This is a genomic window from Treponema sp. UBA7570 (assembly GCA_002477955.1).
Lineage (GTDB): Bacteria > Spirochaetota > Spirochaetia > Treponematales > Treponemataceae > Treponema_D.
Genome location: DLLE01000028.1, coordinates 1 through 57476 on the forward strand (window position 1 = coordinate 1; position 57476 = coordinate 57476).

The 57476-nt window shown below is 41.0% G+C and carries 53 protein-coding genes, 4 tRNA genes and 1 pseudogene (1 of these 58 running past the window's edge); 19 read left to right on the forward strand and 39 right to left on the reverse strand.

All coding sequences use genetic code 11. The features are described 5' to 3' along the window. Positions 1 to 3: 3 nt before the first annotated feature. The 10 genes from B4N75_RS02705 to B4N75_RS02750 all read right to left on the reverse strand — a co-directional run bounded on the left by B4N75_RS02705 (position 4) and on the right by B4N75_RS02750 (position 8440). Positions 4 to 948, reverse strand: a complete 945-nt coding sequence (locus B4N75_RS02705) for a hypothetical protein (protein WP_296706546.1) — start codon at positions 946 to 948, stop codon at positions 4 to 6. A 155-nt stretch (positions 949 to 1103) separates the two neighbouring features. Continuing rightward, on the reverse strand, positions 1104 to 1370 hold the full coding sequence (locus B4N75_RS02710) for a hypothetical protein (protein WP_296706548.1): 267 nt from the start codon (positions 1368 to 1370) through the stop codon (positions 1104 to 1106). Positions 1371 to 1506: 136 nt separating this feature from the next. Next, positions 1507 to 2052, reverse strand: a complete 546-nt coding sequence (locus B4N75_RS02715; protein ID WP_296667278.1) for a fasciclin domain-containing protein — start codon at positions 2050 to 2052, stop codon at positions 1507 to 1509. A gap of 413 nt (positions 2053 to 2465) precedes the next feature. Beyond that, entirely contained in the window at positions 2466 to 4247 is a 1782-nt protein-coding gene (locus B4N75_RS02720; RefSeq protein WP_296667283.1) for a carbon starvation CstA family protein, read from the reverse strand. Positions 4248 to 4336: 89 nt separating this feature from the next. After that, the gene (locus B4N75_RS02725) at positions 4337 to 4834 is read right to left on the reverse strand and encodes a hypothetical protein (protein WP_296667285.1); all 498 of its coding nucleotides are present in this window, start codon (positions 4832 to 4834) and stop codon (positions 4337 to 4339) included. 351 nt (positions 4835 to 5185) lie between these two features. Then, entirely contained in the window at positions 5186 to 5548 is a 363-nt protein-coding gene (locus B4N75_RS02730; RefSeq protein ID WP_296667286.1) for a hypothetical protein, read from the reverse strand. Between the two features lie 26 nt (positions 5549 to 5574). Then, complete coding sequence (locus B4N75_RS02735) at positions 5575 to 5985, reverse strand: (deoxy)nucleoside triphosphate pyrophosphohydrolase (protein WP_296019636.1); 411 nt, start codon at positions 5983 to 5985, stop codon at positions 5575 to 5577. A gap of 32 nt (positions 5986 to 6017) precedes the next feature. Continuing rightward, the gene (locus B4N75_RS02740) at positions 6018 to 6542 is read right to left on the reverse strand and encodes a hypothetical protein (RefSeq protein ID WP_296667288.1); all 525 of its coding nucleotides are present in this window, start codon (positions 6540 to 6542) and stop codon (positions 6018 to 6020) included. A gap of 75 nt (positions 6543 to 6617) precedes the next feature. Then, positions 6618 to 7181, reverse strand: coding sequence for a hypothetical protein (locus B4N75_RS02745; protein ID WP_296019639.1), 564 nt, complete (start codon positions 7179 to 7181; stop codon positions 6618 to 6620). Positions 7182 to 7213: 32 nt separating this feature from the next. Then, on the reverse strand, positions 7214 to 8440 hold the full coding sequence (locus B4N75_RS02750) for an LIC_12708 family protein (protein WP_414718206.1): 1227 nt from the start codon (positions 8438 to 8440) through the stop codon (positions 7214 to 7216). Positions 8441 to 8676: 236 nt separating this feature from the next. Here B4N75_RS02750 and secA point away from each other — a divergent pair, with 236 nt between their 5' ends. Next, positions 8677 to 11433: a preprotein translocase subunit SecA gene (gene secA, locus B4N75_RS02755; RefSeq protein WP_296706550.1), complete on the forward strand. Its 2757-nt coding sequence runs from the start codon at positions 8677 to 8679 to the stop codon at positions 11431 to 11433. Positions 11434 to 11542: 109 nt separating this feature from the next. On the opposite strand, the gene lepB is transcribed toward secA, so the two are convergent. After that, on the reverse strand, positions 11543 to 13309 hold the full coding sequence (gene lepB, locus B4N75_RS02760; RefSeq protein WP_296667294.1) for a signal peptidase I: 1767 nt from the start codon (positions 13307 to 13309) through the stop codon (positions 11543 to 11545). Between the two features lie 98 nt (positions 13310 to 13407). Here lepB and B4N75_RS02765 point away from each other — a divergent pair, with 98 nt between their 5' ends. Beyond that, positions 13408 to 13743, forward strand: coding sequence for an Hpt domain-containing protein (locus tag B4N75_RS02765; protein ID WP_296019650.1), 336 nt, complete (start codon positions 13408 to 13410; stop codon positions 13741 to 13743). Between the two features lie 27 nt (positions 13744 to 13770). Here the strand turns inward: B4N75_RS02765 and yfcE are convergent, their stop codons facing one another. Both yfcE and B4N75_RS02775 read right to left on the reverse strand, forming a co-directional pair. Next, positions 13771 to 14328: a phosphodiesterase gene (yfcE, locus tag B4N75_RS02770; protein WP_296667297.1), complete on the reverse strand. Its 558-nt coding sequence runs from the start codon at positions 14326 to 14328 to the stop codon at positions 13771 to 13773. A gap of 15 nt (positions 14329 to 14343) precedes the next feature. Next, positions 14344 to 15483: a glycoside hydrolase family 88/105 protein gene (locus tag B4N75_RS02775; protein ID WP_296667300.1), complete on the reverse strand. Its 1140-nt coding sequence runs from the start codon at positions 15481 to 15483 to the stop codon at positions 14344 to 14346. A 161-nt stretch (positions 15484 to 15644) separates the two neighbouring features. Between B4N75_RS02775 and argS the strand changes: the two genes are divergently transcribed. Beyond that, positions 15645 to 17474, forward strand: coding sequence for an arginine--tRNA ligase (gene argS, locus B4N75_RS02780; protein ID WP_296667302.1), 1830 nt, complete (start codon positions 15645 to 15647; stop codon positions 17472 to 17474). A gap of 629 nt (positions 17475 to 18103) precedes the next feature. Here argS and B4N75_RS02785 read toward each other — a convergent pair. Next, the gene (locus B4N75_RS02785; protein WP_296667303.1) at positions 18104 to 18961 is read right to left on the reverse strand and encodes a hypothetical protein; all 858 of its coding nucleotides are present in this window, start codon (positions 18959 to 18961) and stop codon (positions 18104 to 18106) included. Between the two features lie 137 nt (positions 18962 to 19098). On the opposite strand from B4N75_RS02785, the gene B4N75_RS02790 reads away from it, so the two are divergent. The 3 genes from B4N75_RS02790 to sufU all read left to right on the forward strand — a co-directional run bounded on the left by B4N75_RS02790 (position 19099) and on the right by sufU (position 22097). Continuing rightward, positions 19099 to 20337 carry an aminotransferase class V-fold PLP-dependent enzyme gene (locus B4N75_RS02790; protein WP_296667306.1) on the forward strand — a complete coding sequence of 413 codons (1239 nt, stop codon included), beginning with the start codon at positions 19099 to 19101 and terminating at the stop codon, positions 20335 to 20337. A gap of 82 nt (positions 20338 to 20419) precedes the next feature. Continuing rightward, complete coding sequence (locus B4N75_RS02795; RefSeq protein ID WP_296667307.1) at positions 20420 to 21589, forward strand: cation diffusion facilitator family transporter; 1170 nt, start codon at positions 20420 to 20422, stop codon at positions 21587 to 21589. 25 nt (positions 21590 to 21614) lie between these two features. Next, positions 21615 to 22097 (forward strand): Fe-S cluster assembly sulfur transfer protein SufU, encoded by a 483-nt coding sequence (gene sufU / locus B4N75_RS02800; protein WP_273066729.1) that lies wholly within the window; start codon positions 21615 to 21617, stop codon positions 22095 to 22097. Between the two features lie 100 nt (positions 22098 to 22197). Here sufU and B4N75_RS02805 read toward each other — a convergent pair whose 3' ends face one another. Next, positions 22198 to 23205 (reverse strand): helix-turn-helix transcriptional regulator, encoded by a 1008-nt coding sequence (locus B4N75_RS02805; RefSeq protein ID WP_296667310.1) that lies wholly within the window; start codon positions 23203 to 23205, stop codon positions 22198 to 22200. Positions 23206 to 23501: 296 nt separating this feature from the next. Here B4N75_RS02805 and B4N75_RS02810 point away from each other — a divergent pair, with 296 nt between their 5' ends. Continuing rightward, a complete protein-coding gene (locus tag B4N75_RS02810; RefSeq protein ID WP_296019669.1) occupies positions 23502 to 25103 on the forward strand; it encodes a glucose-6-phosphate isomerase in 1602 nt (533 codons plus the stop codon). 41 nt (positions 25104 to 25144) lie between these two features. Here B4N75_RS02810 and B4N75_RS02815 read toward each other — a convergent pair. Continuing rightward, positions 25145 to 25232, reverse strand: a tRNA-Leu gene (locus B4N75_RS02815). Positions 25233 to 25504: 272 nt separating this feature from the next. Between B4N75_RS02815 and B4N75_RS02820 the strand changes: the two genes are divergently transcribed. Then, the gene (locus B4N75_RS02820) at positions 25505 to 26377 is read left to right on the forward strand and encodes a TatD family hydrolase (RefSeq protein WP_296667315.1); all 873 of its coding nucleotides are present in this window, start codon (positions 25505 to 25507) and stop codon (positions 26375 to 26377) included. Here the strand turns inward: B4N75_RS02820 and B4N75_RS02825 are convergent. The 13 genes and pseudogenes from B4N75_RS02825 to B4N75_RS02885 form a co-directional block, all read right to left on the reverse strand. After that, the gene (locus B4N75_RS02825) at positions 26363 to 26890 is read right to left on the reverse strand and encodes a hypothetical protein (protein ID WP_296667317.1); all 528 of its coding nucleotides are present in this window, start codon (positions 26888 to 26890) and stop codon (positions 26363 to 26365) included. The two genes, B4N75_RS02820 and B4N75_RS02825, sit on opposite strands and share 15 nt — an antisense overlap. Then, positions 26877 to 27059: a hypothetical protein gene (locus B4N75_RS02830; RefSeq protein ID WP_296019678.1), complete on the reverse strand. Its 183-nt coding sequence runs from the start codon at positions 27057 to 27059 to the stop codon at positions 26877 to 26879. The genes B4N75_RS02825 and B4N75_RS02830 overlap by 14 nt, the downstream gene beginning before the upstream one ends. Beyond that, positions 27056 to 27454: a YraN family protein gene (locus B4N75_RS02835; protein WP_296706551.1), complete on the reverse strand. Its 399-nt coding sequence runs from the start codon at positions 27452 to 27454 to the stop codon at positions 27056 to 27058. The genes B4N75_RS02830 and B4N75_RS02835 overlap by 4 nt, the downstream gene beginning before the upstream one ends. 4 nt (positions 27455 to 27458) lie before the next feature. After that, entirely contained in the window at positions 27459 to 27737 is a 279-nt protein-coding gene (locus B4N75_RS02840) for a phosphohydrolase (RefSeq protein ID WP_296667320.1), read from the reverse strand. Between the two features lie 2 nt (positions 27738 to 27739). After that, the gene (locus B4N75_RS02845) at positions 27740 to 27997 is read right to left on the reverse strand and encodes an EscU/YscU/HrcU family type III secretion system export apparatus switch protein (protein ID WP_296019686.1); all 258 of its coding nucleotides are present in this window, start codon (positions 27995 to 27997) and stop codon (positions 27740 to 27742) included. Beyond that, positions 27997 to 29073: a hypothetical protein gene (locus tag B4N75_RS02850; protein WP_296667323.1), complete on the reverse strand. Its 1077-nt coding sequence runs from the start codon at positions 29071 to 29073 to the stop codon at positions 27997 to 27999. The genes B4N75_RS02845 and B4N75_RS02850 overlap by 1 nt, the downstream gene beginning before the upstream one ends. A gap of 187 nt (positions 29074 to 29260) precedes the next feature. Next, positions 29261 to 29608 (reverse strand): annotated as a pseudogene (rplS, locus tag B4N75_RS02855) (50S ribosomal protein L19); the annotation flags it as partial. A gap of 2 nt (positions 29609 to 29610) precedes the next feature. Beyond that, entirely contained in the window at positions 29611 to 30405 is a 795-nt protein-coding gene (gene trmD / locus B4N75_RS02860; RefSeq protein WP_296019697.1) for a tRNA (guanosine(37)-N1)-methyltransferase TrmD, read from the reverse strand. 4 nt (positions 30406 to 30409) lie between these two features. Further along, the gene (locus tag B4N75_RS02865) at positions 30410 to 31033 is read right to left on the reverse strand and encodes a ribosome maturation factor RimM (RefSeq protein ID WP_296019700.1); all 624 of its coding nucleotides are present in this window, start codon (positions 31031 to 31033) and stop codon (positions 30410 to 30412) included. A gap of 3 nt (positions 31034 to 31036) precedes the next feature. Further along, on the reverse strand, positions 31037 to 31270 hold the full coding sequence (locus tag B4N75_RS02870; protein ID WP_078930370.1) for a KH domain-containing protein: 234 nt from the start codon (positions 31268 to 31270) through the stop codon (positions 31037 to 31039). 20 nt (positions 31271 to 31290) lie between these two features. After that, positions 31291 to 31533, reverse strand: coding sequence for a 30S ribosomal protein S16 (rpsP, locus tag B4N75_RS02875; RefSeq protein WP_234969880.1), 243 nt, complete (start codon positions 31531 to 31533; stop codon positions 31291 to 31293). 369 nt (positions 31534 to 31902) lie between these two features. Continuing rightward, positions 31903 to 33228: an aspartate kinase gene (locus B4N75_RS02880; RefSeq protein WP_296019709.1), complete on the reverse strand. Its 1326-nt coding sequence runs from the start codon at positions 33226 to 33228 to the stop codon at positions 31903 to 31905. Positions 33229 to 33282: 54 nt separating this feature from the next. Beyond that, entirely contained in the window at positions 33283 to 35205 is a 1923-nt protein-coding gene (locus B4N75_RS02885) for a ribonuclease catalytic domain-containing protein (RefSeq protein ID WP_296019712.1), read from the reverse strand. Positions 35206 to 35421: 216 nt separating this feature from the next. On the opposite strand from B4N75_RS02885, the gene B4N75_RS02890 reads away from it, so the two are divergent. Together B4N75_RS02890 and B4N75_RS02895 are read left to right on the forward strand one after the other, a co-directional pair. Continuing rightward, on the forward strand, positions 35422 to 36165 hold the full coding sequence (locus tag B4N75_RS02890; RefSeq protein WP_296019714.1) for a VUT family protein: 744 nt from the start codon (positions 35422 to 35424) through the stop codon (positions 36163 to 36165). 6 nt (positions 36166 to 36171) lie between these two features. Continuing rightward, the gene (locus tag B4N75_RS02895) at positions 36172 to 36864 is read left to right on the forward strand and encodes an SDR family NAD(P)-dependent oxidoreductase (RefSeq protein WP_296667328.1); all 693 of its coding nucleotides are present in this window, start codon (positions 36172 to 36174) and stop codon (positions 36862 to 36864) included. 91 nt (positions 36865 to 36955) lie between these two features. Here B4N75_RS02895 and B4N75_RS02900 read toward each other — a convergent pair whose 3' ends face one another. The 5 genes from B4N75_RS02900 to B4N75_RS02920 form a co-directional block, all read right to left on the reverse strand. Continuing rightward, positions 36956 to 38074, reverse strand: a complete 1119-nt coding sequence (locus B4N75_RS02900) for an ABC transporter ATP-binding protein (protein WP_296019723.1) — start codon at positions 38072 to 38074, stop codon at positions 36956 to 36958. A 300-nt stretch (positions 38075 to 38374) separates the two neighbouring features. After that, complete coding sequence (locus tag B4N75_RS02905; protein WP_296706552.1) at positions 38375 to 39172, reverse strand: DUF554 domain-containing protein; 798 nt, start codon at positions 39170 to 39172, stop codon at positions 38375 to 38377. Positions 39173 to 39380: 208 nt separating this feature from the next. After that, positions 39381 to 39462, reverse strand: a tRNA-Leu gene (locus B4N75_RS02910). A 167-nt stretch (positions 39463 to 39629) separates the two neighbouring features. Continuing rightward, positions 39630 to 41693: an elongation factor G gene (gene fusA, locus B4N75_RS02915; protein WP_296706553.1), complete on the reverse strand. Its 2064-nt coding sequence runs from the start codon at positions 41691 to 41693 to the stop codon at positions 39630 to 39632. 151 nt (positions 41694 to 41844) lie between these two features. Then, on the reverse strand, positions 41845 to 42498 hold the full coding sequence (locus B4N75_RS02920; RefSeq protein ID WP_296667338.1) for an HAD family hydrolase: 654 nt from the start codon (positions 42496 to 42498) through the stop codon (positions 41845 to 41847). Between the two features lie 186 nt (positions 42499 to 42684). Here B4N75_RS02920 and B4N75_RS02925 point away from each other — a divergent pair. The 4 genes from B4N75_RS02925 to B4N75_RS02940 all read left to right on the forward strand — a co-directional run bounded on the left by B4N75_RS02925 (position 42685) and on the right by B4N75_RS02940 (position 46791). Then, positions 42685 to 42755, forward strand: a tRNA-Gln gene (locus B4N75_RS02925). A gap of 53 nt (positions 42756 to 42808) precedes the next feature. Further along, positions 42809 to 42881, forward strand: a tRNA-Glu gene (locus B4N75_RS02930). A gap of 311 nt (positions 42882 to 43192) precedes the next feature. Further along, positions 43193 to 44179: a ribosome small subunit-dependent GTPase A gene (rsgA, locus tag B4N75_RS02935; RefSeq protein WP_296667340.1), complete on the forward strand. Its 987-nt coding sequence runs from the start codon at positions 43193 to 43195 to the stop codon at positions 44177 to 44179. A 2-nt stretch (positions 44180 to 44181) separates the two neighbouring features. Further along, positions 44182 to 46791, forward strand: coding sequence for an endonuclease MutS2 (locus tag B4N75_RS02940; RefSeq protein ID WP_296706554.1), 2610 nt, complete (start codon positions 44182 to 44184; stop codon positions 46789 to 46791). A 165-nt stretch (positions 46792 to 46956) separates the two neighbouring features. On the opposite strand, the gene thrA is transcribed toward B4N75_RS02940, so the two are convergent. After that, positions 46957 to 49452 (reverse strand): bifunctional aspartate kinase/homoserine dehydrogenase I, encoded by a 2496-nt coding sequence (gene thrA / locus B4N75_RS02945; protein ID WP_296667345.1) that lies wholly within the window; start codon positions 49450 to 49452, stop codon positions 46957 to 46959. A 247-nt stretch (positions 49453 to 49699) separates the two neighbouring features. Here thrA and B4N75_RS02950 point away from each other — a divergent pair, with 247 nt between their 5' ends. Both B4N75_RS02950 and B4N75_RS02955 read left to right on the forward strand, forming a co-directional pair. After that, positions 49700 to 50629: a hypothetical protein gene (locus B4N75_RS02950; protein WP_296667348.1), complete on the forward strand. Its 930-nt coding sequence runs from the start codon at positions 49700 to 49702 to the stop codon at positions 50627 to 50629. Beyond that, positions 50630 to 51478, forward strand: coding sequence for a type I phosphomannose isomerase catalytic subunit (locus B4N75_RS02955; protein WP_296706555.1), 849 nt, complete (start codon positions 50630 to 50632; stop codon positions 51476 to 51478). Between the two features lie 73 nt (positions 51479 to 51551). Here the strand turns inward: B4N75_RS02955 and deoD are convergent, their stop codons facing one another. The 3 genes from deoD to B4N75_RS02970 are packed head-to-tail and all read right to left on the reverse strand — an operon-like array spanning position 51552 to position 53564. Continuing rightward, the gene (gene deoD, locus B4N75_RS02960) at positions 51552 to 52256 is read right to left on the reverse strand and encodes a purine-nucleoside phosphorylase (protein WP_296019748.1); all 705 of its coding nucleotides are present in this window, start codon (positions 52254 to 52256) and stop codon (positions 51552 to 51554) included. A 52-nt stretch (positions 52257 to 52308) separates the two neighbouring features. Continuing rightward, positions 52309 to 52929: a chromate transporter gene (locus tag B4N75_RS02965; protein WP_296667709.1), complete on the reverse strand. Its 621-nt coding sequence runs from the start codon at positions 52927 to 52929 to the stop codon at positions 52309 to 52311. A gap of 26 nt (positions 52930 to 52955) precedes the next feature. Next, positions 52956 to 53564 carry a chromate transporter gene (locus B4N75_RS02970; protein WP_296706556.1) on the reverse strand — a complete coding sequence of 203 codons (609 nt, stop codon included), beginning with the start codon at positions 53562 to 53564 and terminating at the stop codon, positions 52956 to 52958. 97 nt (positions 53565 to 53661) lie between these two features. Here B4N75_RS02970 and B4N75_RS02975 point away from each other — a divergent pair, with 97 nt between their 5' ends. Continuing rightward, positions 53662 to 53889, forward strand: coding sequence for a hypothetical protein (locus B4N75_RS02975; RefSeq protein ID WP_296667713.1), 228 nt, complete (start codon positions 53662 to 53664; stop codon positions 53887 to 53889). A 93-nt stretch (positions 53890 to 53982) separates the two neighbouring features. On the opposite strand, the gene malQ is transcribed toward B4N75_RS02975, so the two are convergent. Next, positions 53983 to 55548, reverse strand: coding sequence for a 4-alpha-glucanotransferase (gene malQ / locus B4N75_RS02980; protein ID WP_296667715.1), 1566 nt, complete (start codon positions 55546 to 55548; stop codon positions 53983 to 53985). A gap of 316 nt (positions 55549 to 55864) precedes the next feature. Here malQ and sufC point away from each other — a divergent pair, with 316 nt between their 5' ends. Together sufC and sufB are read left to right on the forward strand one after the other, a co-directional pair. After that, entirely contained in the window at positions 55865 to 56617 is a 753-nt protein-coding gene (gene sufC / locus B4N75_RS02985) for a Fe-S cluster assembly ATPase SufC (protein WP_296667717.1), read from the forward strand. An 18-nt stretch (positions 56618 to 56635) separates the two neighbouring features. Then, positions 56636 to 57476, forward strand: partial view of a Fe-S cluster assembly protein SufB gene (gene sufB / locus B4N75_RS02990; RefSeq protein WP_296667719.1) — the 5' portion only. 566 nt of this gene lie beyond the right edge of the window; the window shows 841 of its 1407 coding nt (coding positions 1-841); the start codon lies at positions 56636 to 56638; its stop codon lies beyond the right edge, outside the window.

A 57476-nucleotide genomic window follows, 5' to 3' on the forward strand; every position in this document is an offset into this window, starting at 1 on the left:
TTTTCAGTTTTCCTTTTTTTCAAGTGAAGATGAAGAAGGAGACGAAGCCAAAGATGAAACAGGCGCATTGTACTGGAAATTCCGCATGATTATTCCAGACGGATTTTTTTCCATCGCACAGTTTCCGTTCCAGTCGTAGAAGAATTCTTTTTCGGAAACGGTTTTTCCTTCCGCATTTTTAAGAACCGAGCGAATCATATTTCCTGCGGAAAAAGTCCGTGTCTCCTCAGTCTTCAGGCTTCCGTCCGCGCCGAGCGTTTTTATTGAAGAAGCCTTTCCGTTTGAATACGAATAGTTCACGCTCTCGTAAAATCCGCTTGCATCGTAGTTTTTTTCCTGAGCCAAAGTTGAGTCCGCATTGTAGATATATTCAACACGCTTGAAAAGTTTTCCGTCCGCATAGAACGAGGAATAATCTTTTATCCGTCCGTCTTCCGTGTAGATGTATTTTTCAGTAAAGTTCAGCGCGCCTGCCGATGAATAAGTCTTGCATTCAGAAAGCCGGGATTTTTCGTTGTAGAAATATTCCGCGCGCCACTCAATCTCGCCGCTTCCTGAATAAGAAGTCTCGCTTGCAAGAAGACCTTTTTCGCCGTAGCCGTAGGAATAACGCCACTTCACGTTTTTTGACGAGTCAAGCCCGGTGATTTCTGAAATCTTTCCGTCCTCAAGGAATTTCCGCCCGACAATAGTTTTTTCCGAGCCGTCGTCGTTGAACTGAGTTTCCTTAAAAATCCGCCCGTCCGCAAATTCAAGAACGCTGTATTTTTTTAACGTGTCTGGAGAAGCCCCGCGGTATTCTGTGACGGAAACCGGCGAGCCGCTGAATTCAGGAGAGGTAGCCAATGTATTTTTTGAAACTGAAACCGTGTTTTGCGGAAAAACTTCTGCGCCTCCAAAAATAAAAAAAGATGCAAACGCCAAACAAAAAAAACGAGATGATTTCATTTTTTCTTAAGTCTCCATAAAAAATTCTCATTAAAAATTATACAAATACAAAAAAACGGTTTCAAGACAAATAAAAAAAGCAGGGCTAAAACGGAGACATATTTAGTCCTGCTAAAGAAACAACGGTTAAATATGAACTTTCAAGTATTATTATTTTACAGAGCCCCCTCCTCTTCTGCCTGCGTATTTTCAGCAGGAACATTTTCTGTCGGAGCAGCAGAATCTGCATTGTCACTGGCAGCCTGTGAGTTTTGTGTTTCTAAGGCTTTTGTTTCAGAAAAAGAAGTTTCAGGAACATTTTCCTGTGCAGCAGCATTTGAATCTACAGCAGCTTCTGTTTTTTTCGTTCCGGCGCAAGAGAACATCATTGCGGCAAACGCAACCATTGATACGGCGATAAAAATTTTCTTTGTTGTTTTCATTTTTTCTTCCTCTTATTTATAGTTTTAATTTCATTATCTGACATATTACTTTGTCATTATCCGGCTTGACCGGATAATTTCTAAACAGATTCCCTTGTCAAGCAAGGGAATGACAGTAATGTTTCCCAATTTTTTTCTACTCAGCAAGCGCAAGGCTTTTCTCGCTGAAATCTCCTGAAAGACGGCAGACCGCAACCTTGTCATCCGCGCTGGAAGAAAAATCCGAAATCTCAACATTGTCAATCAGAATCGCAGTGTCGGAAACTTCGACTGGAAGAACTTTTCCAGAAAGAGTCTGAACAGAATTTTTTGATTCCAAATTTTCCTTTGTAAGTTTTTCAGGAACAATGTAGTCGGCAATGTTCTTTGAAATTTTTTCAGAATCAGCAACTGTGTCAACCGGAGCAAGAACAGTAACGCCAGAAGCCGAAACTACAGAAGCAACTGTGTCAGAAGAATTTTTGAGGACTTCTGCAAAAACCTTGATTCCGTCAACTTCCTCAATCGACTTTGAAATTTCCTGAGCCGAAAGAACGCCGTCGTCAGCCGGAGCAGCCTCGTTCTGGACATTCAATCCAGCTGCAGCGCCAGCATCTGAAATCGGAGAAGAAGCCAATTCCTGCGCAAAAAGTCCTGCCGAAACCAAAGCAGCAACACCGATAACAACTGTAAGTCTTTTCATAGTTTTTTCCTTATCAAAAAAACGTTTTGGATTCTAAAAAACAACGGACTTCAACGCTCAAGCATCTATTCCGTCTCCTCCGTTTTTTGATAAGACAATCCTACAGTCAGCGTTTCAAGACTTTTTATTGAAAATGTCAAGATTATGCAAAGATTTTAAATTTGAACCGCAATTTTCCGTCATATCCGGCCAGCCGTGGTTCCGCCTTTCGGCTTCATTGCCGCACTTCGCATTGCTCCGTTCCGCAACGGCTACGCCGCCACTCTTGTCCGGGGTAAATTTTCCGCTCAAACCTTTCATTAACGCATTTTTTTCTAACTTAGCGTAAAAAAAATCCCCGGCTCTTCCCTTTTTATTTAAGGAGAGCCGGGGATTTTTGATTTTTATTATTTTTATTTTTATTTTTTTACAGCCTAGGCATTGGCTTTTTTAGCGTTGTGCTGGGCTACGAAAGTTTTTACACCTTCAACCACAAGCACGATTGCCAAAACCGCCATTGCAAACGCAAATATAAGCTGGAACCAGTTGCCCCAATGCATTGCGTTTGGCGCGTGTCTTACCATTGCAGAGATTTTTCCAACAACAGTAAAGATAAGCTGTGTCAAAGTCGCAGCCAACATAAATGCCATTGGAATAAAGAACATTTTATTGTTTTTACCGGCTTTTCCAAGCCATGCCGCAACTGCAAGAAGAGCAATTCCTGCAAGAAGCTGGTTTGCAGAGCCAAACAGCGACCAAATTGCAGATAGTTTAAGTCCTCCAAGGATTGAACCAATCACAACCATCATTGTTGTTCCAAAAAACGGATTTGCAAGGATTTTGCGGACTGGAGATTTTGCATCTTTCCATGTTTTTTCATCTTCATTCAAGAAGAGTTCCGAGAACATAAAACGCGAAAGTCTAGTTGCAGAATCAAGGCTTGTAAGCGCAAATACAGAAATAGAAAGCGTCAAAAGCGCATTGATTATTCTATAAATTCGTGTCGAAGAATCTCCGAACATAATTGCAATTCCGTTTCCAAAAGCTGTGGCAGGAGAACCATTAAACGACCATATTCCGTTTTCTACGTGCATAAATTTTCCAGAAACCATGCCAAGAGCAATCAAAGAAATTACACCAAGAGCAGACTCAATCAGCATAGAACCGTAAGCGATTGGCCTTGCGTTCTGTTCAGCATCAAGCTGCTTAGAAGTAGTTCCAGAAGCAATAAGAGAATGGAAGCCAGAGCAAGCGCCGCAGGCAACTGTAATAAAGAGAGCCGGGAACATATGTCCGATTGACTGTGTCCAGCCTGTAAAAGCAGGAAGCTCAAAATGAACACCGCGAGCTGAGCCGGTAAAGGCAGAAACTACGATTCCGGCAAGAGCAAGAAGAATCATTGCATAAAGCAAGAACGAAGAAAGATAGTCGCGAGGCTGCAGCATAATCCATACAGGAATAAGAGAAGCCAGGGCAATGTAAAGGGCAATAACAACAATCCAAGTTACGCGTCCGCCGCCAAGACCAACATTCAACCCAAGAACAATAATTCCAACAATTGCAATAATTCCGGCGATTGTCGCAGGAAGAGTTTTTACACCAAAGCGGTTTGTAGCAAGTCCGTAGATTACAGCAAGAATAATAAAGCAGACAGAAATCATTGCAGTCGTCTGGTTTTCAGTAGGATGAAGAACAAAAAGACCGGCTTCTTTTACTCCGTCTGCAACCTGCTGCGCAGTAAGGGCTGGAGTAAAGAAAGTGCTTGCTACAACATTTACAAACGAAGCAATTACAAGAATCAAAACGAGAAGCGAAAAAATAATGAACAGTTTTTTAGCAAATTTTCCCATCGATGTTTTGATAATCTCGCCAATTGATTTTCCTTCGTTGCGAATTGAAGCAAAGAGCGAACCGTAATCTTGCAAACCGCCAAAGAAAATACCGCCAATAACGCACCACAAAAATACAGGAACCCAGCCAAAAACTGCGGCCATAATCGGACCGTTAATCGGGCCTGCGCCAGCAATCGAAGAAAAATGGTGTCCCATCAAAACGGCAGGCTTTGTCTCAACATAGTCAACGCCGTCAGGCATAAAATTCGCCGGAGTTGATTTTTTAGGATCAATTCCCCACTGTTTTGCCAGATAAGCGCCATAAAAAACATATCCGGCAAAAAGCAAAGCAAGAGCAGCAATAATAATCAATAAAGCTGTCATAATCTTTTCCCTCCATTGGAAAAAAACTTTTTTCAAAAATCACCTAAAAACCGTCAAAACTGAGCAGTTCAAAATCAAGGCAATTTTTATTAAATAAAAATAATTTGCTTAAAGACCTTCTTCAAATGCCCTGCAAGCCTATTTACCGCAAAACTTCCGCAAGAAAGATCCATTACAGCCAGTCTCAAATCACTCCATCCCCGAAAAGTAAAATTATAAGATTTGTGCTTTTTTATTTTTCTGCAAGTTTTCAGAACTTCGCCACAAGTTTTTTCAGCAAGCACAATCAAAGTAACGTCAGAAGTTTTGTGCCCTTCAACCGGCTTAACCTTTGAAATTCCGTCGTTCCAGGCAAGCTCTGCAAGTTCCGCCAAACGCTCGGCCGACAATTCTTTTTCGAGCGCAAAATAAACGTACTCATGAGTATAAATGTCCGAAAGATGCGCGATTTTCAAGAGCATGTACTGCTCCGTGTGAGAATGAAATTCCGCAGTCGCAACAAAAGGGCTGACAGGATTTTCAGTATTCAAGTCGTAGTATCTTTTAAAAGAGTCAAGCAACTTTTCCAGAACTTTTTTGCTGTCCATAGTTATGTAATACCATTTTTATAAAATTTAATAAATAGTAAACTTCTTAAGTGTCGTTAAATTTCAGTTTTATTTATAATTTTACGGGCGCTTCTGCCATAAGGCAGACCGAGTATTCCGCGGCTACGGCTTTCGCCTCCGACCAAAGGCAAGCCTTTGTTTTCGCTACGCTCACCGCTCCATCCTCTAGCGCGGTTCGCTTTAGCGAACAGTTCAAATCCGAGTTTTGCGTAAGCAAAATCTCGCAGCGTGCCTGCACGCACACTCTCTAGCGCGGTTCGCTTTTAGCGAACAGTTCAAATCCGAGTTTTGCGCCAGCAAAATCTCGCAGCGTGCTTGCACGCACACACTCTAGCGCAGTTCGCTTTTAGCAGTCTGCGCACGCAATTTATTTGAAAAAATTTTTGCGCAGTTTTCAGGAATCCAGCCTTCCTTTACAAAAAACCATTTTTCGTAATTATCGTCAATTTTTACTGTCGAGCTTCCTTCTACAACCCTGATTTCGCCACGGCGCAAATAACTTTCGACAGGATTTTCATATCCGGCTTCTTTATGGCAGGCTGTATAAGGAGAAGTTACCAAAAGCCATTCAACTCCAGGTTCAATCGCCATAGGTTCAAGGCTGTCAAATTGAATTTTTTCATTTTTTTTTGAGCAGGAAATAAAAACTAAAGAACCAAAAATAAACGCGCAAAAAAGAAAATTTTTTTTCATCGATAAAACCTGGCAAATCTTCAATATTAAAGGCTGTCTGCCAAAAACTTGCAAATCTGAGGATAAATAAGCAAGTCAGAATCTACAAAATTCAAAGTCGGAATCTCTGCAAGCTCAGCCCAGCGGTACTCGGTGTGTTCTGTCAAATTAAATTTTTCCGTCATTCCGTCGTGCGGAAGATGTATAAGATACGCATGCAAAGAAAAATCGTCGCCGTTATGCTTAAACGTCGCTTCCGCAATTTTTTTATCGACACTCACCCTTACGCCGAATTCTTCTTCAAATTCGCGGATTATCGACTGCTCGTCCGTTTCCCCGTCTTCAACTTTTCCGCCCGGAAATTCCCAGCGGCCGCCCATCTGCCCGACAGGATTTCTATGTGCAATAAAAACTTTTTTTTCGTTAAAAGCAATGCAGGCAATCGATTTTTTATTCATTTTTTTTATATAGCTCCAATAAAATCAGTTTTTTACAGAAAAAGAACACGTGGAAAGATAAAATGCAGGACTCCGGCAATTATGCAGAAAATTCCAAGATATTTTCTTCCGCCTATAAAAACAGTCGTTAAAAACGCCGGAAATTTTAATTCAACATTTGACTTTTGAATATAGAATTCAATTAAAAGCGCAAAGCAGGCCGCAAGTCCGGCAACAGCAGGAATCAAATCTCCAATTACAGGAACATCGTTCTGAACTGCCGAAAGAAGCTTTAAGATTCCAGTAAGTCCGGACAAAATTGCAACTACAAGCCGGAAAGTCATATCGTCAAAAAAAGTACCTTTTGAATTGATTGCAAACTGAAGCTTTTTGTCAAAAACAGAATCGTCTTCGCTTTCTGTCGAATCACTAGAATTTTTTTCAACTTCAGAATCATGATTTTCTGCATCAATTTCTTCTGCCGCTTCGCTTTTTTTTGCTGTAAAGTCGGTGGCATAAACAAGAATAAGACCTGCAACAACATTCAATAAAATCGAAAGAAAATAAATCTGTAACATTTTTTAACTCCTATAGAAAGTCAAGATTAAAACTTCAGTTTTATGATTGGCTTTTTTAAGTTCTCCGTAAAATTTTTAGCGTTTTTCAACTGGACATTTTAAATTGACGGATTTTCCATCAAGAAAAATTTCTACATTTATATAAAATATATCATAATCATGGATAGTTGTCCGTAAAAAATTTTCATTCCCGTTATAAATATTCAGTTCCACGCGCTTTTCAACAACATTTTTTTGCGCATCCAGAAATTCAATGCCCACATCAAAATTCAGCGGATTTTCAATTTTGTATTTTTTTGACGGCTCTTCAAATTTTACGCTCACGTAGACAGTTTCTTCAAAGGAAAAGGCTGTAAGCTCAATGGGAACTCCGCCCAAAATATTTTCGTTTTGCCTGTTAAAAAATCCAAGAAAAACTACGAGTAAAAAGCAGATTATGAGCGCCATAAAGACAAGCCTGTTTGTTTTTGTCGAAACAAGAGCCTTAAAAAGTCCCGGCTTAAAAACCTTAAATGTTCCGTCGTAAAGGTTCTGCACTTCTTGAGGAGCATTTTTTAGCCTTTCTTCGCGACTGTAGTAAAAGACCATTTTGTCTTCCTCGCTTTCGCCTCTGGCTTCTTTTTTTCTGCTAAAATCCATAATTCTTCCAAAAACCGCGTTTTTAATTCATTCTAGTTCATAAATGAAGAAACAAGAGAATCTGTGCGCCACCATACGATTTCGGCCTTTTCTTTTTTTATGTAAAGAGCGCTTATAATTCCGTTTCCGCTGAGTCCAAGCGAATAATACAGAATCTCGCTGTGCTCAACTGGAAGCGAGCGTTTTAAAATTTTCTGTCCGCTCGGCTGCACCATCTGAATCAAATAGCCTTTTTCTGTCGGAACAGAAAAGAAAAACCAGCCTCCGTCTGTAACGCCCAAAAAGTCAAAAGGAATAGAAAAAACTTCTTTGCTCAGATTTTCCGAAACCGATTCCTCGTGAGGAGGAATATCAAGCCCTTCTTCATAAAGTCCGGTTTCTACGTTGAGAGGATAAAGCATTGTTTTTTCAAAATCGATGCCCGACTGTACTTTTGTAGCCGGATCGAGATAGTTTTGAAAATAATTTACCTGGACATAGAGTTTTCGGGAAACGCTGTCAGGAATTACATTTTCAATCGAAATAAAATTTATATTTTCAGAATCATTTAAGTCCTTAAGCTTTGGAACAAGTTTTTCGTTAAACGGAACCGAATAAAGCAAAAAGCCGGAAGAATTGAACCAGTAGACAAGAGGTCCTTCGTTCGATTCGCATACAACAACAAGCTCGTTGTTTTTTGTGGCATAGATATTTTTTATAAACGGAAACGGAGTTCCGCCTGGCCCCTGCTGTCCAAGATAATCAATAAAAGTTCCATCGCTGTTAAAACGCAGGACAATGTAGCTTAAGAGAAGCCTGTTTTCTATGTCGTTTTCCTGGCGCTCCGCAGGAAGAGTGTCAACTGCGTAAAGGCATTTGTTGGAATCTACCGCAAGAGGGCCAAGAGTGTTAAAAGGATATTCAACCGCTTTTTTAGTTGAATTTACAGAAGCCTTGTCTGCAAAAGAAGGAGTTTTTGTGTATTCGCTGTTGTAATAAAGAGTCAGAAGCTCGCCATAGGAATTAAGCTCGAGGATTTTTTTTGACTCGCCGTTTGCAATATAAAAAAAACCGTCGTGCATAGTCATAAACGTGTTTATTGAGCCGGATGTACTTAAATTAAAGAGATTTAACTCGTCTTCAAAACTGCCGTAATTTATTGTAAAAAGGTCTTTTTCGTTAATCGAAGCCACAGAATTTGAGCGGGCGCACGAAAACGCGCTTAAAAAACTTAAAGCCAGAAAGGTAAAAAAACATATTTTTGAAATTTTTCTTTGCATTGTAAAAAAAAGAATATAAAATTGAGCAAAGACCGTCAATGTATCTGATACGGCAAAACTTACGCCGGACTGGAGCAGCGCGCAGCGTTGGCATAGCCAATGGAGCAAAAGCGGAACTGCGCAAGGCCGGTTAGAACGCAAACTGCCGTCCATTTCGTTAAAAAAATCGGCATTGGTCAATTTTTTGCGTTTTTTTTCTATTCTTTAAGCAGTTTTTTTATTATACTATAAACATTATGTTAGACAAAATTTTCACTGCAATTTTCGGTTCTCAGAATGACCGTGATGTAAAAAAGTTAAGACCAATCGTTGAACAGGTCAATGCAAAAGAAGAATGGGCAAAATCTCTGGCCGCAGAAGACTTTCCAAAACAGACACAGATTTTTAAGGAACGCCTTGCAAAAGGTGAGTCGCTTGATGATATTCTTCCAGAAGCCTTTGCTCTTTGCCGCGAAGCTGCTTTCCGTGTAAGAGGCGAGCGCGCTTATGACGTTCAGGTTATGGGCTCTATCAACCTGCACATGGGCCGCATTACAGAAATGAAGACTGGTGAAGGTAAAACTCTTGTTGCCGTTGCTCCTTCGTATCTGAACGCGCTTTCTGGAAAAGGCGTGCATGTCGTTACTGTAAACGATTACCTTGCAGAACGCGACGCAAACACAATGCGCCCGGTTTTTGCCTACCTCGGTTGTACTGTCGGCGCGATTCTTTCCAATATGGACAATGCGGCTCGCCGCGAAGCTTATGCCTGCGACGTCACTTACGGAACAAACAATGAATTCGGCTTTGACTACCTGCGCGACAACATGCAGGTTGAGCTTAAACAAAAAGTTCAGCGCGGATTCAACTATTGTATCGTAGACGAAATCGACTCCATCCTCATTGATGAAGCCAGAACCCCTCTTATTATTTCTGGCGCTGGAGAAGACGACACTTACAAATATTACGAAGTTGACAAATATGTCGGCGAATTTACCGAAGTTGCAAAAGACCCTGCGACGGACGACTATCCGGACGAAGTTCAGATGACTCCGGAAGAGCGTGCCGCAATGGAAGGCGACTACAAAATTGATGAAAAATCAAAAAGAGTTTCCTTTACAGACAAGGGCATGGATCATATCGAAAAGATTCTTCATCAGCACAATTTGATTCAGCCAGGAACAAAACTCCAGGACGAGCAAAACTTTGAATTTTTACACTACTTTACACAGGCGCTTCGCGCGCACCTTCTCTATCAGAACGATGTTGACTATGTTGTAAAAGACGGTCAAGTTCAGATTGTAGACGAATTTACAGGACGTATTCTCGAAGGAAGACGATACTCTGACGGTCTGCACCAGGCAATCGAGGCAAAAGAACACGTAAAAATCGCCCAGCGCAACCGCACTATGGCAACCGTCACATTCCAGAATTTTTTCCGCATGTACGACAAATTGTCTGGTATGACAGGCACGGCTCAGACAGAAGCTGTTGAATTTTCAAAAATTTACAAGCTCGACGTTGTTGCAATTCCAACAAACCTTCCTGTTGCCCGCATTGACGAGCAGGACGAAGTTTATCTCAACGAAGAAGACAAGTGGAACGCAATCGTTAAAGAAATCAAGACCGCCCACGAAAAAGGCCAGCCTATTCTTGTCGGCACGGTTTCGGTTGAAAAATCAGAACATCTGTCCGCCCTCCTTACCCGCGCAGGTATCAGGCACGAAGTTTTGAATGCAAAGAACCACGCGCGCGAAGCCCTCATCATTGCAGAAGCCGGCGCAAAGGGCGCTGTTACTGTAGCAACAAACATGGCAGGACGCGGTACTGATATTAAACTCGGCGGAAGCTACGAATCTCGCGCACTAAAACGAGTTGGAACAAACGCAACTCCAGAACAGCTAAAAGAAGCAGTTATCGCAGAAAAAGAAAAGTGGCAAAAAGATTACGAAGAAGTAAAATCTCTCGGCGGTCTTTACGTAATCGGCTCAGAGCGCCACGAATCCCGCCGTATCGACAACCAGCTGCGCGGACGCTCTGGACGTCAGGGAGATCCTGGACGCTCAAAATTCTTCATTTCGATGGACGACGACCTTATGCGCCTGTTTGGCGGTGAGAGAATGAAGCACATCATGACAAGAATCGGAATGGAACCAGGAGAACCGATTTATCATCCATGGCTTACAAAAGGAATCGAAAACGCACAGAAAAAAGTAGAAGAGCGCAACTTTGAAATCCGTAAGAACCTTATCGACTACGACGATGTTTTAAACGACCAGCGTGAATATATCTACGAACAGCGCGATGGAATTCTTTCGGACGAAAAACTCTCAGAACGCATAATGCTCACGGCTCAGGACTATCTTGACCAGTGGTTTGAAGAATATTCACACAACCGCAAAAACGGACTCACCACTCTTTTGACACAAATCCGCGAAAATTTCGGAGTCCAGCTTCCGGCGGAAGATGTTTCAAAAGAAAAAGTTATGGCGCTTCTCCAGAACGATCTGACAGAAAAAGAATCTCTCGTTGGACACGAACAGTTCAATATGTTTATCCGCTACCAGTATTTGCAGTTAATCGACAAAAAATGGCTCGACCAGCTCGAATTTTTGGACGGCTTAAGAGAAGCAGTTCACCTTCGCTCTTACTCATCAAAGAATCCGCTCACAGAATACAAAATAGACGGTTTTAACGCATTCGAAGATATGCTCGAAACCATCCGCCTCACAATTGCAGGCAGAGTATTCAAAGTGCGCATTCAGATAAATCCAGCTCCACAGCCGGCGCAGCGCAACATTCAGATGAACGCCCAGCATCAGCAAGCGCAGAGCATGGGCCAGGCAGCGGACGGTGTAAATGCGCATCAGAGCAGACAGGCTGCAAGCAGAGTAATGGTAAACGGCCGTCAAGGACAGAGTGTTACAGTCCGCCGCACAATTCCAAAAGTCGGAAGAAACGATCCTTGTCCTTGCGGAAGCGGCAAAAAATACAAACAGTGCCACGGACGCTAAAAAAACTTTATAAAAATTTAGGGCTTTCCTGCCGTGCAAGCACGGCAGGCCGGGTCATTCAGGGTTACGTGCATAACACTTTGCGAGCCCTTACTGCCCCTAAGCCGTTTTATTTTCCTGTATGGCCGGGAACTCCGCGTCTATTCAATGGCCAGAACCTGTAGCTCGTAGTTCCGAGAATTTTAGAGCGGTTTACATACTGCGGAGAAATATCCGAGTAATAAGTTACAGAAACCGGGTCTAAACTTGTAAGAGGCGCAAGCCAGTTGTCATAAGAATGGCGCATATCAAGCGAATTAAAGCGGTTGTCGCCCATCATAAAATAGCAATTCTGCGGAATATACTGAGGATTGCCGTCTTTGTCGTTTGCCGGAAAAACAGGCATATTGCGTCTGTCCATCAAAAATGCATAAGAGTTTAGCATTGCCGCAGTTTTCAATAGTTCCTGAATTTGAGAATCAGACTTAACCTGCTCTATGTTTTTACCTGCAGCAAGAAGCTGAGCATCCCTCAAGAACAGTCTTCCAGCAACTTTTTTTATCATAAGGTTAAGCTTAAAATTTGCTTCTGAGTAAAGATCTCCGTTAAAATTAAAATCCGCATTTTCCGTCCAGGCAGTCATAAAGCGCTCAAAGCTTTTTGCCCCGTCTTTATTTGAAAGAAGAGCCTGCGCATAAAAATAATGCTGCGCAAAAAGGGAATTTTCAAAAAGATATTTGTCCGTAAAAAGAACATCCAGACTGTTATTCTGCTTTTCTGAAGAATAAGCTGCAAAGATTTTTTCAAAACTCTTGGAAATCGACTTTGCCTCTATTTCAAAGAGCTTTATGTCAAAAGCATTGCGCTGTTTTTCACATTCAATCATAGAATCATATTCTTCCTGGCCTACAACATAACTTTCTCTTGTAAGTCCGCGCTTGATTGAATTTTTTACAGTATTTAAATTCCATTCTGCATATTTTGCATCCTGTTCAACAACCTTCCATTCGTCGCTTGCCTTTGTCCGCGAATAAAGAATTCCGTCCTGCATCATAAGCTGCTCCCCAGGAACACCGGCAATTCTTTTTACAAGAGGATCTGCTTTTGGATTGCCGCCTTCATCAACGTTCAGATTTACCGTCGTCAAAGTGCACATGTATACAATCTGGCTCAAGAATGTCCGTACCTCGCTTTTTCTGTCGTTTGAATAGTGAGGATTTCTAAAAACAACAATGTCGCCGCGCTTATACTTTTTTACATAAGGAAGTCCAACTTCCGAAAGCGGGAATTTGGGACCGCTCGCAGTCTTAAAAACAACAACGCGATCCCTTATCAAAAATTCTGGAACCATCGACTCGGAAGGAATCTCATAAAGCTGGACGATAAAAATGTTCAAAAGCAAAACCATAAAAACGGCCTGCACAAGAGCGTCAACCCAGCTCAAACATTCAAAAGCAATTCTCTTGATTCCTTTTTTTGTTCCAATCGAATTCTCGTTTATAAATTTCTTCCAGTTTTCGTCAATTTTGGCAATTCTCTTTGGATTAAGACAATAAAGAATCCACAAAGACAAAACACTTGCAACACACCAGAAAACAACTTCAATTAAATCGATAAGATAAAAAGTTCCGTGATTTCCCGCCCGGCGCAAAACAAAGGCAATTAAAAGGACATAAGGCTCATACTGCAAAAGTGTACGGAAAACGCTTATAAAACGCAAATCTTTCTTTCCAAAAAGCTGGCTATAACCAGCCCAAAAAAGAACGCCTGTAAAAATCAATGCAAGCGGAAACGCCGTCAAAGAAACGTCCAAAGACACTGAAAAACACAAAACAGAAAAAATTGCAGACGAAAAAACGGCTGCAAGGGACAAAACTTTTAATTTATCTTTATTCATGATAAAAAAGTATAGCAAAAATAAAATAAACAGACTACTCTAAAGAAAATCTGCATAAAAAAAATTGAATTAAAAATCTATAAAAATGGAATAAAGATATGTCCGAAATTTTTAATAAAAAGATTGCCTTAGAAATGGTCGGAAATGACAGCGAGCTTCTGTCAATTTTAATCCAGGCCTTTTTGAGCGTCGAGTTTTCGCCAGAAAAACTGAATGAACTTGTTCTCTCCAAAAAAAATGGAGAAGCGGCTTCGTACGTCCATCGGGTAAAAGGAGCGGCAAGACAACTCGCAATGGAGAAACTTGCGCAAATCGGCCAAAACTTGGAAGATGTCCTGCGCGAAAAAACTACAGGAGAAGCTCAAAAACTGACAAATGATTTTTGTGAATGTTATTCAGAAAGCTTAAAAACAATTCAAAAGGAAGCCAGCTGACAAGACCCGCCGGCTGATAAGCTCCTGTTAAAAATCAAGGCTTCTTAAAAACTTTCCTTCGATTGTATAAAGTCCGGCTTTTATTTTGCCATCGGAACTTATATCAATAAGTCCGCAGGTTTTTCCGTCATCGCATTTTGGAAGGCTTATCGAACCGGGATTAAAATAGTAAAAGCCGCTGCTTTCTTCCAAAACAGTAACATGGGTATGTCCGCTTACAATCAAAGTCCCTTTTGGAAGCCAGTTCTCTAGTTTTTCGCGATTGTAAAGATGTCCGTGGTGAACAAAAACTCTTCTGTTTGAATCAAAAACTGTCGTATAGGCGGCAAGACACGGAAATTCGAGCACCATTTCGTCAACTTCTGCATCGCAGTTTCCGCGAACGCAGATAATCCGCCCCTTGTTTTCGTTCAAAACCGAAGCAACTTTTTTAGGATTCCAGCCTTCCGGCAAAGGATTGCGAGGCCCGTGATTCAGATAATCTCCGCAAAGCAAAAGATAATCAGCCTGTTTTCCAAAACAATCAAGCGCTTTTTCCAGGCTCTCTGCGCTTCCGTGAATATCCGAAATCACCAGATACTTCATATTTTACCCCGATTTTTATTTTTTTATCTGTTTGTATTCGTTGTAAGCAAGAAGGAATGGTCCTACACCTTTCGCATCGTCCTGAACAATCGGTTCACTCATATAATAATCAAATGTTCCGTCGCGGCGCAAATCTTTTTCCGGGCCTAAACCTGCAACAAGACAGATTCCTCCAAGGCTCAAACGTCCAGAATCAGTATTCAGATATTTGTCGCAAATTCCTTCAAAAGCCCTGATTCCTGCTTCCTGAAATTTTTTGTCTTCAAGAATTTTTGTGCGGTAGCCTTTTAAAAGTGAATATGCAAAAATTGCAGAACCAGAGGTCTCCAGATAATTCTTTCCTTTTCCTGGATAATTTGGAACCTGCCACCACATTCCGCTTTTGTCCTGAAATTTAAGCATGCTTTCGCACAAGTCAATGAAAATGCCCTTTAATTTGTTCCAGTTTTCGCTTCCGCGGTCAGGAGCAATATTAAGCGTATCCAAAAGCGCCATGCTGAACCAGCCGAGCGAACGAAGCCAGAAATTTTTGCTCAAGCCGGTTTTTTTGTCAGCCCAGAACATTTTTTTTGAACTGTCATAACCGTGATAGTAAAGTCCTGTCTTTGGATCGCGCATAATTTTGTAAACATTGAAAAACTGGTTGTAAGTATCTTCTATGTTTTTTGAATTATTGAAAAGCTTTTCGTATTCCATGTAAAAAGGCTGAGCCATGTAAAGACCGTCAAGCCAAACCTGATTCGGATAAATCTGCTTATGCCAGAAATTTCCTTCGGCAGTGCGCGGCTGGTCTTTTACCTGTTCGTAAAGACGATCCAAGGCCTTTTTGTATTTTTCTTTATTTGTGTAGCGGTACAAAACAAAGAGATTTTTTCCGCCGTTGAGCTCATCGCAGTTCCAGGTGTTTTTGTCGTAACCGTCAATTGTTCCGTCATCGTGGATTCTGTAATCTTCATAGTAATCGCAAAAATCAAGATACTTTTTGTCACCGCTTGTGCTGTAAATTTCAAGCAAAGCCATAATCATGCAGCCGTCGATATAATCCCAGCCAGATTTTTTTCCGGCCCGGGCTTTTTCGATATTCCAGATAGGAAATTCTGCCGTCGATTTAGACATCAAATCGTCAATATAGTGTTCAATTACAACTGCATCCATTTATTTTTCTCCAAAATTCTTATTAAACTCAAAAAAGCCATTTTTACCGGCAAAGAAATTTTTCACTTCTAAATGCAGATTGTAAACGGCACAATATTTTGATATTATAGCATAAAGTATTTTATAAGGGAACATCTAAAACCGCACAGGAGCAAATTTTAATGTCTGATCCAAAATCAATTTTCAGAACTTTAATTGCAGATGCAATAAATGAAATTATCAAGGAAAAAATGCCTGAAACACCGGCAGTAAACGAAGAAACAGTCGTTGTTCAGGATTCTCCGGATCCAAAAATGGGAGATTTAGGCTCTCCAATGTTTGTCTTTGCAAAATCACTGCGCATGGCGCCTCCAGCAATCGCACAGGAAGTTGTTCAGAAAATCGGCGAAAAAGCGTCTTCTTTTGGAACAGTTTTAAATGTCGGTCCTTACGTAAATGTAAAACTCGACAAAGAAAAAGCCATCGCTTCAATCCTTTCAAAAATTGAAGATGAAAAAGATTCTTACGGCTCTCTTGGAGAAAACGGAAAACCGCTTCTGGAAGGCGAAAAAATAATGGTGGAGTTCTCTTCTCCAAACACTAACAAACCTTTGCATCTCGGACACATGAGAAACGATGCTCTCGGCGAATCTGTAAGCAGAATCTTAAAAAAAGCAGGCGCCGAAGTTTACAAGGTAAATATTATAAATAACCGCGGAATTCACATCTGCAAGTCAATGCTCGCATACAAGCTTTTCCACGAAAAAAACGGCGACACTCCAGAAACTCTTGGAATGAAGGGCGACCATTTTGTCGGCCAGTGCTATGTTGAATTTGAAAAATACTTAAAAGGCGAAAAAGACAAGCCGGAAACAGCGCATCCACAGGCACAGCAGCAGGCAGAAGAAATGCTCGTAAAATGGGAAGCCGGCGATCCAGAAATACGCGCGCTCTGGAAGACAATGAACGACTGGACTTTTAACGGAGTAAACGAAACCTATAAAAGAACAGGCGTCAGCTTTGATAAATTCTATTTTGAAAGCGAAACATACCTTAAGGGCAAGGACGAAATTGCAAAAGGCCTCGAAAAAGGCATTTTCTTTAAGGCGGAAGATGGTTCTGTAAGAGTTGATGTGACCGAAGCTGTCGGAAAAGGAAAAGACGGAGAAGACCACGAAAAAGTTCTCTTAAGAAAAGACGGAACTTCTGTTTACATAACACAGGATATTGGAACTGCAATCAGCAGACACAGCGACTGGCCGTTCAACCAGCTGATTTACGTTGTTGCTTCTGAACAGATTTTCCACTTTAAGGTTTTATTCTATATTCTTAAAAAGCTAGGCTTTGAATGGGCAGACAAGCTCTACCACTTGAGCTACGGTCTTGTAAATTTGCCAAACGGAAGAATGAAGAGCCGCGAAGGAACAGTTGTCGATGCAGACGACCTTATCGACTCGCTGCACGCAGATGCCCTCAAAGCAATTAAGGAGCGCGGCCGGGAAGATGATGTCGGCGATGCGGACGACGTGGCAGAAAAAGTCGCGCTTGCCGCCCTTCACTATTATTTGATTCAGGTAAGTCCTGTAAAAGACATGATTTTTAATCCTGAAGAAAGCTTGAGCTTTAACGGAAACACAGGCCCTTATTTGCAGTACATGGGAGCGCGCATTGCCTCGATTTTAAGAAAAGCAGAAAACGACGGAATCGCTCCGCTCGAAGCAAAAGACGCCGCGGTATTCTTAAAGGCTACGGAAGAATGGGATCTTTCAAAACGCCTTGGTGAATATCCCCAGGTAATTGCAAAGGCAGCCGCAAACAAGGATCCGTCTGTAGTCGCGGCATATCTTTACGATATTTCAAAGCTCTTTGCAAAATTCTACCAGAACTGTCCGATTCTTTCGGCAGAAGATGAAAACACAAAAAAAGCGCGTCTCACGCTCGCAAAGGCGACCTTACAGGTTTTAAAAGAAGCAATGAGCCTTGTCCTAGTGCCGTATCTTGCTAAAATGTAAAATATTTCGGGCTGTTCTAAAAACTGGCAACTCTTCAACAAAAGACAGCCATAAGACAGCAAGAACAAAATAAACACAAAAAAACTCCGTGCCATTAAAACTGGCTCGGAGTTTTTTTTTGAATCACGCTCATAACAATGAAAATAAAATTTTAAACTCGAAATTGAATCTTTTAAAATTCAACAATTCTTTGGTTTTTATTGCCGGATTTTTCAAATTTATCATTGTACAGATGACAAGCTAATCAGCACAACACTGATTAGTTTATCATTACAGCGCTGACTAACTAATCAGTATATTAGTGATATGTTAATCAGCACACCGCTTACCAGTTTTATCAGCGCATAGATGATTAGCTTTATCATTACATTACTGATTAGCCTAATCAGCAGTAATTAACACGGAGATGTTGCAATCAATATCATTGAGATAAAGAAAAGATTAGCACAGAACAAATTCCAGCAAATGAACGGAGATTTTTATTAGCCCAAAATGTCGAGTTTTGATAAGAACAGTAATTTAAGCGTCATTATTCCCATGCTACGACACAGGAATCTGTTGGAAATTTTTAATGTCATTATTGGGTCAAGCCCAATAATGACATTAAATTATAAAACTCGAAATTTAGGCTATCTATTTTTCAACCAAGTATTTAGTTCATCATACTTTTGTAAAAGTGAATTATATATATTTTGTGAAATGTAATCTCTTACTATTTCTTTGCTAGAATCATCATACGTATACGAACCTTTAAAATTTTCAGAACAATTTACACTCACCACTTCTTTTCTTATAAGAGATTTTGTTTGTGTATCATAGAGATAGATATTATACATTCCTGTAAAATTTATTTTTGTTTTTGTTGGTATTAATGCAGCTATAATAAATGGTATACCTACCGCGGTAAAAATTCCTCCTGCTACAGAATAACTTTCAGCTAAATCTTGTGCATATTTATCATTCTTATAAGTCTCTCCTAAAACAAGCATAGGCAATCCTCCAGCAACAAACCCGCCTCCAAGAGCTCCCATTATAACACCAGCTCCTTTATTATCTTTATAATCCAATTTATTTTCTACAACTTCAACAAATGTAGCATATCTACTATCGCTTTTATATAACTCCATTTCTTGTAATGAATAAATACCGAAATATGAATCAGCTTTATTATTTGCAATCCCTGAAGTTTCAAGATTATATCCAAGTTGTCGTAAACTTTTAGTATTTACAATTGCTTTTGCCTGATCAAATTCTGATGTAACAGTGTCTACATTAGGGGACCAAAATCCTGGAGAAACTTTTGTACTTGAAGATGTTGATAAAATATTGTTATCAATTTTAAACCCTATAAAATCCATTTTTGGATTTTCATAAGATGAAGTTATTTCATATTTAGGAATAGTTTTACCAACAGTTATTGCTGTAGCGCATGACAAAAACAAACATGGTAAAATACAAATTAATAGCAATATTAACTTTTTTTTCATAATAATCTCCCTTAGTTCAATGAACTGATACAAAAAAAATATTATAGAATTGTACACCCCCCCCCGATTTTGTACAGTGCTTTGAAAACTCGCAGTGTTTTCAAAAAATGGAAAAATTACTATAATTGGCTTTAATTATGAATGACTTTAGAAAAGATTTTCCGTTATTTAAATCAATAGATGAAAAAAGCTCGGCTTTGAACGGCTCGCTTATTTATTTTGACACGGCAGCAACTGCGCAGCGTCCTTTTTGCGTTCTTGAGGCTATGAATTCTTTTTACGCTCAAAACAATGCCAATCCTCTGCGTGGAATTTACGACTTGAGCGAACGCGCTACTAAAATTTACGAGGATGCCCGTTCAACAGTTGCAAATTTTATCAACGCAAAAGAAGCAAGAGAAATTATTTTTACACGAAATTCGTCTGAAAGCTTGAATTTGGTTGCCTACACTTATGGAATGCAAAATGTTCATGCTGGAGATGAAATCGTCGTTTCGATTATGGAGCACCACTCGAATATTTTGCCATGGCAGCTTGTATGTTCGCAAAAAGGCGCTGCTCTGAAATTTATGTATGTCGACAAGGAAAGCGGCGAAATTCCAGAAAGCGAATTTGCAAAAATCACTCCAAAAACAAAAATTGTCGCAATTACTCAGGTTTCTAACGTTTTGGGAACTACAAATCCAATTAAAAAAATCGCGGAAATTGCGCACAAAAACGGCGCTGTAATCGTTGTTGACGGAGCCCAGTCTTCTCCTCACATAAAAGTTGACGTTCAGGCTCTCGATGCCGATTTTTTCGCGATGAGCTCGCACAAGCTCTGCGGTCCAATGGGAATCGGCGCGCTTTACGGAAAAATCAACCTTTTGGAAAGCATGCCTCCATTTTTGCGTGGCGGAGAAATGATTGAATATGTTACGGAAACAGAAGCGACCTGGGCAGAAGTTCCGCACAAATTTGAGGCAGGAACTGTAAGCGCAGGCGATGCGGCAGGTTTTGCAGCGGCAGTAAAATACATTCAGTCTGTCGGAATTGAAAATATTTCAAGGCATGACAATATTCTTGCGGTAAAACTTATTGAAGGCCTAAAGAAAATTCCTCACGTTTCTATCGTTGGAAACAAAGACGGAAACAAACGCTGCGGAATTGTAACTTTTACGGTGGATGGAGTTCATCCTCACGACATTGCTACCCTTCTTTCTGACGAAAAAATTGCAATCCGGGCAGGGCACCATTGCGCGCAGCCGCTGGGAGCTTATCTTGGAGTTCCGGCAACAGCAAGGGCTTCTTTGTACTTTTACAACACAGAAGAAGAAATCGACTTTTTCCTGTCAAAAGTTGCAAAACTGCGGGAATGGTCAGGATACAAAGACTGATTGTAAAAATCTAAAAAACGTTGTTTTTTGCTTACAAAGATTACCTTTCTCTCTCTAAAACAAAAACGCTATAATTTTTGGTATGATTACACTGCTTGCAAAACTTTTCATAAAAAATCACAAAAATTACTGCGACTCAAAAGTCCGGCTTGCCTATGGAACTTTGTGCGCATTCGCAGGAATTTTTTTTAATATTCTTCTTTTTGCGTCAAAATTTATAGCGGGCTTAGTTTCCAAAAGCGTCGCAATCACGGCAGACGCCTTCAACAACCTGTCAGACGCCGCAAGCTCAATAATTCAACTTTTTGGATTTAAACTTTCCTCAAAGGAACCAGACCAGTCTCACCCTTTTGGACACGGAAGACTTGAATACATTTCCGGCCTTATAATCAGTTTTTTGATTTTGCTCATGGGAGTTGAGCTTTTAAAATCTTCAGTTCTCTCTCTATTTAATCCGCCGGAACTTTCTTCTGGATTTTTTTCAATTGCGGTAATGCTCGCTGCAATCGCCGTAAAATGCTACATGTATTTTTACAACCATATCACCGCAAAAAAAATCAATTCGGTTGCGCTCGAAGCAGTGGCAAAAGACAGCTTAAGCGACTGTATTTCAACTTTTACAGTTATAATTGCGACAATCGCCGGAAAATTTGTAAGTTTTCCTGTCGACGGCCTTGCAGGAATTCTAGTGGCAGCTTTTATTTTACGCACAGGCTGGGAAAGCGCGAAAGAAACGATTGCCCCTCTTTTGGGAAAAGCGCCGACAAAAGAATTTGTAATGCAGGTTCAGGCCGAAGTTTTGCGCCATAAGCCAATATGCGGAATGCACGATCTGATTGTCCACGACTACGGGCCTGGACGTCTTCTTCTGAGCCTTCATGCGGAAGTTCCTGGCGACAGGGATATTTTTGAGCTCCACGAAGTCATCGACGAGACAGAAATCGCACTTTCAAAAAAATTCAAATGTGTCGCCGTAATCCACATGGATCCAATCGATGTAAAAAATGAAAGGCTGAACCAGATAAAACTCTTTATGCTCAACGAACTGCCAAAAATCGACGACGACCTAAAATTTCACGATGTAAGGCTCGTTCCGGGCTCTAAGCATACAAACCTTATTTTTGACGTTGTAAAGCCGTTCGACTGCCCGCTTTCGGACAAAGCTCTAAAATCAAAAGTTTCAAAACTTATAAAAGACAGTTACAGCGACATCAATTGCGTAATAACTGTCGATTCGCCGTTTGTACAATAATTCATAATTCTTTATAATGTAAAAAATGAATACAAAAGAACTTTATAGAGAAATATTAAACGACCATAACGTAAATCCAGCCCACAAAACGCAGATGGACGGAGCCACCCTTGAACTGCACGGTGTAAACCCAAGCTGCGGCGACAACATTGTGCTCTATCTAAAAACAAAAGACGGAATAATCACCGACGGCTCATACACAGGTTCGGGCTGCGCAATCAGCCAGGCAAGCGTAGACATGATGCTAGACCTTGTAATCGGAAAAACCACAGAAGAAGCGCAAAAACTCTACGATATTTTTACAGGAATGATTCACGGAACGGCATCCGAAGAACAGATTGAACAGCTCGACGAAGCGGCTTCTCTCGAAGACATTTCGCACATGCCAAGCCGCGTAAAATGCGCAGAGCTCGGCTGGCGAACCCTCCACGAAATGATTTCCACTCCGGCAAAAACTCAGGAAATTCAAAAAACTGCAAGCCAAAGCCACGAAAGCTGCCCGGCATAAAACAAAACTTTCAGCCCAAGCCAGCCGGCAATTTTTTTCTGGTCAAATTGCAGTTTTTCACACAAAAAAGAACTTTTCCGCTAAAACAGGAATTTTTCCGTCAAACCCCGGCGATTTCGCGCAATTTTCTGATTTCCGCTTTCCACAAATCAACCAGCTTCTGAGGTTCAAGCGGAACCGCATTCTTCCCAAAACTCAAGATTTTAGACAAAACTTCCGTCATATCGGCGGCAGGAAAATTCAATTCTAAAAAATCTTTTTCTCCGCCTTCTCCGCCAAAATTTTCCGTCATAACCTGCTTCGGATGCCATTTTTGAGTCTTTACAATCTGAACCGCTTTTCCATAAAACCTGATTTTTACATTTTCTGTCTTCTCGCCAAGAAAAATTCCAAAACCGTTTTCGATATAATTTTTAAGTTTTTGCTCAAAATCGTTTCCGTGCTCTTCGAAAGGCTTTTTTGTCAACGAAAGTTTTTTTATTCTAGCAACGTTAAAAGTGCGGATTTCATTTCTCAAATAGTCAAAACCGACGACATACCAGTTTCCGCCGTAATTTATAAGGTTGCACGGTTCAAAAATCCGCTCAGAAAGCTCATTTTTCGTATTTGTGTAAACAAGCTCAAGGCAGAGCAAATCCCGCATTGCGCCGCAAATTCCGGTAAAAATTTCAGGCTCCAGACTTTCCGCCGCCGGAATTTCGTACAAAATCCGCCCGCAAACCTTCAGATAATCCTTTGGAATCTGGCTCTTCAAATTCTGCAAAAGCTCGCTGCTCACAGCCGGAAAATAATTTGCATTTTTGAGCATTGACTGCATCGAAAGATATGCCAAAATCAAATGCTGGTCTGCAAATTTTAGTCTTTCAAAGCTGCCGGCATAAATGTATTTTTTTTCTTTAAAATTCCATTCGATCGGAGCTTCAAAACGGTCGCGCATATATTCAATATCACGCTTAACCTGCCGCTCGCTAACTTCAAAATAATCGGCAACATCCTTAACTGTAAAATTTCCGCACGAACGCAGTTTTCGGTCAATAAAAAGGATTCTTTCGGTCTGGCTCATAAACAAGATTATACCACATTTTTTTGAATAAAAACCGTACCGCATTCTTCCGTCACGGCCGGCTAACCGGGGTTCGCTAGGCGCTCATTGCCTTGCGGCAACGGCACAGCCGCCCCTAATATCCGGGGTAATTTTTCCGTAAGCAAAAACATTTTCCCTGCCAATAGTTTTTGTGCTATAATAAATTAAATCTGTTTTATAAAAACAGGTATTGCAAGTTTGCGTTGCAAACTTTCTTATCATCTATTGTTTCTCACTTCGTTGCGAAACAACTTAAAAAAGTCAATTCTAAAACTGAAGTTTTAATCTTGACTTTTTATAGGAGAACTAAAATAAAAACTATGTCGGTTTCAGGAAAAAACATAAACTGGGAAAACCTTTCTTCCCTCGAATCATTTAAAAAGCTTCAGTCCTTAAAAGGCGCGGTAAACATTGCGAAGGAGCTTTCTTCGCCAGAAGCTCAAAAACGCGTTAAAGATTTTTCCGTAAAAATGGGCGCAGGCCTTGCTTTCAACTACGCAGCAAAGCAGGTTGACGAAAAAATCTTAAAAGTTCTCGCTGAACTTTCAGACGAAGCGCAGCTCACTCAAAAATTTGAAGCGCTTTACAACGGCGAAGTCGTAAACACAGGAGAAAAACGTCTTGTTCTGCATCACCTTACCCGCGGACAGCTCGGAGACAAGGTTATTGCCGACGGAACAGACAAACGCGAATTTTACAAAACTGAACAGAAAAAAATTGCAGATTTTGCAGAAAAAGTTCATTCTGGAAAGCTCACAAACGAAAAAGGCGAAAACTTTACAACAGTCGTTCAAATCGGCATCGGCGGCAGCGATTTAGGTCCAAGAGCAATGTATCTTGCTCTCGAGAACTGGGCAAAAGCAAATAATTCTTTCAAAATGGAAGCAAAGTTCATTTCAAATGTTGATCCTGACGATGCCTCGGCAGTTTTAAATTCGACAGACATTTCGCGCTCAATTTTTATTCTCGTTTCAAAATCTGGAACAACCCTCGAGACACTTACAAACGAAGCCTTTGTAAAAGACGCGCTCAAAAAAGCAGGCTTAAATCCAGCCCTGCACATGATTGCAGTCACCAGCGAAACTTCGCCTTTAGCCCACAATCCGGACTATCTCGAAGCCTTTTACATGGACGACTATATCGGAGGACGCTATTCTTCCACTTCTGCTGTCGGAGGAGCAGTTCTTTCCCTTGCATTCGGAGCAAATGTATTTGCAGACTTTTTGGAAGGAGCCGCCGAAGAAGACAAGCTTGCTACAAACCCAAAAATTCAGGAAAATCCTGCTTTGCTAGACGCCTTGATTGGCATTTATGAGCGCAATGTCCAGGAATATCCGTCAACAGCGGTTCTTCCGTACAGCCAGGCCCTGAGCCGTTTTCCTGCGCACTTGCAGCAGCTCGATATGGAATCAAACGGAAAATCTGTAAATCGCTTTGGTCAAAAAATTGACTATGTAACCGGTCCTGTAATTTTTGGTGAACCAGGAACAAACGGACAGCATTCTTTCTACCAGCTTTTACACCAGGGAACAAATATAGTTCCTCTCCAGTTTATTGCGTTCAAAAACAACCAGACAAAGGTTGACGTGACAATCGAAGGCTCAACAAGCCAGCAAAAACTAGATGCAAACGTAACTGCACAGATAATGGCATTTGCCTGCGGAAAAACTGACGCAGATCCAAACAAGGCATTTGCAGGAGGAAGACCTTCAAGCCTCATTTACGGCCCAGCGCTCAACCCAAAAACGCTTGGAGCGCTTCTCGCCCACTACGAAAACAAAGTAATGTTCCAGGGATTTGTATGGAATATAAACAGTTTTGACCAGGAAGGCGTACAACTCGGAAAAAAACTTGCAAAAAAAGTGCTTGCAAAAGAGACTGACGGCGCTCTAAAAGCATACGCACAACTGCTAGACTTGTAGTCTAAAAACAAAAAAGGCTTCTGCAATGCAGAAGCCTTTTTTGCCGAGAACCGGAATCGAACCGGCACGGCCGTTTGACTTGCCGAGGGATTTTAAGTCCCTTGTGTCTACCTATTCCACCATCTCGGCATTATCTTTCATAGAGAAAAATAACTTAATTAGTGTAGCAAATACAAGATAATTTTTCAAGTCGGTTTTTAGATTTTAGGATTTTTTCAAGGCAAGGCATATGGAGCACCGCCGGAGGCGGCCACTGGACTGAACGGAATAAAATGGAGTGAAGGAAGCGGCTGGAGCGAAAGCGCAAGTGCGGAACATGCCGGTTTTGCAAAGCAAAATGCCCCTAGATTAAAAATTTGCGCTCTATTTTACAACGCTGCGAATTTTGATAAAATCGAGCTATGTTCAGCGATACTCATTTTCATTTTCATCATCTTACAGAAGAACGCAATCTTGACGGCCAGGCAATTCTCAAGGCTTTGGCTGAGCGCGACACTTTTTTTGGTCTGGATATTGGCACCAAGGCGGACGACCTTTTTCCGCGAAAGAATGCAATTGCCAGCGCGATTTCTGGACTTTCGGACGAACTCAAGAAAAAAACAGAAAAATTTATTCAGTTTTCGGCAGGAATCTGGCCTGATGTCGGCGCAATCAAAAACAGAGACGAAGACATTGCCCGGCTTGAGGAAAATATCAGACTATTTAACAAAAACACTCCTAAAAAAATTATTGCAATCGGAGAATGCGGTCTTGACCACCACTGGAATCCTTCGGGAGCTGACGGCCGGTGCGAAGAAGATTTTGACAAAAAAACATTCAACGGAGAGCTGGAACTTTTTCAGATGCAGATTGAGCTTGCAAAAAAAATGGAGCTTCCGTTGATTGTGCACAGCCGCGACGCTTTTGAAGGCACAATCGGCTGCCTCAAAAATATGGATTTTCACAACGGAATTATTCACTGCTACAGCTACGGACTGGAAGAAGCAAGAAAATTCTTGGATGAAGGCTGGTATCTGGCTTTTGGAGGCGGAACAACTTACACTAAAAAATCAAAAATGGAAGAAATGCTCGCCTTGCTCCGCTACGTTCCTGACGACCGCATTTTAATGGAAACAGATGCCCCTTATTTGGCGCCAGTTCCGTTCAGAGGGCAGACAAATACTCCTGTCTTAATCGAGCATTGCTATAATTTTGTTGCAAATGCAAGAAAAACAAGTCCGCAGCAATTGAGCGGACTTGTGGACAAAAACATAAAAATTTTATTTAACCTGTGAGTAAAGGGAAGACATTGTGTCCCTCCATTCTCCGCGTTCGCTGTCCCGCGCTTCCCATTCAATTTCTTTAACTATTGAAAAATGGCGCATGTCGTGAACATTGTCAAAATGAAGAACCGCAAATTTTCCGTTTCCAATGTAAGTTACTTTTTCGTTCGGTCCAGGTTTTTCCTGCTCAGAAAGCTGTTTTAACACGCAGTCAAAGTGAACGGGCTTTCCATCTCCACGGTTATTTATTGCGCTTGCTATATCGTTTATCTGCTCGCCACAGATTGCGCATTTTACCACAGCTGTCTTAAAAGCCCTGATTGCTTCAGCCTGCTTTTGAATTTCTGCGCTCGTTACAGCTCTTTGCGCAAAAGAAGGACGATTTTTTTCTTGTTTTGAATTTTTATTAAAAGAATTTGAACCGTTCTGGTAATTAGTTGAATTAGATTTTTCTCCATAAGAGGAAGAACTTCTTGAACTCCAGTTTCCGCGATTTTTACCACGGCGATGATTATCTCGTACCATGTTTTCTCCCGTCGTATACAGTCTCGCTGTCTTCCACCAATTTTCGGCTCAAAACCTGTGCAATGCGCTGCACGGCAAAATCCACGTATTCTGAATCATGAATTTTCCGCCTCAACTCCAACACACGGTCAGAAAACTGGTTATTTACAGATTTTGAAATTGCAGTCATACAAGCTCCGAGAAAGCATCTTCGATATGATAAACAGGTTCCAACTCCGGCACATCAATTGCCAGAACGTCAAAACGAATTTTGCTGTTATTATATTGTCGATGTTTTGCAAGAAAGAATTTAGAAGTTTCGATTATTCTTTTTTGCTTTCTCAGATTTAATTCATGCGCTAGCGTTTCAAGTCCGCCGCTTGGCAAGGTTTTTACTTCTGCAAAAACGAGCAAGTCTGATTTTTGTGCTATTATATCAATTTCTCCGAATCTTGTCCGCCAATTACGGGCAATAATCTTATAACCTCTTGATTCCAAAAACAGCACGGCCCTGTTTTCTCCGTCATTTCCAACGCTGCGTTTTGAGGGATGTACAAAAAAAATAGAATCTGAGAGTCTTGTCAAACCGCTAAATTTCCTCTAATTCTTCAACTTCCGCAACATCATCAAAATTTTCGTCCAGGGTTAAATTTTCGCTGTCAATTTTGTGGCCAAAAGACAAAAGATATGGAATTTTCCAGCGTTTTAGAGCATCGATATGGTACTGTTTTGCGGTTTTTCGTTCTGCCAAAAACATATTCTTTCCATCGTCAAAAAAAACAGGCGCAGAAAAACGCACGCCCAACTGGATTTCAGAACAAGAAATTTTCAAATAATTTTTGTCTAGAGCGGAACTCATTGCTGCCATAATTACAACTTCCTTTCTGCCGATGAAATAAAAGCAAAAATATTTGCAATCGCTTCGTACAGGCTTTCTGGAATTATCTGTCCAACATTTTCTACAGAAAGCACATTTACAAGGTTTTCATTTTCTACAACAGGAATTTTGTTTTGCCGGGCAATTTCAAGCATTTTTTCTGCTGCAAAACCTTGTCCGCTTGCAGCAATGAACGGTGCAACGGCATTTTCTGGATATTTTAGGCAGACGGCTTTTTGTTTTTTTTCCATCACGCTTCTCCATCAAAAATACCAAGCTCCGTATTTTCTGCCGCAAAACCTTCAAGCTCTTCAAAATCTGCCGATTCTATAGAACTAAAGGGAAAAAAAGTTTTTAACTTTTCATTCATAAATTGCAAAACACTGTCAGAAGCATTCTTTAATGCAAATTTTATTGCATTTACTTTGTTCTCCATTAAATATAACACAAACGAATAGGATTTCTGTGAATTTTTACAATTTATTAGCAATTTCTTAATGCATTTTTTATCATCGGAAAGCAAAACTCTAATTACTCCAAAATAACCGTTAAAACTCCATTCAAACGGCAGAACAATCCAATGGCTTTCAGCGCTGTTTTTGGGTTTTAGAGAATTGAATAAAGAAAGCGGTCCGCATTCATTTTTCCGGGCACTTTCAAAAACAGTTTCAAAATATTCTTTTATGTCGTCCGAATTTATTTTTTCTTCGCCGGATTTTTTTTCAAAAAAAGAATTTTCGTCATTCTCTCTATTCTTTTTTCCTGAATTTTCTTCATCGTAAAAATTTCTTGTAACCGCTTCAACTGCAAAATCTGTCGGTGAGAGGCCTTTTTCTCCGAGCAAAAGCGCAACCTGCGATTTTTGAATATCTTTTTTTTCGTTTTTTTGTCCGCGCAATAGAGAATTTTTTAGCTTTGAAGGCTCAATTTTAATTCCCATTTCGAGCGCAAACTGAATCAGCCGCAAGCTTTCAGGAATTACAGGAAGTCCAAGCGTTATAAGCATGTTTTTTAAATCTGGATTGGAAGAATCAAAATTTTTTAGGTTAAAAGTTTCAAGTCCGCTGTTTTTTGCGCTTTCCAAAACTTCTTTTAGAAAAACTTTTCCATCTTTTACAAAAATCTGCGCTTTAAAAACCTGTCCGGGCAAAAGTGATTTTTGTGATTGAACACGAAACTTATGTCCTGCAAAGCTCACCGCATAAAAACCAGATTTTTCTTTAGAAATTACACGGGCCTTAACAACACTTCCGTCATGCAAAGATGAAGATATATTTTTTTGAGAAAAACCATTATTGCCGCTTACAACTTGAACTGATGAATACATAAAAAAACCCGGAACTTTTATGAACCGGGCTAAAAAAACTTAAGACAGATTTAAATTACTTCTTTTTTGCTTTTGCAGCAGCTTCAGCAGCCTTTGCCTCAGCAGCTTTTGCGTCTGCATTGATTGATGCTTCTGCAATGTCAGCAGCTTTGTTTGCAGCACGTGATGCAGCAATACGAGCGTTTGCTTTTGGTCCAAGAAGCTCCTTAATTCTTGCACCCTTACCAACCTTGCCGCGGAGGTAGTAAATTTTAGACTGACGAACTTTACCAGTCTTCAAGATTTCTACTTTGATTACACGTGGGCTGTATACAGGGAATACACGTTCAACACCTACGCCGTAAGAAGTCTTGCGAACTGTAAATGTCTTGCGAACTCCAGAACCCTTAATGCAAATTACAACGCCTTCATATTTCTGAATACGTTTTACTTTGCCTTCGATAATTTCAAAGTGAACAACTACAGTATCACCTACTTTGTAAAGCAAAGCGTTCTCTTTTTTCTGCTGCTCTTCAATAGTCTTAATAAGATCCATTGTTATACTCCTGATTTATCCGCAGCTTTTCTGCCACGGCGTTTTCTGCTTTCATGCTTTTGAAAGTGCATGTCAGTCAGTTCCTCAATCATTTTTTCAGCTTCTGAAGTAAGCTGCCCTCTCAACCTTGCCTGAACGATTAAGTCCGGTCTGTTTGCAAGCGTTTTTTGAAGTTGCTTTTTCAGCCGCCACTTTCGGATCAATTCATGGTTGCCACCGGTTAAAACATCCGGAACTTCCATTCCCCTGTATACTTTCGGGTGAGTATACTGCGGATATTCCAAAAGTCCGCCAGAATAACTTTCCTCTTCCAGTGATTCGTGAGTAATAACATCATCAACCAGCCGATAAACAGCATCGATTACAACGGTTGCGGCTACTTCTCCGCTGGACATAACGTAATCTCCAATGGAAATTTCGTCATCTACGTACTCATCAATTATACGCTGGTCAATACCTTCGTATCTTCCGCATATAAGGACAATTTCGTCCTTCTGACTAAGTTCCTGCGCCTTTGACTGAGTAAACGGCTTACCAGAAGGTGTAACATATATTACATGCTTTTTGTAAGCTTTAACGCTGTCCAATGCGCGCCCGAGAGGTTCCGCCATCATCAACTGACCGGCTCCGCCTCCATACGGTTTGTCATCACAAGTCTTGTGTCTATCAAAGGCAAAATCCCTGATATTCACTAAATCGTAAGCAATAATTCCCTTTTCAACCGCCTTCGCCATGATTGAGGCTTCAAAAAATGCGCGCGGAATCTCAGGAAACAAGGTCAGCACAGTAAATTTCATGGAATTACTCCAGAATCCAGAGGTGCATCAACTGGATACACTTGTTTTTTATGTCAATATTTCTTACGAACTTAGGATTAAATGGAACGTAAACCGTTTTCACTGTTTTCCCGTCTGCAAGATATTTGACGTTTTGAACAAGCAAGTCACAGTTCTCGGCCAGTAAAATCTCAAGGAGATTTCCAGAACCGCCTTCAATTACGTCTGTGATTGTTCCCACTGTTACAGGTTTACCCACAGCAGGCGCAGTCCAAACTGCCAATCCGTCATCGCCCTGTTCAGGATAAAAGTTAAGGGCACAATTTTTAAGGTCTTCAATATACCACTCGTTTTTTCCGAGTTTTTTGGCATATTTCCGTGGTACTACAATCTGCCATCCGCTGAGCTTACGAACATCTTCGGGTGAGTCTATTCCCACGAGTTTTAAATACAAGGTACCGGCGCCTTCACTAACCGACTCAACCTTACAAAGTTTTGAGTCTCCTGTCTTACCGTTCCTTAAAGTTACCTCCTTCATTGAATAGAAATGCTCAAATTCACCGGAAGTACTTTCTACTTTCATATTACCCGAAATTCCATGAGAACCGCGGATAAATCCTACAATAAACTGTTCAGTCTGTTCTGCCATTAACTAATCCAAGATTTCAAGACTATAACGTCTTCCGTCTTTTGAAGCAGACGCACTTAAAACAGTACGCAAAGCTTTTGCAATACGGCCGTATTTACCGATCACCTTACCAATATCACCCTGGGCAACACGAAGCTCCAAAACAGGACCACGCTCACCCTCGGTTTCAGTTACCGAGACTGCACTGGGATCATCGACCAATGATTTTGCAATGTATTCAATCAGGTCTTTTTCCATTCCCCGTTACTCCAGTTCAGTTATTTGTTAAGGCCTTTTGTGCTGAAAAGTTTGCGTACAGTGTCTGAAGGCTGAGCGCCAACACTGATCCAGTACTTTGCACGATCTTCTTTTACAGAAAACTGTTCTCCCGCCGCGATTGGATCGTAAGTTCCAATCTCTTCGATTGTTGTGCCATCACGTGGTTTGCGTGAATCCTGCACTACGATACGGTAAGCTGGACGCTTTTTTGTACCGAATTTCTTGAGTCTGATTTTGACCACTTTATCCTCCAAAGGACTTATTTAAGTCCTAAAATTGCTATTTTTTTCTTCACGAGCATAATAACACTAGTGTAGAATGCAGAATATTTTATTCTTTTGTATAGATTTAATCAATATAGCATACTAAAGATTTTCAAGTTTATAACCGATATTTTTTATTTGGAGCGCATCTCCGCACAAACCGGCTTTCCGCCCTTCGCTAGCGCTCATTGCCGTTCCGGCAACTCCGGGGCTCCAATCCGGGCTATAAAGCCCGGTCGTGAGCTTTATAGCACACACGTAAATAAACGGGTTTTGCGCCAAGCAAAAGCTAAAAAAAATGCCCCGGAAACAAGCAAATCCGGAGCTATAAAAAACTAAACTTCTTGACTATTCAAACAATGCCTTGTGCAAAATCTGAACAACTGTGTTTGCCTGAGAATTGTCAACAAGGAAACTTATATTAACCTTGCTTGCGCCTTGAGAAATCATCTGAACGTTGATATTTTCTTTTTTAAGCGCCGCAAAAGCGTCCGCAAGAATCGAACTTGACGAAGAGGCATCGCAAATAATCGTTACGATAGCCTTTTCATTTTTTACAGTCACATCTGCCGCTTTTTTCAAGTCTTCAACAAGTCCGTCAAGTTTAGAATTTCCATTTACTGTAAGAGAAACAGAAACTTCTGAAGTCGCAATCACATCAACAACAACATTCCATTTTAAAAACTGGTTGAACACATGGGCCAAAAATCCACATGCGCCGAACATGCTGTTTGACTGAATATCAATCAAATCTACATTTTTAACGTTTGTAATCGCAAGAACGCGCGGGGTCTTTCCACTGTGTTTTGCACGGATTACAGAACCTTCGCTCTTTATATTGTATGAATTTTTTACGCGGACTGGAGTTCCTGTTTTTCGGCATGGGATCATTGAGCGTGGATGCAAAACCTGAGACCCAAACATCGCAAGTTCCTGAGCTTCTTCATAAGTAACTTCTGGAACAGGACGCGCATTTTTTACAATCCGCGGATCTGTCGTCAAAATTCCATCAACATCTTTCCAAGTCTGGATTTCATCAACGCCAAGAGCAGCGCCAAGCATAGTTGCAGACAAGTCAGAACCGCCACGGCCGAGGGTTGTAATCACACCGTTTTTGTCTTTTGCAATAAAACCTGTAACAATCGGAATTTCTTTCTGTTCGCCGTTTTTATAAGCAGCAAGTTTCTCCGGAATATTTTTCCATACGTCCGGCAATAGTTCCGCATTCATAAAATTTGAATCTGAAACAAAGCCCACATCCCAAGCATCGTAGAATTTTGCAGGAATATTTTGCTTGTTGAGATATGCCGACATCAAGCGCACTGACATTCTCTCGCCAAAACTTACAAGATAATCTCGTGAACGCTTAGAAAGCTCGTGCAACATGCTAATTCCGGTGAGCAAAGTTTTTAATTCGCCCAAAAGCTCTTCAATCGCAGGAACATCAACATCCAAAATTCTGGCAGTATCGAGGTGAAGTTTTTCAACCTTCGAAATGTCAACCTTTCCGTTTACAGCCAAATCGGCCGCTTCGAGCAAATGATCCGTTGTATCGCCCATTGCGCTCAAAATAACAAGCGGACGTTCATTTTCATAAGCCTGAATAATAGAGGCAACGTGCTTAATTCTTTCGGCGTCAGCAACACTTGAACCGCCAAATTTCATTACTATCATATTCGGAAATTATAATGAATTAAAAACTAATGCACAACTACAGTATTTTTTTTGTCAGACTTTAACAAAAACAACGCTCAAAGCCGGCAAGTCGATTTTTTCAGCTTTTACAGTAATTTTGCCGTTCAATTCACAGTCTACACCGGCAATTGCGGTTTCCATTCCGAGTTCCTCGATTAAAAAAATTGACTGTTTTTGCTCTTTAGAAAGGCAAATTGCGTTTCCGCTCCACCCAGGATTCTGCAAAAGATAAACCAAAGTCCAATGTGTATTGCTGTTTCTTTCTGCCTGCCTTGCAGCTCTCGCCGCGGCATCTCCAGCGGCAACTCTCATAAGCATTGTATCTTTGTCAATTAAAGGCTCATTTTTTATGAATGCGCGCAACTGCTCGTGTCCGATTAAATCTCCGTAACGGCGAAGAGGCGAAGTTACCTGGCTGTACATTCCAAGACCAAGCGCCGCATGAGAAGACGGAGTTACGCCGACATTTCGCTTGCGCATGCAACGTCTGAGCCTGTATTGTCCGGCAAGTCCTTCCGGCAAAACAGCAGGAATATCCGGCGCATCCTGGCTTATAAATGGAAAAGGAATATTGTTTTTAAAGGCAAATTTTGCCGCTCCTTCACCTGCAAGAATCATACATTCGCGCACAACCTCTCCGCTCTCGTAATGCACAACTTCTTCCATGCTGACTTTTTTTGTCTCTGGCTCAACAACAACGTGAATTTCTGGCATTTCGATAAAAACAGCGCCGTTTTTTTTGCGCCGCTCGGCTGTTTTTCTGGCAATTTCAAAAAGAGGTTTTAGTTCCGCGCTGTCTTTTAGCTCATCGGCTTTTTTGTAAGACAGGCGTTTTACATCAACAATCGTACGCAAAATTTCGCAGTCCTCAATTTCGCAATTTTCATTCAGCTTAATTTTAAAGCTCAGGGCACGGCTTATTTCTTTTAATCCCAGCGCATAATCTTCAAGGCAGTCCTCGCTCAACATTCTAGCCGCACCTTCAGGAATATATAAAGTCGCTCCACGTCCTCTTGCACAAATATCAATCGGGCTGTCAGGCAAAACAGTGCTTGCAGGATCTGCTATATGAACCCAAAGGTATTCACCGTCAAAACAAATCGCGTCGTCAGGGTCTGCAGACCACTCAGAATCGATTGCATAACTTGTTCCCTCAACTTTTACCCTGTCTTCTTCCGGCGGACGTCCAAGGCTCAATTTTGCGCTCTTTGTGCTAAGCCCCCAGCGCAAAGGATAAGGATTTTTTGTAATATCCCAAATTCCAGTTTTTAAAAGAATTTCGTGGGCACGTTCAACGGTTTCTTTCATTCCCGCATCTTTTAAAATTTTACAGCTGTCCGTCTTGCAAAGCGCAAATGCTTCTACTTCCTGCATATATTTTCCGTCAGCAGGCAAATCAAGTTTTCCCTGGCGCAATCTGGTTATAAAGGCAGCACGCATTTCTTCGGCATGTTCTTTTTCAAAAGCCTTGTTTTTTAATTCTTCGATTTTTTCGACAGAACGAGGAATAAAAAGAATTTTTTGACATTCAATGTCAGAATTATCGATTTTTTCTTCAAAATAAAATCCGCTTTTTAAAGCGCAATAGACGCCCCAAGCTTCATCGGCGGCAATTTTTCCGCGAATCAATTCTACAAGCTCAGAAAAGGGCATAAATGATGATGAAGTTTCGTTTTCGCTGCTCAAAAGCTCGTAAATTTCTGCAATCTGATTCTGAACCTGACTCTCCGGCTTTAAAGCGTTTTCTGCAAAATCAAGACAATTTTCCAGTGAAGAAGCTGGATTCTCGCTCAACAAAATTATATCGCGCGGACGCACTTTCTGACTTGCGTAAACTGCTTTTTTTCCTGACAAAGTAGCTCTAGAAACACACCAGCTCACTAAAATTTTGGAAGATTCTTCGCCTTCGACAAGAGCACAAAAACTTTTATAAATTACAACGGATTTTTTTTGCATATAGCCCACCTAAGGCAATTTTACAAAATCCAGGGCGGTTTTTCAATCGACAAAAATTTTATGAGCAACTATTATGGCAAAATGCAAACACGGCTTGCCTTTTTAGAGCAAACAATATAAAGTCGTTTTTGCGCAGTTTATGATTCCTCATAATTCTCCTGCGCTTTATAAATCAAAATTCTTATGGAGGCGGACGTTTTTGCGTCCATCGTTCTTATGAAAAAACTCTCTTCAAAGCTTATGCAGGAAATAAAAGATTTTAAAATTCTCCTGCGAAACATTCCTTCACTTACAGTTTCACTGTTTATTCTGTCGGTTGTCTGCGCAAACTTAATGGCAAACAAAGAACTCGTAAATTTCAAGTACATTGCCCTTGACTGCGGATTTACTTTTAGCTGGATAATGTTCCTGTGCATGGACATAATCTGCAAACGCTGGGGAGCAAAAGCTTCCATCAAAGTTTCGATTCTCGCGCTTGCAGTAAATCTTTCTGTCTGCCTTATTTTTGCGCTTCTCTCAAAAGCGCCTGGAATGTGGGGCGAGTTTTATACGACAGAAAATCAAGAAGTAAACCGCGCATTAAACGCAACATTCGGCGGTTCGTGGTACGTTGTTTTGGGCTCGGCCCTTGCCTTCATCACCTCTTCAATAATAAATGCGCTCTTAAACACAGCAATCGGTTCTTTTCTCAAAAAAAACAATTTTTTCAGTTTTGCACTGCGCTCCTACATTTCAACGGCAATTGCCCAGTTTGCAGACAATTTTATCTTTGCAACAGCCGTTTCAAAAATTTTCTTTGGCTGGAGCTGGACTCAGGTTATCGTCTGCTCTGCAATAGGAGCGTTTTTTGAACTTTTGTGCGAAGTTGTTTTTTCCGGACTTGGCTGGAAAGTAGTGCGCCAGTGGGAAAAGGAAAATGTCGGCAACGAATATCTTGAATATCAGAAAAAACAGGCATAATCAAACATGAAAGTCTTAATCACCGGAACAAGCCGGGGAATCGGCAGGGCCGCAGCTTTAAAATTTCTTTCGGAAGGATTTAATGTAATCGGATTGGATATTGAATCAGACACAATTTCAAAAAGCCATGATGCGAAAAATAAGGAAAATTATTCTCATTTTACAGCAGATATTTCCGCCCCATCTTCTCTTCCGGAAATTCCTGACGTTGAAATTCTTGTAAACAACGCAGGAATTCAAACTCCGGCTTTGACAGGTGGAGAAAAAGACATTCAGGTAAATCTTATCGGCACGATGGCTGTAACTCAAAAATACGCGTTTCAGCCAAAAATAAAATCAGTGCTCTTCAACGCCTCTGTTTCCGCTCTTACAGGAAACGAATTTCCTTCGTACGCAGCTTCAAAAGCAGGAATAATCGGCTACATGAAAAACTGTGCAATTCGCCTTGCAAATTCATACCGCGCAACCTGCAACGCAGTATGCTTTGGAGGCGTGCTGACAGAATTAAACGAAAAAGTCATAAAAAACGATAAGCTTTGGCAAAAAATCATGGACGCAACCCCTCTAAAACGCTGGGCAAGCGCACAAGAAGCCGCCGACTGGATTTACTTTCTTACAGTAATAAACAAATTCTGCACAGGACAGGCAATCGATGTTTCTGGCGGAGAACGAAACTGCGCAGACTTATTTGTCTGGTAAAATTATAAGCCGTAAGCAAAAAAAAATCCCGATGTAAAATGTTTTTCACACCGGGATTTTTTATCAGCCGTTTATATAAACGCCGTTCTGATTACCATTTCTTTTCGATTTCTGGTTCACAGATATTTACTTCTGTTTCCAAGTCAAAGAACTTGCATCTTTCCATTTTTGGAGTAAAGTTTACAGTATCTCCAAGCTGCGGATTTACAACTGGTTCACATTTAGCAACAATGTTTACATTCTGAACCTGAACAAATACGTGAGTTTCTGCTCCGAGCGGTTCTTTGTTTGTAACTTTTACCGCCATGTTGTTTTCTGCAGCTGGTGAATCATGATAATCCAAGTCTTCTGGACGAACACCGAACCAAACCTGTTTTCCAACATAAGCCTTAAGATGTTTCTGCTGGTCAGCAGTTGGCACAAGCTTAAAGTTTCCTTCGTCTGCAATTACATTGCCGTTTTCTTCAGCAATATTTACTTTGAAGAAGTTCATTGGAGGAGTTCCGATAAATCCAGCAACGAATTTGTTAATCGGGTGATTGTAAAGGTAAAGAGGCTCTCCAATCTGCTGAATGCGTTTTTCTGACATTACAACGATTTTTGTACCCATTGTCATAGCTTCAATCTGATCATGAGTTACATAAATCATAGTTGCCTGAAGGCGGTTGTGCAAATCAGAAATTTCAGCGCGCATTGTAACACGGAGTTTTGCGTCAAGGTTAGAAAGAGGCTCGTCAAACAAGAATACTTTTGGAGAACGAACAATAGCACGGCCTACAGCGACACGCTGACGCTGACCGCCAGAAAGAGCCTTTGGTTTACGAGCAAGATAGTTGTCAAGGTCAAGAATTTTAGAAGCTTCGCGGACACGGCGGTCGATTTCTGCCTTGTCAGTTTTGCGGATTTTAAGACCGAAAGCCATGTTGTCGTATACAGTCATATGCGGATAAAGAGCATAATTCTGGAATACCATTGCAATATTGCGGTCTTTCGGCGGAATATCATTCATCAATTCACCATCGATGTAAAGCTCGCCGGCAGTAATGTCTTCAAGACCTGCAATCATACGGAGAGTTGTAGATTTACCACAACCAGAAGGACCTACAAATACACAGAATTCGCGGTCTTCAATTGTTACATTTGACTTTTCAACGGCAAGAACATCACCGTCATAAACTTTTGTAACGCCTTTTAGTTCAACCTTTGCCATTTAGTTTTCCTCCTCGTGGCATTTAAGGGATTAGATTATGAAAATATCTTAAAAAAAAAACGAAATAAATTCAACCTTTTTTCCGCCAACCTTTTTCAGGCAAGGCGTATGGCGCGCCGCCCGGAAGCGTTTGGGGCAATTTTTAGCAGATTTTTTTATTACTATGAAAAGATTTTTTATTTTTTACAGCCAGAAAAAAACAAATTTCGAAATTGCCCCAAATGGAGCGAAAGCGCAAGCGCAGAACACGCCGGTTTTGCACAGCGAACGCGGCGCAAAATGCCACCAAAATCAAAAAAATTAAAAAATTCCTTTAAATACAGGCTCAAGCAAAACAAACAAAACCGTAAAAAGAACGGCTGGAAGATAATTTGCAGTTTTTATTTTTTTTATCGCCATAATGTTAAGTCCGATAAAAACAATCAGAACGCCTCCGCTTCCTGTAATTTCGTTCAAAAGCTTTTCGGTTACAAAAGGCGAAATCCAGACAGAAAGCAAGGTAAGAAGCCCCTGATAAATAAGCACTGAAAGCGCGCTAAAAGCAGTTCCAACTCCAAGGGCAACCGCCATTCCAATCGAAATAAAACCGTCAAGAATCGACTTTAACAAAATAATAGAATAATCTTTTTCAATTCCGGCTTTGAAAGAACCAACGATCGCCATAGCGCCGACACAAAAAAGCACAGACGAATTTAAAAAAGCATAGGCAAAATTCTTTTTTGGCTTCCCTGAAGAAAATTCCGAAATTCCGCTGTTAATTTCGCCGGCAGTTTTTACGCTCAAGTTTTTTAAATTTTCATTTTCAAAAGAATTCTCTTCAGCGTTCTGCCCAAAAACTTTTCCTAGCCATTTTCCAACTTTTAAAACCGCGCCGTCAATATCGAGCAAAGTTCCTGCAATTCCGCCCAAAATTACGGAAAGCGACAAGTAGACAACATTCTGATATTTTAGCGCCATCTGGATTCCCATCACAAAAGTAACTCCGCCACATGCAAAAGTAATAGAATCCGTAACTTTTTCAGAAATTTTCCGCGCAAACAAAAGTCCAATCATCGAACCAAAAATAATCGCACCACAGTTAATAAATGCAGCTGGCATAAAAAAACTCCATGCGGTTGATTTTTAAGGGCGTCCGGCAAAGCCGCCGGGTCTTTGCGTTATAAAATTGCTCCGCAATTTTTCCGTTCAGCCACGCGATGCGTGTCCGAACCGCTTTTGCGGCTATCAGCCCCTGACGCGCCCGTTTTTATAAACCAGCCGATATAAAAAAAGGCTGTCCGATAAAACCGAACAGCCTTTTGCAAGTTGCGGAGAAGCTGACTTGAACAGCCACGACTTGCGTCACCAGCACCTCAAGCTGGCGTGTCTACCAATTCCACCATCCCCGCACGATGTATTTATATTAACTAAAATAAATTTTTTAGTCAATAATTAAAATCGTTTTTTTTAAATTTTTCTGTTTTTTTTTGCAATTTTTATTTTTTATCCTGAAAAAAGAAAGCCGCCAAAAAGTAAGTTTCTGACGGCTTTCTTTTATTTTGAATGTCTCTGATTTTTAGAGTCCTGCGTTATCTAAGCCGCCCTGCTTAACCTGAAAATGTGAAAATTCCATGCTAAAGCTTGCGCGTCCCTGGGTTACAGAACGAAGGTTTGTAGAAAATCCGAACATTTTTGCCATTGGAGCAGTGCAATGGATAATCTCGCCGGTAGATTTAGAATCCTGGCCGCTGATAATTCCACCGCGCTGAGTAATCTGGCTGATCGCTTCGCCTACAAATTCAACAGGACTTGTAATGTCAACGCTCATAACAGGCTCAAGAATTACAGGACCTGCTTTTCTTGCAGCTTCGTCAAAAGCCTGGGCTGCACAGGCAGTAAATGCGAAAGGTGTTCCGGTAAGTTCGTTGTAGTCGATTTTTGTGACAGTTACGCCGACATCGGCACAAGGATAGCCGTACTGAATTCCAGACGCAAACGAGTTTTCGATTCCTGTTTTTATAGCGTCGTAAATTTCGTCTGGAATTTCTCCGCCATAAACCGCGCAAGAATAAGTGTTGCCTTGTCCCTGCTCATTCTTTTGAATTTTTAAAGTTACGCCTGCAAAATTGTCTTTTCCGGCAAGATTTTTCTCCCAAACAGAACTCTGTTCAACCTCAGAAGTTACAGACTCGCGGTATGTTACGCGAGGAGCGCCAACATTCGCCTTAACGCCAAAATCCTCCTTCATTCTTGTAACCAAAACGTCAAGATGCAATTCGCCCATTCCGCTTATGATAAGCTGCCCGGTTTCTGCATCTTCGTGACTTGTAAAAGTCGGATCTTCGCGGCTCATAATTGCAAGCGTATCAATAAGCTTATCTTTATCAGAAAGAGTTTCCGGTTCAATTGCAATAGAAATTACAGGTTCAGGAAATTTAAGGCTTTCGAGGAGAACCGGCATTCCCTCGGAACCGAGAGTGTCGCCTGTCGAAGCAAGTTTTAGTCCGACAAAAACGGCAATATCGCCTGCGCTTACGCTGTCCATCTGCTCCATTCGATTTGCATTTACACGAAGGATTCTATTCACCCTTTCACGCTTTTTCTTTCCGACGTTAAGATACTGGCTTCCTGCTGTAAATTTTCCGGAATAAACGCGGACAAAGCAAAGAGTGCCCATATCTTTGTCCTGCTGGATTTTAAAAACAAGACCGAGCGGCATCTTCTTTTCGTCGCAAGGAATTTCTACTTCTTCTTCGCGGTCTTTTTTTATATGAAGGCCTTTTGCAGGAGGAACATCGGTCGGACAAGGCAAATAGTCGAGAACAGCATCAATTAAAGGCTGAATTCCCTTGTCGCGGCGCGCAGAACCAAGCACACAAGGAACCGCAGTTCTAGCAATCGTACATCTTCTCAAAGCGGCCTTGAGCATATCGTCAGAGATTTCTCCGCCTTCAAGATAAATCATTCCAAGCTCATCGTCAGCCGAAGCAACATCGTCAACTAGTTTTGCATGCCACTTTTCAGCCTCGTCCTTTCTTTCAGGAGAAATTTCCGATTCAATAAAAGTTTCGCCTTCATCGCTTTCGTTCCAGCGAATTTCCTTCATTTTGATTAAATCAATCAGGCCTTCAAATTTTTCGCCCTGTCCAATAGGAATTTGAAGGGCAACGGTATTTGCGCCAAATTTTTCGCGGACATCATTTATAGAATAGAAAAAATCTGCTCCAATTCTGTCCATTTTATTTACAAAACAAAGTCTTGGAACATTAAACTGGTCAGCTTGCCGCCATACAGTTTCGGTCTGTGGCTGAACACCGTCAACAGCGCAAATTACAGCAACTGCACCGTCCAAAACACGCAACGAGCGCTCAACTTCGGCAGTAAAGTCAACGTGTCCCGGAGTGTCGATAATATTTATCGTGTAGCCTTTCCATTGAGTCGTAATTGCAGCAGAAGCAATCGTAATTCCACGCTCCTGTTCCTGCTTCATGAAATCCATAGTTGCGGTACCATCATCAATTTCGCCGATTTTATGAATTTTTCCCGTGTAAAAAAGAATTCTCTCAGTTGTTGTTGTTTTTCCGGCGTCAATGTGAGCCATAATTCCAATGTTGCGCATTTTTGCAAAATCTAAAGCCATTTTCGTACCCTGTAAAATTTCAAAAAATTCCTTCGCTAAAAAAGTTCAGCCTTCAAAATAAAATTTAAAGACCATAAAAAACTAGAGAGAGATTATACCAAAATCAAAAAATCCTAACAATAAGAAGATTTCTCAAATTTTTTACACAGTTTTAAATTTCTTCCAGGGAATTTAAAATTTTTGCGCACAAACTTTTTATTTTTTCGTCCGGTTTTATCTGGTCTGGAACTAAAATAACTTTTAAACCGGCATTATACGCCGAAAGAACACCGTTCGGACTGTCTTCGACGGCAACACAGTTTTTTGGATCTATACCGACAGAGGAACAGGCCCTTAAATAGATTTCAGGATCTGGCTTTGAATGCTCTACGCTGTCGCCACAGGTAAGTGTTTCAAAATAATCTATCAATCCAGCACGAGAAAGCTGTCTTTCGACTGCCTGTCTTCTAGTTGAACTTGCAAGCGCAAGAATAAAACCTTTATTTTTTAGCCGCTCAAGACAGTTTTTTGCACCTGGCATAAGTTCAATTCCTTCGCTTTCTTCTGTTTTACGAAAAAGATTTCTGGCATAATCATACCATTCTCGAACATTAAAATTTTCATTCTGTTTTTCAAAAAAATTCTGAAGAGTAAAAAGAGTATCCTGATCTGACTGCCCTACACACTGGTAATAAACTTCATCAACGCCCTTAAGATTCCATTTTTCAGCCGCCAGTCTCCAGCATTTTTTACAGAGACTTTCAGTGTCCAAAAGCACTCCATCCATATCAAAAACAAAAGCAGAAATTCCGCCAGCATTAAACATAATTTTTATCCAACTTTATAAAAAGCTTTGTGCAAGATCTCGACATCAAGAATATTTTAGAAAAAAAGCATTTTCTTTTCAACAAAACAAAAAATACAGAGCGCACATAAAAAACTAAATTTTTAATATCCAACACTTGACATAAAATTTATTTTTTCATATAGTAGTTTACATCACAAATCACATTCCCCGATTGTGTAATGGTAGCACTTCAGATTCTGGTTCTGACTGTGGGGGTTCGAATCCTCCTTGGGGAACTCGAAAAAAGGGCTGACTTTTAATAGTCGGCTTTTTTTATAAAAAAACAAAAGGCTCCATCGAATATCGGTTTAGTTCATCGCCCTCTCAAGGCGGGGAGACGGGTTCGACTCCCGTTGGAGCTAAAAAAAGCTTAAAGACATCTTTTGGGATGTCTTTTTTTATGGGCAATGTCCCAAAAGTATATTTTCTGCCATTTTAGGGTCTGCCACGAAAATCTAAATGAATATATTGCAATCATTTAGAGATTGCTAACCGAGCTTGCTATGCAAACATCGCAGTATCAAGAACGACAATGACATTTAGAACTTATTAGGCATCCCCCTTCCCCCCCCTCCAACAAAAAGAAGCGAACCCGCGAGGTGAGCGTGCCGACTGGCGAAAAGGTTCCAGAAAATATTGCAAAACCTTAAAATCTTACGTAAAATCAACTTATATGAACCAACTTACAGGTACCGTTTTAAGCGGCTCGAACAATGTCTTTGAAGTTGAATCTTTTTCCGAAGATGACGGAGGTTTTACAACCCGTTCATGCGCCCTCAAAAGCAAAAGGTTAAAATCAGACAAAAAATATTACAATCCGCTTGCTCCTGGCGACATTGTCCAAATTGAAGTTGACAGTCTTGAAGACAAAAAAGGTCAAATTACGGCTTTGGTTCCGCGCAAAAACGAATTCGTACGTTGGAACGTAAAAGGACGTTCTCCGCAGCTTCTGGCAGCAAATCTTGACTATGTAATTCTCGTTACAACCCCAGAAGAGCCTGATTTCCGTCCGCGTTTTATTGACCGCGAACTTGCACAGGCCGAAAGACAGGGAATCGAACCGATAATTCTCGTCAATAAATGCGACCTTGAAGGTTCTCAAGACGAATCATTCTTAAAATACGTTTCAATCTGGGAAAAACTCGGATACAAGGTGATGAAAATTTCTGCAAAAACTGGCGAAGGCATGGTTGAGTTTGCACATTTTATCCAAAACAAACTCTGCGCGCTTGTAGGCCAGTCCGGTGTCGGAAAATCATCTCTTGTAAACGTTCTGGACAGCACTGTCGTTCTCAAGACAGGAAGTCTTTCTAAAAAATACGGCAAAGGAAGCCACACAACAACAAAAGGCACTTTGCTTCACATAAAATTAAACGAATCGCTTACTGGCGGCATCCAAGGCGCTGTAGCCTCAATAATCGACACTCCAGGAGTCAGACGCTTTGTACTGCACGGCATCGAATCAAAAGACCTTGCACTTTACTTTAGGGAATTTTCTCCCCTTGTCGGAAAATGCAACTTTGGCTTAAGCTGCACACATATAAACGAAAAAGGCTGCAAAATTCTCGAAGCCGTTGAATCTGGCAAAATCAGCCGAGAGCGCTATGAAAACTGGAAAAAAATCTCAGAAGAAATAAAAACAGGCAGCTGGACAGACTAACAATGTGGCACAAAAAAACACTCGAAGACCTTGCCTATTTTAGAATCCGCGACACAATTGCAGGATTTTGCGCAGGCGAAGAATCACAGGAACTTTTTAAAACAAAACTTCCGTTTACAGAAAATGAAAAAATCGAAGAATTAAAAAATTTAAGCCGGGAATGGGACATAATTCTCAATTCAAAATCTTCTTTTTCTATAAAAAGCTGGAATCCGGTTCATTCTTTTTTTAAGATTTTACGTATTGAAGGAACAACTCTCGACCGCGAACAGCTTTTTGCAATTTTGCAGTTTGCAACTTCGGCCCTGAACGCAGAAGAAACAATAAACACCGCTTCAAAAACACTGTCCGTAAAAAAACTTCATTCACTCTCGCAGACTCTTCCGGAAAATGAGCTCTTGGCAGTAAAAAACGAAATTTCGCGAGTCCTGGACAAGGACGGACAACTAAAAGACCTTCCGGTTCTACGCGAAATCCGCGCAAAAATCGCCCAGCTTAAATCAGAAATTGCAGGAGCGCTCAAAAAATACACGGCAGATTCAAGCCTTTCAAACGTACTTTCGAGCAATGTTCCGGCGTTCAGGGCAGACAGGCAGGTTCTTGCGGTAAAAGCGAATCAGCGCGCACGAATTTCGGGAATTGTCCACGAAGTAAGCGCGTCAGGCCAGACAATTTTTATCGAACCTGACGAAGTCGTACGAAAAAATAATGAACTTATTCAAGAAGAATTCCATCTTCAGAGCGAAACACGAAAAATCTTTACAGAACTCACAGCAAAAATAGCGCCCTATGTTGAATTCATTTCTTCCGCCCTCAAAATTCTAATCAAACTCGACCAAACTTGCGCGGCGGCCCGCTGGGGAATTGAAAACGACTGTACATATGCGCTTTCTTGCACAGAAAAAGACGGAACCGCTCTTCCTCCTGCCCTCGTCGCAGCAAGGCATCCGCTTCTTGGCGAAAAAGCCGTTCCAATAGACATGAAATTTTTAAACGAAAAAAATGTTCTCATAATCACAGGCCCAAACACCGGCGGCAAAACAGTCAGCCTCAAAACCTTTGCGCTTTTTGCGCTTTTAAACCAGACTGGATTTCCACTTCCGGCAAAAGACGGCACAAGGCTTCCTGTATTCAACTCGGTTTTTGCAGACATTGGCGATGAACAGTCAATTGACCAAAGCCTTTCAACTTTTTCCGCACATATGAAAAACATTGCGGCAGCGGTAAAAAAGGCAGATAAAGACAGCCTTGTTCTGCTGGATGAACTTGGCAGCGGAACAGATCCACAGGAAGGCGGAGCAATCGGAATGGCAGTTCTTGACCATCTTATCGAAAAAAAAGCATTCGTCCTTGTCACAACCCACCACGGAATTTTAAAAAATTACGGTTACACAAACAAATTCTGCATAAATGCAAGCGTAGATTTTGACACGGACACGCTAAGCCCGACATACAGGCTTTTGATGGGAGTTCCGGGAGAAAGCCACGCCTTAGACATTGCAAAACGTTCAGGCTTAAGCTCAGAAACAGTCGGAAAAGCAAAACACTACATTCAAAGCGAACAGGCAGACGTAAGCACGCTCATAAAAGGTCTTACCGAAAAATACGCCCAGCTTGCAAAAGCCGAAAAAGAAGCAGCAGACCTCGAAAGCCGTCTTAAAGAAAAAGAACTCAAGCTGGAACAAAAGCTTCTTCGTCAAAAAGAAAAAGAACTCGAACTTAGAGAACGTGAGCAGCAGGAATCAGGACTTTTTGTTTCGCAAACCCGCAAAAAACTCGAAAATCTCGTGCGGACCCTCCGCGAAGGCGAAATAACCCGCGAAAAAACACTCAGCGTAAAACAGTTTTTAAACGAACTTACAGGCAAAGTCGAAAAATCAGACAAAGCCCTCGAAGAAGAAAAAATCCGTCTCGAAAAACAAAAAGAAGAATTCGAAAAAAAATTAAAGTCAGAACCTGTCCGCCTGGAAAACGGCATGCTCATAAGCACAAACAGTTCAAACCGCCAAAAATCAAACAAGGCAAGCAAAAAAAAGCTCAGCAATGCGCAGGCACTCGCACTGGCAAAAAACACATACACAGCAGAAGAAGCAGAAAAACTCAGCGCACAAGCAGGCTCAAGTTTCGTAACAAAGGCGCAGACCGTACAAGTTTCGCCACTTGCCTTCGAAGCCGGCAGCGAAGTTCTGCACAGGGCAACAAAAACACGCGGAACATTGATTTCCAGCATAAAAAAAGGCGTTTGGTCAGTACAATTAGGCTCAATCAGAATGAATTTAAAAGAAAAGGATCTTGAGCTCATAGCCCCAGCCCAAATTCGCGCGACTGTCAGCATAGAACTTGCCCAAGACATTTCTGGACAGGCAAAACCAGTTTTCGAGCTGCGTCTCCTCGGAATGCGCGAAGAAGAAGCCCTCAAAGCCCTTGCACGCCAGCTCGACCTCTGCCAAATTCACAATTTCAAAACCTTCTCTATAATCCACGGCAAAGGAAACGGCATTTTGCAGCAGTCAGTCCAAACATATCTTTCGCAATACCCGGCCGTCAAAAGTTTTCATTACGCTTCGCCAGAAGACGGCGGATTCGGAAAAACCTATGTTGAATTAAATTAAAGGAGGGGAAAGCCTTCCCCTGCGCGCCCGCTGCGCCGGCCGCTACCCCTTCAAGCGGGGGCACCCCGCAACGCCCCGCAAAACTGCTATAGACAGCTCACCAAACTCTGCTTTTTATAAAAAAAATCCGTGCAACATTCTGCCGCACGGATTTTTTATCAAAAGCTACACTTCCGGATTAAAGCTTACCGTTCTTAAGACGTCGCCAAATACTCCGGCCGCAGTAACGTCTGCTCCTGCTCCGTAACCGCGGATTGTCAAAGGAATTGGCGTATATCTTGCTGTTTCAAATACAAAGGCATTTTCACCGCCTTTTACCGCAAATAAAGGATTTTCTGGTCCTACTTCCAGCATTCCGACAGAAACCTTGCCGTTTTTTATCGATGCGCCCATTCGCAAAACTCTATTCTGCTTTTTAAGAGAAGCCATTTTTTCATCAAAATAAGAATCAACTTCCGGCAAACGAGCCATAAACTCGTCTACAGTTCCTTCTATGCTGAAATTTTCAGGAAAAATCGAATTCATTTTTATGTCAGAAAGTTCAATTTCCATTCCGGCTTCGCGCGCAATAATCAGAGCCTTGCGTGCAACATCAGTTCCTTTAAGGTCGTCGCGAGGATCAGGTTCCGTAAAGCGCATTTCTTTTGCTTCTTTTACCGCTTCGCTAAATTTTTTTCCTTCGTCGAGTTTTCCAAAAATATACGAAAGAGAACCTGACATAATTCCGTTAAAACCTGCAAGGCTGTCTCCAGATTTAAACAAGTTCTGCAAAGTATCAATAATCGGAAGTCCTGCTCCAACATTTGTTTCGTACAAAAAGCGCACATGATTTTTGTTCGCAGTTTCACGCAATTCACGATAATACTGCATAGACATTGAATTTGCACGTTTGTTAGGAGTTGCGACATTCATGCCAGAATTCAAAACATCAAGATAGCGTTCTGGAAGATCGTAGCTTGCCGTACAGTCAACAAAAATAGGATTTAGAGGCTTGTTTTCCTTTACAAATTTTAAAACTTCATCAAGATTCGTCTTTTTTCCAGAAACAGAAACTGCATTTCTCCAGTCAGACAAATCAAGTCCATTTCCGTCAAGAAGCATTCCTCGCATTGTCGCAATACAGCAAACTTTTATGTCGATATTCTGTTCTTTCAAAATCTTCTGCTGTTTATAAATCTGATCAAGCAAGGCTCCGCCAATTGTTCCTGCGCCAAAAGCAAAAACTTCAATCGGCTGAGTTGTATTAAAGAAGAATCTGTGTGTTGTCTTTACGGCAATGTCGCCATATTCACCGGCAATTACTGTCGAAATTGAGCGTTCGCTTGAACCTTGTGCAATCGCAAGAATATTTATGCTTCGGCTCGAAAGCGCATTGAAGAATTTTCCTGCAACACCACGATTTTGTTTCATACCATCGCCGACAATCGACACAATTGCACAGTCTTCGATTACACTTATCGGATTTATAAGGCCGTCACGGATTTCAAATGCAAATTCAGACTCAAGAGCATCTTTTACTTCTACGCTCTGGCTTTGGCGTACACAGAATGAAATTGTATATTCTGAAGAAGATTGAGTAATCAAAAGCATGCTGATTCCTGCACGGCTTACTGCGGCAAAAATTCGGCTTGCAATGCCAGTTTTACCTTTCATTCCTCCACCGCTTACTGAAACGAGGGCTGTTTTTTTCAGACAAGAAATTCCGCAGACAGGCCCAACTTTTTTTTCAGATTCAAAAGGGCCGCGGCCAATTCTAGTTCCGCGCGCCTTGGGATTGTGAGAATTTAAGCTCCATGCTTCGATTCCGCGGGCAACAAGAGGGGCGAGAGTTTTTGGATGAAGGACTTTTGAACCAAAGAACGAAAGTTCCATCGCCTCTTCGTAAGTCATATCGTCAACAAGAATTGCATCGCTTACGACACGAGGATCGGCAGTATAGATTCCATCAACATCTGTCCAAAATTCAACTTTTTTAGAAGCAAGGCAGGCGCCTATTATTGCGGCAGAAAAATCCGAGCCATTGCGCCCCAAAAGTCCCATTTTCGGCTCATCATCGGCATGCGCAGACCAACCGCATACAAATCCTGGAAAAAGAAGAATCTGCGCCTGAGAACATTCAGCTCCATCGCGGTAAGGTCCAAGAGCTTCCGAAGTTCTTGCATAATCAGGATCGCTTTCAATCTGGTTTCCAGTTGTAAAGATGAATTTTCGGCTGTCCAAAACAAGAACATTCTGTTTTTTTGCAATAAGAATTGCATTTATAATCGGAACACAGCACAGTTCGCCCATCCCCATTATGCGGCAGTAAATTGATTCCGGACATTCGCCAAAAGCCGCAACGCCAGAAAGCAATTTTTCAAGTTCAATAAAGTTAGGTTCGATTTTTGCCATTGTAGAATCAGAGTCAAAACCTGCTACAGAAGCATGAAGCTGGGCGCAAATATCTCCATGAGTCCTTTTTATGCCGTCTATGAAATTTGCAGGAAGCGAACCAGAAACACAGCCGTCAATAGCGGCCTGAAGAGCATTAGAAACTCCGGCAACGGCAGAAACAATTACGCTGATCCTGTCAGTTTTTGCCCTGCCAAGCATAATTTCCACAGAATCAAGCATTCTGCGGGCGGATCCCATCGAAGTACCACCAAATTTCAAAGTAAGCATACAAACCTCACAACTTTTTAGAAGTTTCAATTATAATGAATAAAAACTCTTGTTACAATCAGAAAAGATTCTGCATTTTTCTATTAAAATCGATTATATTATTCAATTTTTCAAGAATCACTTTACACAAAAAACTCGAACAAACACGAAAAAACCGTTTTGTTGAAAAAGTGAAATTTTAGTGCTAAAATGAATTTCGAACGCACAAAAAGATGTTCTAAAATAACATTCATTACGGGAGATTATTATGAAACCTACTTTACTCGTACTTGCGGCAGGAATGGGAAGCCGTTACGGCGGAATCAAACAGATTGATACAGTTGGAAAAAACGGAGAGTGTCTTCTTGACTACGCTGCATATGACGCTAAAAAATGCGGTTTTGAAAAAATCGTTTACATAATCAGAAAGGACATTGAAAAGGATTTCCGTGAACGTCTTTTTGACAGAATTGCAAAAAATATCGATGCCGAATATGTTTTTCAGTCGCCAGAAGCGCTTTTGACTGCCGACGAATACGCACTTTCTCAGACAGCCGGCCGCAAAAAGCCATGGGGAACTCTTCACGCTGTCCTCTGCGCAAAAAAAGCGCTCAACACTCCTTATGCAGTAATCAATGCAGATGACTACTACGGACGCTCAGCATTTGAAACACTCGGAAAATACCTTTCTTCTATCGACAATAGCTGCACAGAACACGCAATGGTCGGCTACATTCTCGGAAAAACAATGAGCAGAAACGGTTCTGTAAGCCGTGGAGTCTGCCGGACAAAAGACGGCTACCTTGAATCAATCACCGAAAACACAAAAATTTACTATACTGGCGAAAATTTCAGCGGAAACGAAATTGAATCAGATTTGAACGGCACAATCTACAAACTGACCGGAAACGAAACTGTCAGCATGAATCTCTTCGGCTTTACACCTGCCGCTTTCGATGAATTTGAAAAATACTGGGACGGATTCAAAAAAACAAACCTCGAAGAACAAAAAGCAGAAGCGCTTCTTCCAGTTGCCGCAAGTCAAATTATCAAAGACAATAAAGGCAAGATAAAAGTATTCACTTCCGAAGAAAGCTGGTTTGGCATGACTTACGCAGAAGACAAACAGGTTGTAAAAGACGCAATCGCCGAAAAAATTGCATCTGGCTACTATCCTGAAAAACTTTGGGACAAATAATTGAAACTTTTAACACCAATTCGCTCAGAAAAAGTATGGGGATACGAAGACTGGATTGCTTCAACCCACAAAGACGGTCCCCAAAAAGATTTTATTGAACTCGTAAAAGATTATCCTCTTCTTGTAAAGATCATTCAGGCAAATGACACTCTTTCTGTCCAGGTTCATCCGGACGATAAAACAGCCGTTGAACTTGAAGGTGAAGGCTCCCGCGGAAAAACTGAATGCTGGTACATTCTTGACTGCAAAAAAGGCGCAAAACTGATTGCCGGCTTAAAAGACGGCTGCACAAAAGAACAGATTTCTGCCGCAATAAAAAACGGAACGGTTTCTGGACTTATGAACAGCGTTGAAGTAAAAAAAGGCGACTTCATCTTTATTCCAGCAGGAACTGTGCACGCAATAGGCGGAGGAATTCGTCTTATGGAAGTCCAGCAGAGTTGCAACATTACATACAGGCTCTACGACTGGGAACGTCCGCGCGAACTGCATATCGAAAAAGGCGTAAAATCAATAAAACTCGAAGCAGACACAAAAAACTGCTTTTCAGACGGAAAACCATTCAGTTTGTCGCCAATTGCGCCTCTTGCACAAAATTTTGAGTGTCCGTATTTTTCGCTTATCAAAAAAAATTTTTCTGGCGGATATTCATTTCTTGCTTCCAAAAACGAAGGCTATGAACTTTTATTCGTTGTAAACGCAGAAAAACTAAAAGCAACAAGAACAGATTCCGACGGACAAAAAGTTCTTTTTGAAACCTTGCAAGCAGAACAGATTTTTGCAGTTTCTCCGGGAGAAAAAGTCACTCTCGAAGGCAAGGCAAAAATAATAAGAATTAAAGCAAAATAAAAAAAGCACCATAGAACTTTTTCAAGAACACTACGTCAAAAACTCCATGGCACTTTCTATTTTCAGTTTTTTTTCAGACCGAAATTATCGTTTCAAGGGCAATTCTCATCATATTTGTAAAAGCCGTCTGTCTCTCTTCGGCAGTAGTTTCTCCGCCTTTGAGAATATGGTCGCTAACGGTCATAATTGCCATTGCACGGCGGTTATATTGCGCGGCAAGAGTAAAAAGTTCTGCGCTTTCCATTTCGATTCCTTTAACGCCGTATTCTTTCCACTTCTTCCAGTTTGAATTGATGTCATAAAAAAAATCTGAAGAAGCAACAGAACCAATCGTATAGCGGATTCCCATTTTTTGAGCAACAGAATCGGCAGTTTTTACCATATAAAAATCGGCAGTTGGAGCAAAATGGAGAGCGCCAAATCTTTGGTTTAAAAGACAGGAATCTGAACACGCTGAATTTACAAGAACTGTATCTCGCAGCTCAAGCTCTTCAGAAATTGCTCCGCAGGTTCCAACGCGAATCGCTTTTTGAACGCCATAATCCTTAAAAAGTTCAGTAGCATAAATTGAAAGCGAAGGCTGTCCCATTCCAGTTCCCTGAACGCTTACAGGAACACCCTTGTAAGTTCCCGTATAACCGTACATTCCGCGCACTTCGTTATACAATTTTGGATTTTCCAAAAAATTCTCTGCGATAAATTTGGCACGAAGAGGATCTCCAGGCAAAAGAATATTTTCTGCAATTGCTCCAGCAGGAGCGTTAATATGTGTGCTCATTTTTTCTCCCATTAAAACAGCGATTATAACTTTTTTAATTTTACTTTCGTTTTTAACAGAATACAACTCCAAAAATCGCGCCTGCTAAAACTATAAAAACAGGATGAAGTTTTGTCGTAAACAAAACGACAAGGCAAAGAACATAAAAAGCCGCATTAACCGCACTGATTATAATTCCGCTCTGCCAAGTTGAAATATCCGACGCTACAAAACCCGAAGTAACAGTGATAAGGGCAAGAATAAGAATTTTTGCCGCCGCAACCGCAATTACGCCAGAAACAGCAGGACGCAATGTGGAAAAAGCAGCCTGAACACCTTTTTTTTCGGAGAATTTGCCAAAATAGCGGGCAATAAGCATTATTACGATTAAAGAAGGCAATACCTGTCCAAATGTCGTAATAATTCCGCCGAAAACACCGTAAAGTTCCGTGCCAACATAAGTCGCAAGATTAATTCCAATCGGACCAGGAGTAGATTCAGAAATTGCGACCATATTGAAAAATTTTTCAGCCGAAAGAAGCTTTAAATTATCAACCGCAATTTGCTGAATAATTGTAATTCCAACCTGACCTCCGCCAATTGTTATAAGTCCTATATAAAAAAACACTGCAACAAGACAAAAAAGTCCTACTGATGTTTGATTTTGAATCTGTGTCATAATAAATTCTGTCATATTTTTCTCCAGCTAATTCTCTAAATTTATTTTTTTACCTGTTTGTTTCCGTCGGAAGCGGAATTTTCTTTTTTTGAAACTTTCTTAAAATCACCGCGAAAAACTGCAATCAAAATTCCAAGAATGCAGCTTCCAAGAATAATCCAAATTGTTCCAACGTTAAAAACAAAAATCAAAAGGAACGAAATCACAAGAAGAATAAAACCAAAAATGTTTTTTACAGACTTTTTTGAAAATTTGTAAACTGCGCTGGTCAAAATTGCAGCAACAGCAACGTTAATTCCACGCAGCGCTTTTTGAACCCAAGCAAGTTCTGCAAAATTATTTATAAAAAGCGCAATAATCGTAATTATTATAAGCGAAGGGAAAACCATTCCAAAAGTCGAAACACATCCGCCAATTACGCCAAGTTTCTTGTAGCCTGTAAAAGTAGCAACATTTACAGCAATAATTCCTGGAGTTGACTGGCCAATTGCAAACCAGTCAAGAAGCTCCTCGGAAGTAGTCCAGCCGCGTTTTTCAACAAGCTCAAGCTCAAGAATTGGAAGCATTGCAATTCCGCCTCCAAAAGTGCATAAACCGACCTTGAACATTACGCTAAAAAGTTCCCACAAAATTTTTAATTTTTCTTTCATATTGTCCACCTGTTTTTTTATCCGCTCAACAAAAAGTTTGACGAAAAGATTTTTTACATTGATAATGATTATACAAATAATTGGAGGATTATAAAATATGGCAAAAAAATCTCGAAAAACAAAGGATTACTTCGGACTTCCATGGCTTGTAAGTGTGCTTCTTGCCCTCTTTCTTGGCCCGCTAATGGGAATTTTTACACGGCTTTCCGAAAAAAAGATTGTAGCGGCAATTCTACGCATATTTTTCGGCTGGAATATCGTCTGGCTAATTGACTTTATTCTCGTTCTCTTTGGAAAACCTATTCTTCGGCTAGTAAACTTTTAATTTTCACTTAAACACCTAACAAAAAAATACGGACAGCAGACGCTGTCCGTATTTTTTTCAACTTCGTGTATCTACATACTACACTTATGAATTCTATCTGTTATATAAGCAGTTCAATTCTTTTAGCCACTCGCACTTTTTGCTGGCAATTTCTCCGTAAAGCATATCATATCTCATTCTCCATGACCAATTTGCACAGGCTTTTCCCGGCGTATTCATTCTGCAATCAGAACCAAAGCCGTACAAATCCTGCATTGGAACAAGAGCAAAAGAAGCTGTGCTCGAAAAACAAAGACTAACAAGTTTTCGGCACAAACTTCCGTCAGAACGCATTGCACATGCCTCAGAAAAACCTACCTTCCGTCCTTCCAAATACGACGCAACAAGGCACAAATTCTCTTCATAAAGCGAATTCAGCATTCCCTGGGTTGTGTCGTTGTCGTGGGTTCCAGTATAAGCAACGCAATTTGCATTAAAAAAATTATGAGGCAAAAAAGCATTTACAAGAGAGCCTTTTTTTTCTTCCGCACAATCAAAACCAAACTGAATTATTTTCATTCCGGGAAGTCCGCATTTATCGCGCAACCGGCGCACACTGTCCGTAATTTCACCCAGATCTTCGGCGATTAAAGGCAATTCTCCGAGCTCATTTTTTATCGCCTTAAAAAGAGCGATTCCGGGTCCTTTGAGCCATTTGCCCTTTTCGGCAGTCTTAGAACCAAATTTTACAGCCCAATAAGAATCGAAACCGCGAAAATGGTCAATCCGCACATAGTCAACAAGCTTTAAAATATTTTTTATGCGCAAAATCCACCATTCAAAACCGTCTTCCGAAATTTTTTTCCAGTCATAAAGAGGATTTCCCCAAAGCTGACCTGTCGGACTAAAATAATCCGGCGGAACTCCAGCAACAACGCTCGATTCCCCGTTCTCCTTTAATTGAAAATATTTTTGGTTTGCCCAAACATCTGCGCTGTCAGCACTTACAAAAATCGGAATATCCCCGATAATTTCAACATTTTTTGACTTTGCATATTCATGAAGAGCATTCCATTGCGTAAATGCAAAAAATTGAATCAATTTTGTCGTTAAAATTTCATCTTCGTGACTTTTCTTCCATAAGCTGACCGCATTTTTCCGGCAAAGCCGCAATTCTTCAGGCCAGGCTTTATTCCACATTCCTTCGTCATCGTAATGCGATTTTATGCTCATAAAACAAGCAAAATCATCAAGCCAAAAATCGTTTTCTTTGCAAAAAATTCCAAATTCAGTCTTCAGTCCTTTTAAGCCGCCGTCCAAAAGTTTTAGCGCAATTTTCTTTAAAACGCCAGTTTTCCACCAGACAACGCTTCCAAAGTCAACATTTCCGTCAGTTTTTATGTAATCTGGCGGAACAATTTCATCTTTTTGAGCCCATCCACGCTCAAGCAAATCCTCAAAATCAATCAAAAGCGGATTTAACGCAAAAGCCGAAAATGGCTGGTAAGGCGAGTCTCCGTAACCAGTCGGTCCCAAAGGCAAAACTTGCCACAATTTAGTGCCAGAAGCCGAAAGCCAGTCGACAAAATCAAAAGCCGGACGGCCAATAGTCCCGATTCCAGCAGAAGCCGGCAAAGACGTAGGATGAAGCAATATTCCAGATTTTCTTTTTAAATTCATAAATCCAATTCTAGCACATTAAAATTCAAAAAAAATTAAAAATCCGTTTTTTTTCTTTTTTTTCGGGCGGCTTTTTAGGACAAGCCTAAAAACCGTGCTTTCCACTGTTCCGCTTTCGCTCCAAACCGGCAAAGCCGGTTCGCCTGCGGCGCAGTTCCAATCACTGCCGTGCGCATATTGCGCACACTAAAATAAACGAGTTTTGCGCAAGCAAAAGTCGCGGCATAACTTTTGTTATGCCAAATCACTGCCGTGCGCATATTAAGTTCGCAATAGTATTCTCTAAAACACATATTTTCTATATAATTTGCAAATTATGGACAATTTATTACAGATTAAGGATTTATCAGTAAATATAGAAAATAAACAGGTTTTAAACGGCGTTTCTTTAAATATAAATGCCGGCGAAACTCATGTTCTTATGGGACCAAATGGAGCTGGAAAATCAACCCTCGGATACACAATTATGGGAAATCCCCGCTACACTGTTTCTAGCGGAAAAATTTTCTTTGATGGAGAAGACATTACAAGCCTTCCGTCAGACAAACGCGCCGCAAAAGGTCTTTTTTTGAGTTTTCAGTCGCCTCTCGAAGTTCCAGGAATTTCTCTTGAAAGCTTTATACGAAGCGCTCTTCAAGCAGCAACAGGACAGAGAGTACGGCTTTTTCAGTTTCAAAAAGAGCTAAAAGAAAAAATGGCTCTTCTCAACATGGACGAAAGTTATGCAAAACGAGATTTGAATGTCGGTTTTTCCGGCGGAGAGCGCAAAAAGAGCGAAATTTTGCAGCTTTTAATGCTCAAGCCAAAGCTTGCAATTCTTGACGAAACGGATTCTGGACTTGACGTTGATGCAGTTCGCACTGTTTCAAAAGGAATCGAAGAATATCAAAAGTCCGCAAATGGCTCTCTCCTCGTAATTACACATTCGACAAAAATTTTGGAAAGCCTTAAAATCGACAGAACGCATGTTCTTGTAAAAGGCAAAATCGTAAAAGACAGCGGGGCAGAACTCGTTGAAGAAATCAATGCCAACGGTTTTGAGCAGTTTGAAAGAGGAAATCTGGCATAACGCTTAAAGGACAGACAAATGGCAGAAAAAAACAACGAAATACCAGAAGTTTCCGATTCTCCATACGATTTTAAATATGAAGAAAAAGGATTTTACCGCAATAAGCAAGGACTGACAAAAGAAATCGTCGAAAAACTTTCAGAAGACAAGCACGACCCTGAATGGATGAGGGAATTCCGCTTAAAAGCTCTCGAAATTTACAACGAACTTAAAGTTCCGGAATGGGGACCAGATATTTCAGGACTCAACATAGATGAAATCGTAACCTATGTTCGTCCAAACACGCAAATGCAGACAAAGTGGGAAGACGTTCCTGAAGACATAAAGCAAACTTTTGAAAAACTTGGAATTCCAGAAGCAGAACGCACATCTCTCGCAGGCGTTGGCGCACAGTACGACTCTGAACTGGTTTACCACAACCTTCAGGACGAAGTAGCAAAGCAGGGAGTTATCTATACAGACTTTGAAAGTTCACTTTCCGGGCCTTATGCAAATATGGTCAAAGAGCATTTTATGCAGCTTGTAAAACCTTCCGACCACAAATTTGCAGCTCTTCATGGAGCCGTCTGGTCTGGAGGAAGCTTTGTCTATGTTCCAAAAGGCGTAAAAGTCGAAATTCCACTGCAAAGTTACTTCCGTCTGAATGCAAAAGGCGCCGGACAGTTTGAGCACACTCTCATAATCGTAGACGAAGGCGCAGACGTTCACTTTATCGAAGGCTGTTCCGCACCAAAATACAACGTTGCAAACCTTCACGCAGGCTGTGTTGAGCTGTACGTCAAAAAAAATGCACATTTGCGCTATTCGACAGTCGAGAACTGGTCAAAAAATATGTACAATCTCAACACAAAACGTGCGC

Excerpts from the sequence above, each read along its gene's own strand:
- B4N75_RS02880 (WP_296019709.1), bottom strand. The coding sequence starts at position 33,228 with ATGATAGTAATGAAATTTGGCGGTTCAAGTGTTGCTGACGCCGAAAGA.
- B4N75_RS02885 (WP_296019712.1), bottom strand. The coding sequence starts at position 35,205 with ATGCAAAAAAAATCCGTTGTAATTTATAAAAGTTTTTGTGCTCTTGTC.
- sufU (WP_273066729.1), top strand. The coding sequence starts at position 21,615 with ATGAATACAAAAGAACTTTATAGAGAAATATTAAACGACCATAACGTA.
- B4N75_RS02750 (WP_414718206.1), bottom strand. The coding sequence starts at position 8,440 with ATGCAAAGAAAAATTTCAAAAATATGTTTTTTTACCTTTCTGGCTTTA.
- B4N75_RS02745 (WP_296019639.1), bottom strand. The coding sequence starts at position 7,181 with ATGGATTTTAGCAGAAAAAAAGAAGCCAGAGGCGAAAGCGAGGAAGAC.
- sufC (WP_296667717.1), top strand. The coding sequence starts at position 55,865 with ATGGACAATTTATTACAGATTAAGGATTTATCAGTAAATATAGAAAAT.
- B4N75_RS02735 (WP_296019636.1), bottom strand. The coding sequence starts at position 5,985 with ATGAATAAAAAATCGATTGCCTGCATTGCTTTTAACGAAAAAAAAGTT.
- B4N75_RS02890 (WP_296019714.1), top strand. The coding sequence starts at position 35,422 with ATGAAAAAACTCTCTTCAAAGCTTATGCAGGAAATAAAAGATTTTAAA.
- B4N75_RS02775 (WP_296667300.1), bottom strand. The coding sequence starts at position 15,483 with ATGGATGCAGTTGTAATTGAACACTATATTGACGATTTGATGTCTAAA.
- B4N75_RS02940 (WP_296706554.1), top strand. The coding sequence starts at position 44,182 with ATGTGGCACAAAAAAACACTCGAAGACCTTGCCTATTTTAGAATCCGC.
- B4N75_RS02790 (WP_296667306.1), top strand. The coding sequence starts at position 19,099 with ATGAATGACTTTAGAAAAGATTTTCCGTTATTTAAATCAATAGATGAA.
- B4N75_RS02785 (WP_296667303.1), bottom strand. The coding sequence starts at position 18,961 with ATGAAAAAAAAGTTAATATTGCTATTAATTTGTATTTTACCATGTTTG.
- malQ (WP_296667715.1), bottom strand. The coding sequence starts at position 55,548 with ATGAATTTAAAAAGAAAATCTGGAATATTGCTTCATCCTACGTCTTTG.
- rsgA (WP_296667340.1), top strand. The coding sequence starts at position 43,193 with ATGAACCAACTTACAGGTACCGTTTTAAGCGGCTCGAACAATGTCTTT.
- B4N75_RS02950 (WP_296667348.1), top strand. The coding sequence starts at position 49,700 with ATGAAACCTACTTTACTCGTACTTGCGGCAGGAATGGGAAGCCGTTAC.
- B4N75_RS02895 (WP_296667328.1), top strand. The coding sequence starts at position 36,172 with ATGAAAGTCTTAATCACCGGAACAAGCCGGGGAATCGGCAGGGCCGCA.
- B4N75_RS02840 (WP_296667320.1), bottom strand. The coding sequence starts at position 27,737 with ATGGCAGCAATGAGTTCCGCTCTAGACAAAAATTATTTGAAAATTTCT.
- thrA (WP_296667345.1), bottom strand. The coding sequence starts at position 49,452 with ATGCTTACTTTGAAATTTGGTGGTACTTCGATGGGATCCGCCCGCAGA.
- argS (WP_296667302.1), top strand. The coding sequence starts at position 15,645 with ATGTCTGATCCAAAATCAATTTTCAGAACTTTAATTGCAGATGCAATA.
- B4N75_RS02805 (WP_296667310.1), bottom strand. The coding sequence starts at position 23,205 with ATGCGGTACGGTTTTTATTCAAAAAAATGTGGTATAATCTTGTTTATG.
- B4N75_RS02795 (WP_296667307.1), top strand. The coding sequence starts at position 20,420 with ATGATTACACTGCTTGCAAAACTTTTCATAAAAAATCACAAAAATTAC.
- B4N75_RS02965 (WP_296667709.1), bottom strand. The coding sequence starts at position 52,929 with ATGACAGAATTTATTATGACACAGATTCAAAATCAAACATCAGTAGGA.
- B4N75_RS02830 (WP_296019678.1), bottom strand. The coding sequence starts at position 27,059 with ATGACTGCAATTTCAAAATCTGTAAATAACCAGTTTTCTGACCGTGTG.
- B4N75_RS02705 (WP_296706546.1), bottom strand. The coding sequence starts at position 948 with ATGAAATCATCTCGTTTTTTTTGTTTGGCGTTTGCATCTTTTTTTATT.
- B4N75_RS02765 (WP_296019650.1), top strand. The coding sequence starts at position 13,408 with ATGTCCGAAATTTTTAATAAAAAGATTGCCTTAGAAATGGTCGGAAAT.
- B4N75_RS02870 (WP_078930370.1), bottom strand. The coding sequence starts at position 31,270 with ATGGAAAAAGACCTGATTGAATACATTGCAAAATCATTGGTCGATGAT.
- yfcE (WP_296667297.1), bottom strand. The coding sequence starts at position 14,328 with ATGAAGTATCTGGTGATTTCGGATATTCACGGAAGCGCAGAGAGCCTG.
- B4N75_RS02865 (WP_296019700.1), bottom strand. The coding sequence starts at position 31,033 with ATGGCAGAACAGACTGAACAGTTTATTGTAGGATTTATCCGCGGTTCT.
- B4N75_RS02810 (WP_296019669.1), top strand. The coding sequence starts at position 23,502 with ATGTCGGTTTCAGGAAAAAACATAAACTGGGAAAACCTTTCTTCCCTC.
- trmD (WP_296019697.1), bottom strand. The coding sequence starts at position 30,405 with ATGAAATTTACTGTGCTGACCTTGTTTCCTGAGATTCCGCGCGCATTT.
- lepB (WP_296667294.1), bottom strand. The coding sequence starts at position 13,309 with ATGAATAAAGATAAATTAAAAGTTTTGTCCCTTGCAGCCGTTTTTTCG.
- B4N75_RS02975 (WP_296667713.1), top strand. The coding sequence starts at position 53,662 with ATGGCAAAAAAATCTCGAAAAACAAAGGATTACTTCGGACTTCCATGG.
- B4N75_RS02845 (WP_296019686.1), bottom strand. The coding sequence starts at position 27,997 with ATGGAAAAAAAACAAAAAGCCGTCTGCCTAAAATATCCAGAAAATGCC.
- B4N75_RS02970 (WP_296706556.1), bottom strand. The coding sequence starts at position 53,564 with ATGAAAGAAAAATTAAAAATTTTGTGGGAACTTTTTAGCGTAATGTTC.
- deoD (WP_296019748.1), bottom strand. The coding sequence starts at position 52,256 with ATGAGCACACATATTAACGCTCCTGCTGGAGCAATTGCAGAAAATATT.
- B4N75_RS02730 (WP_296667286.1), bottom strand. The coding sequence starts at position 5,548 with ATGAAAAAAAATTTTCTTTTTTGCGCGTTTATTTTTGGTTCTTTAGTT.
- B4N75_RS02850 (WP_296667323.1), bottom strand. The coding sequence starts at position 29,073 with ATGTATTCATCAGTTCAAGTTGTAAGCGGCAATAATGGTTTTTCTCAA.
- B4N75_RS02715 (WP_296667278.1), bottom strand. The coding sequence starts at position 2,052 with ATGAAAAGACTTACAGTTGTTATCGGTGTTGCTGCTTTGGTTTCGGCA.
- B4N75_RS02905 (WP_296706552.1), bottom strand. The coding sequence starts at position 39,172 with ATGCCAGCTGCATTTATTAACTGTGGTGCGATTATTTTTGGTTCGATG.
- B4N75_RS02900 (WP_296019723.1), bottom strand. The coding sequence starts at position 38,074 with ATGGCAAAGGTTGAACTAAAAGGCGTTACAAAAGTTTATGACGGTGAT.
- B4N75_RS02820 (WP_296667315.1), top strand. The coding sequence starts at position 25,505 with ATGTTCAGCGATACTCATTTTCATTTTCATCATCTTACAGAAGAACGC.
- B4N75_RS02920 (WP_296667338.1), bottom strand. The coding sequence starts at position 42,498 with ATGTTTAATGCTGGCGGAATTTCTGCTTTTGTTTTTGATATGGATGGA.
- B4N75_RS02740 (WP_296667288.1), bottom strand. The coding sequence starts at position 6,542 with ATGTTACAGATTTATTTTCTTTCGATTTTATTGAATGTTGTTGCAGGT.
- B4N75_RS02725 (WP_296667285.1), bottom strand. The coding sequence starts at position 4,834 with ATGGACAGCAAAAAAGTTCTGGAAAAGTTGCTTGACTCTTTTAAAAGA.
- B4N75_RS02720 (WP_296667283.1), bottom strand. The coding sequence starts at position 4,247 with ATGACAGCTTTATTGATTATTATTGCTGCTCTTGCTTTGCTTTTTGCC.
- fusA (WP_296706553.1), bottom strand. The coding sequence starts at position 41,693 with ATGGCTTTAGATTTTGCAAAAATGCGCAACATTGGAATTATGGCTCAC.
- B4N75_RS02710 (WP_296706548.1), bottom strand. The coding sequence starts at position 1,370 with ATGAAAACAACAAAGAAAATTTTTATCGCCGTATCAATGGTTGCGTTT.
- secA (WP_296706550.1), top strand. The coding sequence starts at position 8,677 with ATGTTAGACAAAATTTTCACTGCAATTTTCGGTTCTCAGAATGACCGT.
- B4N75_RS02825 (WP_296667317.1), bottom strand. The coding sequence starts at position 26,890 with ATGGTACGAGATAATCATCGCCGTGGTAAAAATCGCGGAAACTGGAGT.